The organism is Streptococcus sp. CCH8-C6, assembly GCF_001557225.1.
GTDB lineage: Bacteria > Bacillota > Bacilli > Lactobacillales > Streptococcaceae > Streptococcus > Streptococcus sanguinis_C.
The window spans coordinates 115343-172795 of sequence record NZ_LSJN01000064.1; the positions used below are offsets into that span (position 1 = coordinate 115343).

A 57453-nucleotide genomic window follows, 5' to 3' on the forward strand; every position below is an offset into this window, starting at 1 on the left:
TATTTAAAAGAAGGGATATTTCTTGATGTTTACCTGATGGGTAAACTGATAGACTAAAAAAGATATGTTTAAAAAGATTATAATGATGTTTCTCAGCCTCCTTGTCGTAACGACAGCTGGTATCGGTACTTATGCATGGACGATTTATGGTCAGTCAACAGATGAACTATCCAAGACTTATAAGGGGTTGGGAAATGAGACAGATGTCATTTCTGCGACTAAGCCCATGACTATCTTGCTGATGGGAGTGGATACAGGAAGCGGTTCACGCGAGGATACTTGGGTTGGGAATAGCGATACCATGATTCTCATGAGTGTCAACCCAAAAACTAAAAAAACAGTCATGATGAGCTTGGAGAGAGATATTCTGACTCAGATTGATGAGAATGGTCAGACAGTTGAAGCTAAGCTGAATGCGGCCTATGCGAATGGTGGATCTGAGTTAGCTATTTCAACCATTGAGGGCTTGATGAACATCCATATTGACCGCTATATGATGATCAATATGCAGGGCTTGGTTCAATTAGTAGATGCTGTAGGTGGCATTGAGGTCAATAATACCTTTGACTTTCCAATTTCTATTGAAGAGAATGAGCCTGAGTATACTGCTAAGGTTGAGCCAGGCAAGCAAACCATCAATGGTGATCAGGCGTTGGTCTATGCTCGCATGCGCTATCAGGATCCAGAGGGTGACTATGGCCGCCAGAAGCGTCAACGTGAAGTAATTAAGAAAGTGGTTGAAAAAGTTCTCAGTCTCAACAGTGTCAGCCATTATCAGGCTATTTTAAAAGCTATCAGCAGCAACATGCAGACAAATATCGCGCTTGATTCAAAAAGTATTCCTCAACTGCTAGGCTATCAAGATGCATTTAAGAACATTCAATCTGAGCAGTTGCGTGGAGAAGATGCGACTTTACCTGATGGTGGAAGCTATCAATTAGTGACGTCTGATCATCTATTGGAAATGCAAAATTTAATAAGGAAAGCTCTAGGGTTGGAAACAGTTAAGTCCCTTAAGACAAACGCAGTACTATATGAGGATTTTATGGGTGGTAATAGTCTGAGAAGTACAAATAGTAGTACACCTAGCAACACTGAAAGCTACAGTAGCTACGAGTCTTCTTATAGTCAGCCTGCTTATAATGGAGCTTACCAAAATTATTCTTATCCAACAACAGATACGACAGTTGGAACTACAAATACATCTATTCAAACTACAACAGCAGATACAAGTGTAGTTTCTCAAGGAACACAAACGGATTAATTCTAACTTATCTAATTTAGATGATGCAGTTTGACTCCTTCAGTATGAAATGTTTACTTTCATACTGAAGGTTTTTTCTTTGTTAGAAATCTATGCAATCGTTTTCGTTGATGCTGTAGTATAGAAAATGCCACTTACAAAAGGAATATCAGCTTTATGTATTTTAAAAAAGAGAAAAAATTTTTATAAAAGCCTTTACAAAATAAAAATTCGTGCTATAATAGATGTAACGATATGCAAACGATTTCATAAAAAGGAGTGGTTTGCAAAAAATATAAGGAGGTCTGAATGATGAAAGATTCATTCAAGAACATTTTTAGCTTTGAATTTTGGCAAAAATTCGGTAAAGCTTTGATGGTGGTCGTTGCTGTTATGCCGGCAGCAGGACTGATGATTAGTATCGGTAAGACAGTTCCTATGATTAACCAAGATTGGGGAATCTTAGTCACTATTGGTGGCGTAATGGAACAAATTGGTTGGGGTGTTATCGGTAATCTTCATATCTTATTTGCTCTAGCTATCGGTGGAAACTGGGCTAAAGAACGAGCTGGAGGTGCCTTTGCGGCTGGTTTGTCCTTCATTTTGATTAACCGAATTACTGGTGTTCTATTTGGGGTTACCAGCGAAATGCTATCTAAACCTAATGCTACAGTGCACACGCTGAGTTTCGGTATTAAATCATTAAATCTTTCTCTGAAAGTGTCTGATTACTTTGAGTTAATTCTAGGAGCTCCTGCTCTTAAAATGGGAGTCTTTGTCGGAATTATTGCTGGTTTTGTCGGAGCGGTAGCTTACAATAAATATTATAATTTCCGGAAACTTCCAGATGCCTTATCATTCTTTAATGGGAAAAGATTTGTTCCTTTTGTTGTCATCTTAAACTCAACTATTATTGCTTTAATTCTTGGTGTATTTTGGCCGTTTATTCAGGCGGGAATTAATGCCTTTGGTATTTGGATTACAAATGCACCGCCAATTTTAGCACCGTTTATCTATGGTACGCTAGAACGTCTCTTGCTTCCATTTGGTTTGCACCATATGTTGACTATTCCAATGAACTATACTGAACTGGGTGGTACCTACATAATCCAAACAGGAAAAGAAATTGGTAAAGTAATTCCTGGTCAGGATCCACTTTGGTTGGCTTGGGTTCAGGACTTGATTAGTCTGAAAGGAAGTAATCCAGCTAAATATCAAGACCTTCTTGCCGCTTACACACCGGCTCGTTTCAAAGTAGGTCAGATGATTGGTTCATTCGGTATCCTGATGGGTGTAGTAGTTGCCATCTACCGCAATGTGGACAAAGATAAGAAACACAAATACAAAGGTATGATGATTGCGACTGCTTTGGCAACCTTCTTGACAGGGGTTACTGAACCAATCGAGTACATGTTTATGTTTGTAGCGACACCGCTGTATATCATTTACGCATTTGTACAAGGGGCAGCTTTTGCTATGGCTGATATTGTTGATTTGCGTGTTCATTCTTTTGGTTCAATTGAGTTCTTGACCCGTACCCCTATGTCTGTTAGTGCTGGTCTTGGTGGGGATATCATCAACTTCATTTGGGTAACTATCCTCTTTGGTGTTGTAATGTACTTCATTTCTAACTTCATGATCAAGAAGTTCAACTATGCAACTCCGGGACGTAACGGTAACTATGAAACAGCAGATGGTTCAGATGAAGCTTCTTCATCAGAGTCAACTGGTGGTAAAGTTGCTGAAGCTTCTCAAGCAGTAAATGTTATCAACCTTCTGGGTGGTCGTGCTAATATCGTAGATGTAGATGCATGTATGACTCGTCTGCGTGTGACTGTCAAAGATGCTGAAAAAGTTGGAACAGAAGAACAGTGGAAAGCTGAAGGCGCTATGGGCTTGGTTATGAAAGGCCAAGGCGTTCAGGCTATCTACGGACCAAAAGCTGACGTTCTCAAATCTGATATTCAAGACTTGTTGGATTCTGGTGAAGTGATTCCTGAAACACTTCCTAGCCAAAAAGCAGAATCAGCAGCTACCGAAGTTACTTACAAAGGTGTGACTGAGGAAGTTGAAACTGTTGCAGACGGTCAAGTCATTGACTTGGCAGATGTTAAAGATCCAGTATTCTCACAAAAAATGATGGGTGATGGATTTGCAGTTGAGCCACAAAATGGTAAGATTTATTCACCAGTTGCTGGTAAAGTAACTAGCGTCTTCCCTAGCAAGCATGCTATCGGTCTTGTGACAGATAACGGCCTGGAAGTCTTGGTACATATTGGTTTGGAAACTGTTAGCCTTGAAGGTAAACCGTTCGAAGTTCATGTTTCAGAAGGTCAAAAAGTTGCAGCTGGAGATCTTTTAGTCACAGCTGACTTGGAAGCAATCAAAGAAGCTGGACGTGAAACTTCAACAATCGTAGTCTTCACAAATGCAGCAGCTATCAAGTCTGTAACAGTAGAAAAACTTGGTCAAGCATCTGCTAAGACAGTTGTTGCTAAGGTTGAATTGTAAAATAGAAAAGAGAAATCATGGCAAAATTCCTGACATTAAATACTCATAGTTGGATGGAAGAAGAGCAAGAAACTAAGCTTAATCAGCTTGCAGAACGCATTCTTCAAGAAAAATATGATGTCATTTGCCTGCAGGAAGTCAATCAATTAACGGAGTCTGAACAGGTTGTTCAGGCTCCTTTCTATCAGGCGGTTGAGGGCGCAATTGAGATTCATCAAGACCACTTTGCCCTTTGTTTGGTAGAAAAATTGGCTGAGGCAGGATTGGACTATCATTGGTCCTGGGCCTATAATCATATTGGGTTTGATATTTACAACGAAGGAGTGGCAATCCTATCTAGAAAACCTATTGCTCCTAGAGAAGTTCTGGTATCAGAGGCTAATGATCCTAGGGATTACCATACCCGTAAAGTCTTGCTAGCAGAGACTGAGGTGGAAGGTCAATTGCTGACAATTGCCTCCTGCCATCTGTCTTGGTGGGACAAAGGCTTTCAGGGGGAATGGGCTAAGCTTGAAGCAGAGCTTCTCAAGGTTAAAACTCCTCTGGTCCTCATGGGCGATTTCAACAATCCAGTCGGCCAGCAAGGTTACCAGACCATCTTAGCCAGTCCACTGAAGCTGCAGGATAGTCATACTGCTGCAAAAGAAGCTAGCGGAGAGGCAACTGTAGAAGGGACTATCGCAGGTTGGGATGATAATAAGCACGCTCTGAAGATTGATTATGTTTTCACTAGTCAAGGGATGGACGTTGAGCGTTCCGCTGTCGTCTTTGACGGGAAAGAAACCCCTGTTGTCAGTGACCACTTTGGTTTAGAAGTGCAAGTGGCATTATAATAGTAAAAAGATGAGGCAAGACTGAGAATGCAACAGATTTGTCTCGCTTTTTATTTTTGATAAACACATTTTTAGGGCAAAATGGTGAAATATTACCCTCCAAACGGCTGTCTTTTGTTATTCTTGAAAACGTGTTATAATGAAGTATTAGGATTCTAGGAGGAAATGGTATGCGTTGTCCGAAATGTGGTGGGAATAAATCAAGTGTGGTTGATAGCAGACAGGCAGAAGATGGGAATACAATCCGTCGCCGCCGTGAGTGTGAGGAATGTCAACACCGCTTTACGACATACGAGCGCGTCGAAGAGAGAACCCTAGTGGTTGTCAAAAAGGACGGGACGCGTGAGCAATTTTCTCGGGATAAGATTTTTAACGGTATTATTCGCTCCGCTCAAAAGCGGCCAGTATCTAGTGACGAAATAGAGGAGATTGTCAACCGAATTGAGCAAAAGGTCCGCAGTCAGAGCGACAATGAAATCAATAGTGAATATATTGGATCCTTAGTCATGGATGAACTGGCAGAGCTGGATGAAATCACCTACGTTCGTTTCGCCAGTGTTTACCGGAGTTTCAAGGATGTGGGAGAGCTAGAAAGCCTGCTCAAGCAGATTACCAAGGGGTCCAAGAAGAAAAAGGACAAATAAATGAAACCAAACCATCAGTTTTCTTTCTTGCGCAATAATGCAGTCAGCCCAGATATTGCTATCTTGACCAAGCTCTATTTGCCGATTTTGGGGAGAGAAGCGGTAGCACTTTATCTTTATCTGCTGTCTTTTGGAGATAATGGGCAAAAGCAGCACCTCTTCAGTCAGATTCTCAATCATTTAGATTTTGGACTTAATGTTTTAGAAGAAAGTTTTGAGCGTTTAGCGGCGATTAAGCTAGTGGACCTTTATCAAACAGATGACCATTATCTGGTTCAACTCCACCCGACTTTAACGGCGGAGGAATTTTTCAGCCATAATGTGTACAGTCGGCTCTTGGAAAAGAAAATCGGCGAAGCTGCTGCAGATGCCCTGCGACCAGAAAATCCTAGCGGATATAAATTGATCAAGCCTTTTATGCAGGTGTTTGGTATGGAAGATGAGCAAGCAAGGGCAGTGCGAAAAGCCAATGATTTTGACTTGGAGTATTTCAAGCAACGGATGGCTCAGGACAATCTTCGCTTTGCAAATGAAAAGGAAGATGTGCTAGAATTGTTTGCAATTGCTGAGCAGAAAAAGTGGACCTGGTATGAGACCTACGTTTTGGCTAGAGAAACTGCTGTTTCTCAGGTCATTTCTACCAAGCGGATGAAGCAAAAGCTAGCTCAGAAGCCAGCAGAAGGTCAGTTTTCTAAGCAGGAGCAGTCTATTATCCAAGAAGCGAAACGAACATCGCCAATGGTATTCCTGGCAGAAATTAAGAAAACTCGTCAGGCTGCTATTACGCGGACAGAGAGAAAGCTTTTGCTAGATTTAGCTGAATTAGGCCTTTTGGACGAGGTTATCAACATAATCTTGCTCTTGACCTTTAATAAGGTGGATTCAGCCAATCTCAATGAAAAGTATGCCCTCAAGGTAGCTAATGATTTTTCTTATCAAAAGGTGACGACAGCTGAGGAAGCAGTCTTGAGAATCCGTGAGCGCAACCAGCAGCCCCAGAACCGTCCAGCTAAATCTGGACAAGGCTCTACCAAGAGCAACGTACCTGACTGGAGTCAGCCGGATTATAAAAATGAAACGAGCGCAGAGAAGCAGGCCGAGCTAGAAGAGCAGAAACGTCGGCTCTTAGCCAAACTTGAAGGAGGAGGCGAATAAATGGAGAAAATAGGACAGAATATGCCTCATATGAATAGGGTGCGGCAATTTGACTATCAGGAGCTGGTTAAGCAGATTATGGCCGATCCAGATGTGGTAGCCTTTATCCAGCAGGAAAAGCTGACCCAAGCTGAAATTCAGCGTAGTGTCTCCAAGTTTAACCAGTATATTACGGAGCGCAACCGTTTTTTGCTGGGGGACGAGACCTATATTGCTAAAGGATATAAGCCAATCTTGGTGAAAAATGAAGGCTATGCGGATGTTGCCTATGAAGAGACACCTGAGTTGATTGAGCAGGAGAGACAGGAGGCCATTAGAAGCCGTCTCAATCTCATCAGTCTACCAGCCAGTCTTAAGGAGGCTAGTCTGGCTCAGGTGGATCTGGACGATGTTGGTCGCTACAAGGCTTTTGAACTGTTGACCAACTTCGTTGCTGAGTTTCCGCATTATCAGAAAGCTGTTTATCTCTACGGGGATTTTGGAGTCGGTAAGAGCTACATGATGGCAGCTCTGGCGCATGATTTGTCAGAAAAACGCAGTGTTTCAACGACACTGCTCCACTATCCGAGCTTTGTTTTGGATGTTAAGAATGCGATCAGTTCCGGCTTGGTCAAGGAAAAGATTGACCAGGTCAAGACAGCTCAAGTGCTGATTTTGGACGATATCGGTGCAGAGCAGTCTAGCCCCTGGATGCGCGATGAGATTTTGCAGGTCATTCTCCAGCACCGTATGCAGGAAAATCTGCCAACTTTCTTTACTTCTAACTTTAGTTTTTCGGATTTAGAGCGTCACTTTGCCAGCTCTAAGAATGGCGATGAGACTTGGCAGGCCAAGCGAGTTATGGAGCGGATTAAATTTCTGGCTCAGGAGGTACGCCTAGAAGGAGAGAACCGCCGATGAATGAAACAATTAACTTGATGAATGCTCACACGTCTGTCCGCCGCTTTACGGAGGAGCAGATTTCGGATAAGGAACTTCGTGCCATCATTGATGCGGGACGAGCTGCGTCCAGCTGGAAGAATTTCCAGTCCTATTCTATCATTGTGGTACGAAGCAAAGAGAAAAAAGAAGACCTCTTTGACCTGGTGCCCCAAGAAGCCATTCGGCAGTCTTCGGCCTTTCTACTTTTTGTTGGTGACCTCAATCGAGCTCAAAAGGGCGTTCACATGCATACGGAAGACTTTTATCCTAAGGGGCCGGAGAATCTCCTGATTAGCTCAGTAGATGCTGCTTTAGCTGGACAAAATACCCTGTTAGCAGCTGAAAGTTTGGGTTATGGCGGAGTAATCATTGGACTGGTTCGATATGCTGCTAGTCAAATAGCAGAGCTTTTCAAGTTGCCGGACTACACTTATCCAGTCTTTGGGATTGCTCTGGGAGCTCCCAACCAGAACCATGCAGTCAAGCCGCGTCTGCCTTATGAAGCAGTGGTCTTTGAGGAAGAATATCGTGAACAGGATGATTCAGTTATTCAAGCCTATGACCGCGTACAGACTGAATATGCCGGTGAGCGAGCTAAGGAAACCTGGAGTCAGCGCCTAGCTGCCCAATTTGGTCAGGAGCCTAATCAAGCTATCAACCAACTGTTCAAAGAAAAGAAATTAGAAAAATAGGGCGGAGTTTGGCTCTGTCCTAAAGAATGAAAGAGGAAAAACATGGCCTTACCAACTATTGCCATTGTCGGCCGTCCCAATGTCGGCAAATCAACGCTCTTCAATCGGATTGCCGGTGAGCGGATTTCCATTGTGGAAGATGTCGAAGGGGTGACCCGCGACCGAATTTATGCGACAGCAAGCTGGCTCAACCGTAAGTTTAGTATTATTGATACGGGCGGAATCGACGATGTTGACGCGCCTTTTATGGAGCAAATCAAACACCAAGCTGAGATCGCCATGGACGAAGCAGATGTCATCGTTTTTGTCGTGTCTGGCAAGGAAGGTATCACGGATGCGGACGAGTATGTGGCTCGCATGCTCTACAAGACCCATAAGCCGATTATTTTAGCGGTCAATAAGGTGGATAATCCTGAAATGCGCAATGAGATTTTTGATTTCTATGCGCTGGGCTTAGGTGATCCATTCCCAGTTTCCTCAGTCCATGGGATTGGTACAGGGGATGTTCTTGATGCGATCGTTGAAAATCTGCCAAATGAAGAAGTGGCAGAAAATCCTGATATGATTAAGTTTAGTCTGATTGGTCGTCCTAATGTTGGCAAGTCTAGCTTGATTAATGCCATCCTGGGTGAGGATAGGGTTATTGCCAGTCCTGTTGCTGGTACTACGCGTGACGCCATTGATACGGTCTTTACTGACAGTGAAGGTCAGGAATTTACCATGATCGACACGGCTGGTATGCGCAAGTCAGGTAAGGTCTATGAAAATACAGAGAAATACTCTGTCATGCGGGCCATGCGGGCCATTGACCGCTCAGATGTCGTTCTGATGGTGCTGAATGCCGAAGAAGGAATTCGTGAGTACGACAAGCGAATCGCTGGCTTTGCCCATGAAGCAGGAAAAGGTATTGTTATCGTTGTTAATAAGTGGGACACACTGGAAAAAGACAACCATACCATGAAAGACTGGGAAGCAGATATTCGTGACCAGTTCCAGTATCTGTCTTATGCGCCAATTATCTTTGTTTCTGCCCTGACCAAGCAGCGTCTCCATAAGCTGCCGGATATGATTAAGCAGATTAGTCAAAGCCAAAACACGCGTATTCCGTCAGCAGTGCTTAATGACGTTATCATGGATGCTATCGCGATTAATCCGACACCGACTGACAAGGGCAAACGCCTCAAGATTTTCTATGCGACTCAAGTAGCGACCAAACCGCCAACCTTTGTCATCTTTGTCAACGAAGAAGAACTCATGCACTTCTCTTACCTGCGTTTCCTGGAAAATCAGATCCGCAAGGCCTTTGTCTTTGAAGGAACCCCGATTCACTTGATTGCAAGGAAGCGGAAGTAGGGATTGTAAAGTATTGATTTTAAATTATATTTATAGTTGAGAATAAAAGTAAGCATAAATGCTTACTTTTATTTTTTATATCGAAAGTATGGTATAATGGTGAGATAAATATAAGGTGGTAATTATGGCAAAATTAATTCCTGGTAAGATTCGGACAGAAGGAATTGCCCTGGTTGAAAACAATAAGGTGATAGTCCTTGAGGTCAGCAATTCTATTTTATTTGCTCGTGTAGCCGACTATAATCTGCGCTATAGCTTAGATGATGATATCGTTTTTTGTTATTGTGACTTTTTCCAGAAGAAAAAATATTGTGCCCATCTGGCAGCCTTGGAGTATTATCTGAAAAATGCCCCATCGGGAAAAGATGTGCTAAAGAGTATGGAAGAAGAGGAGTTGACCAGTCAGGAAACCCAAGAGCTAGTTTCTTTTGGAAGCTTGTTCTTGGATAAGGTCTTGCCGGATAAATCCAATCAACAGGTTCGTTATGAGCTTTCGGCTACTGGTCAGGAGGATTCTTATACAGGACAGTTTCTCTGGAGTCTCCGGATCAGCCGCTTGCCGGACGAACGCTCTTATGTTGTCCGAGACGTTCTTTCCTTCCTTCGGACCTTGGAAAAGGGCGGGCATTATCAGATTGGTAAGAGTTACTATGAGGCTATTCATTTGGAAGATTTTGATGAAGCCAGTCAAGATTTGCTCGTTTTCCTGCAAGGACTAGTGTCCGACTATCAGGGGCAAGATTCTTCTTTGATTTTCCCAAATGCTGGGCGCAATCTTTTCTTCCCGGCTAGTATCTTTGAAGAGGGAGTTATCTTCCTGATGAATCTATCTTCTTTCCGCTTAGAGTACAGCCTTTATGACTACAGTGAAGTCTTTTTCCAAGATTTACATGAAGAGGCAGAAGTTTATACTTTCAAAGTGGAAGAGTATGAAGAGCATTTTGAGCTAGTCATTGCTGAGAAGAATTATAAGATGATTTATGATGGCCAGTTTATTTTTTATGGAGATACCTTCTACCAGCTAAATCCTCAGCAGATAAGACTAATTAAGGCTTTACGGGAGTTGCCTATAGAGCATGATCGGTTAAAGCACCTGCAATTCGACTTGTCAGAAAGGACTAAGCTGGCTTCCAGTTTGTCTGAGTTTAAAAAAGTTGGTCGGGTAGAAGCACCTGAAAGTATGATGATTCATGACTTTACAGCCAAGTTTGACTTTGACATCGGTCCTGACAAGCGTCTGATTTTGGACACTGTCTTTGACTATGGAGACAGGAAAGTGACGACTCGCAAAGATTTGGAACGTCTGCCTTTTGCAGGTAATTTTGAGCATGAGCAGCAGGTATTTAAGCAAATGCTGCAGGCAGGTTTTGTGGCAGACTTTTACAGCCAGCGACCGCCTCTGAAGCCGGAAGAAATTTATCATTTCTTCTCAGAAGTCATTCCCAACTTTGAGGCTTTGGGCTGTGTCAGCATGACAGAAGAGTTAGAGGCGCTGGCACAGACAGAAAGTCCAAGAATCACTGTCAAGATGAAGGGCGGCCTCTTAGATGTTGGTTTCGATTTTGCTGGCATTGCGCAGTCAGAGATAGATGCTGTGCTTGATTCGCTCTTTAAGGAGCAGGACTTCTTTATCAGTAAGTCCGGGCAAGTCTTGATTTTCGATGAAGAGACCAAGGAGATGAGTCGGACTTTGCAGCAGCTGCGGAGTAAGCGGACTAAAAATGGCTTCATTCAGACCAGCAGTCTGGCAGCTTATCAACTGGCAGAGTTTTTTAAGGGCAAGGATAGGGTACAGTTTTCAAAAGATGTGCAGCAGCTAGCCTTTGACCTGACTCACCCTGAGGAATTTCCTCTTCCCAAGCTGCAAGTCAAGGCTGACCTTCGGGATTACCAAGAGACGGGTGTCAAGTGGCTATTCATGCTGGATAAGTATGGCTTCGGTGGCATCTTGGCTGACGATATGGGGCTGGGAAAGACCCTGCAGACGATTTCTTTTCTGAGTTCGCGTATAGATGACTCTAAGAAAGTCTTAATCTTGGCGCCATCCAGCCTGATTTACAACTGGAGCGATGAGTTTGCTAAATTTGCTCCGCATTTGGATGTGGCGGTGGTGTATGGTCTGAAAAATGTTCGTGATGAGCTGATTGCGGAGAAGCATCAGATTACGATTACCAGCTATGCTTCTTTCAGGCAGGATGTGGAAGAATACCGAGATAACCACTTCCAGTATCTGATTTTGGATGAGGCTCAGGTCATGAAGAATGACCAGACCAAGATTGCCCAGTATTTACGGGATTTTGAAGTGGAGCATACCTATGCCCTTTCTGGGACGCCGATTGAGAATAATCTGGGAGAACTTTGGTCTATTTTCCAGATTGTCATGCCAGGACTTTTGCCAAGCAAAAAGGAATTTTTAAAACTGCCGGCTAAGAAAGTCGCTCGCTATATCAAACCATTTGTTATGCGGCGCAAGAAAGAAGATGTGCTGCAGGAATTGCCTGATTTGATTGAGGTTGCCTATCGCAATGAATTGGCAGATAGTCAGAAGACCATTTATCTGGCTCTGCTCAAACAGATGCAGGACAGAGTCATCCATGCGACAGAAGATGAAATCAACCGCAGCAAGATAGAGATTCTATCAGGTCTTATGCGTCTCCGCCAGATTTGTGACACTCCGAAGCTGTTTATGGAAGATTACGAGGGCGAGAGCGGTAAGCTAGAAAGTTTACGGGAATTACTTGAACAGATACAAGATGGTAATCGTCGTGTCCTCATATTTTCACAATTTCGTGGTATGCTGGATATTATCGAGAGTGAGTTGGACATGCTTGGTATAGAGTCCTTTAAGATTACAGGCTCTACTCCGGCTAAAGAGCGTCAGGACATGACAACAGCTTTCAATGACGGCCAGCGTTCAGCCTTTCTGATCTCCCTTAAGGCTGGAGGTGTCGGTCTCAATCTGACCGGTGCTGATACAGTCATCTTGGTCGACCTCTGGTGGAATCCAGCGGTTGAAGCCCAGGCCATTGGCCGTGCCCATCGTATCGGTCAGGAGCGCAATGTCGAAGTCTATCGGATGATTACACGGGGTACGATTGAGGAGAAGATACAGGAGCTGCAGGAGAGCAAGCGCAATCTGGTTTCGACTATTCTTGACGGAGCAGAAGCCAAATCCAGTCTCTCTGTGGAGGAAATTCGAGAAATTCTGGGAATTTCGGCAGAATAGCTTGAAAAATAGCCTGAATAGTTTATAATAATGAAGGGTTGAAAGGAAAAAGATATGACTGATAAACAATTTCCTCTGGTGTCAGATGATGAAATCATGCTGACGGAAATGCCGCATATGAATCTTTATGATGAACTGGATCTCATTAGCAACATTACCGGAGACTATACTGACCGTAATTATTTGGAATGGATGCCGATTGTGGACTCCAACAGGCATGCTCCTATCGCTGCCAGTCAGGCTATTAGAAGACCACTACAAAAGCAGTCAGCTTCCAAGGATTTTAAAAAGCCGATTGATAAGAAAGATCCGGCCATCCGTTATGCTGAGCAGGCACGTGAGGAAGCTCGGGCAGATTTAAAAAAGAAGCGTTCAGCTCCTTATCTGACAAGCGATTTACCAAATAAAATGCGCAAACGAAAAGTATCAACAACTTCAAATCGGGACCAATCAAAACCTACAGCTTTGTTTCAGAAGAATACAGTAGGAGAATTTTCTAAGTTTGGCGATAAAATGTCACAAGAAACTTATATTTTAGCTGATGTTCCTATGAGCCCAGCATCTCAACCAAAGGAAGAGCAAAAGCAAGCAAAGAAAAATAATTATGATTTTTTAAAAAACAGTCAGATTTATAATAAAGAAAAAGTTTTGGAATCTCAATCTCAACATGCGAAAGCTCAAGAATTAGATTTAACAAATTTAAATCGCGAATAAGGAGTAATCATGACGAAAACCTATCATTTTATCGGGATTAAGGGCTCTGGTATGAGCGCTTTGGCTTTGATGCTGCACCAGATGGGCCATAAGGTTCAGGGCAGTGACGTTGATAAATATTATTTCACTCAGCGCGGTTTGGAGCAGGCTGGCATTTCCATCCTGCCTTTTGATGAAAAGAATATCCAGCCAGACTTCGAAATCATTGCTGGCAATGCCTTTCGTCCAGATAACAATGTAGAAATTGCCTATGCAGACGCAAATGGTATCAGCTATAAACGCTACCATGAATTTTTAGGTGGCTTTATGCGTGACTTTGTCAGTTTGGGAGTGGCTGGTGCCCACGGGAAGACCTCTACAACAGGTATTCTTTCCCACGTTCTGTCCAATATCACGGATACCAGCTATCTGATTGGGGATGGTACAGGCCGCGGTTCCGCCAATGCCAAGTACTTTGTCTTTGAGTCAGACGAGTACGAGCGTCATTTCATGCCTTATCATCCGGAATATTCGATTATTACTAATATCGACTTTGACCATCCGGATTATTTCACGAGTCTGGAAGATGTCTTTAATGCTTTCAATGACTATGCCAAGCAGATTACCAAAGGACTCTTCATTTATGGAGAAGATGAGCAGCTGCGCCGGATTACGTCCAAGGCTCCGATTTACTACTATGGCTTCAAGGAAGAAGGCAATGACTTTGTCGCTCACGATCTCTTGCGTTCCACCAGCGGTTCAGGCTTTAAAGTTTCTTTCCGCGGGCAAGAGCTGGGTGAGTTCCAGATTCCAAGCTTTGGCCGCCACAACATTATGAATGCGACGGCAGTAATCGGCCTCTTGTATACTGCAGGTCTTGATCTGAATCTAGTTCGGGAACACCTCAAGACCTTTGGCGGAGTTAAGCGCCGTTTTACAGAGAAAATTGTCAACGAAACAGTCATCATTGATGACTTTGCTCACCATCCAACGGAAATTATCGCGACTCTGGATGCAGCTCGTCAGAAGTATCCAAGCAAAGAAATCGTGGCGATCTTCCAGCCGCATACCTTCACTCGGACCATTGCTCTCTTGGACGAATTTGCGGAAGCCCTCAATCAGGCTGACTCAGTCTATTTAGCTCAGATTTACGGATCTGCGCGTGAGGTGGACAATGGCGATGTCAAGGTAGAAGATCTGGCTGAAAAGATTGTGAAGCGGGCCAAGGTTATTGACGTGGATAATGTTTCTCCGCTTCTTGACCACGATAATGCCGTTTATGTCTTTATGGGAGCTGGTGACATCCAGACCTATGAATATTCCTTTGAACGTCTCCTGTCCAATCTGACTAGCAACGTTCAGTAGAAGGAGACTTGATGGAAGTACCGATTCGAATCAGACAGGCCGACTTGAGCGACTGGGAAGAAATTCTTGCAATTGAGCAGCTGAATTTTCCAGCAGCAGAAGCAGCCAGTTCAGAAGTTCTCAAAGAGCGGATTGAGCAAATTCCAGATACTTTTTTGCTAGCAGAGCTGCATGGTCAGCTTGCGGGCTATATTGTTGGACCAGCTGTTCAGGTGCGATATTTGACTGATGACCTCTTTAGCAAGGTGGGTGCTAATACTCCAGAAGGTGGCTTCATTGCCGTCCAAAGTCTGTCTGTCCATCCTGATTTTCAGAGGCAGGGAGTCGGAACGTTGTTGCTTGCAGCTCTCAAGGAAATAGCTGTTCAGCAAAATCGAAAGGGCATTAGCCTAACCTGTCATGATGAGCTGATACCTTATTATGAGATGAATGGTTTCGTCCACGAAGGGATTTCTGACTCAACTCATGGTGGGGCAGTTTGGTCTGATATGGTGTGGGAAAATCCCAATTTTAAGGAGAAGTGATGATTATCCGTCAAGCTCAAATGGCTGACTTAGACGCCATTTATGCTATCGAATTGGAAAATTTCAGTCCAGAGGAGGCTGTTAGCCGCGAAAGTATAGAAGCACATATCCAAACCCTATCTTCGACTTTTTTGGTGGCGGAAAAGGACGGTAAGATTTTGGGCTATCTGGAGGGACCTGTACATCCAGAACGTTATTTAAATGATATTTCCTTTACAGAGGAGATTGAAGATTATGGTCATCTGGACGGTGGCTTTATCTCTCTGACCAGCCTCTCTATCTCGAAGGATGCTCAGGGGATGGGGATCGGTCGCATGCTATTGGAAGCTATGAAAGAGATTGCTATAGCAGATGAACGCCATGGCATTAATTTGACCTGTCATGATTACCTAATCGCTTACTACGAGAAGCATGCCTTTGTAAATGAAGGTTTGTCAAAATCAACTTACGCAGGTGCTACTTGGTTTGATATGGTCTGGGAAAATCCTAGTCTCAAACTGTAAAAAAACCAATAATAAGCTAGAAAATCCTACTCTTATTGCATTTATCTGACTTTTAAGATATAATGTTAGGGATTATGATGAAGGAGGTCAAATTTTTGACTGAAAAATCACAAGACAAAGAGAAGAATCTGAGCTTTAGAGAGCAGATTCTACGAGATTTAGCGGAAGCAAGTGGTGAAAATAATCTTACTCCAGAAAGTGAAAAAGATTTCAAAGCTGAATCTGTAAAAGATTCAGATAGACAATCTAAAATATTATTTGATGAGGATTTTGAAACTACTCCCGCTTCAGTTGATGTAACATATAAAATGTCAGAGAATGAAAAGGCTCACCCTCAGGTCTATGGTCGAGTGGATGAGGAAGATAAGAAGCCCAATGAGGTTTTATCTCGGGCGAATCGGGCCAACAACACGGTCAAGAAAAAACGTCAAAACACCTTAGCCCGTAGGATTATGACAACGGTTTTGCTGATTGTCCTGCTGGGACTTGTGGTCACAGGAGTTGTCGGCTACACTTATGTATCTTCAGCTCTTAAACCTGTTGATGCAAACGCAACAGAGTATGTGACGGTTGAAGTACCAGAAGGCTCTAGCTCTAAACAGATTGGGGAAATTCTCGAGAAAAAGGGGCTGATTAAAAATGCCCAAGTTTTTAGTCTGTATTCCAAGATTAAAAGCTTTAACAATTACCAGTCTGGCTATTACAATCTCCAGAAGAGTATGGATCTAGATACCATTGCTCGGCAGCTTCAGGAAGGTGGAACAGATACACCGCAACCACCAGTTGTTGGTAAGGTTACTATTCCTGAAGGATATACACTGGAGCAGATTGCAGAGGCTGTGACGGTTAATGCAGCTGCAACTTCTAAGAAGACTAGCAAGACACCTTTTAGTAAGGACGATTTCCTAGCTAAGGTGCAGGATGAAGCTTTCATTTCCAAGATGGCGGCTAAATATCCACAGCTGCTGGGCACATTGCCAAGCAAGGACAGTGGAGTCAAATACCGCTTAGAAGGCTACCTCTTCCCTGCCACTTATAACTATGGTGAGGATGCGGATCTGGAAAGCTTGATTGACCAGATGTTGGGCGCTATGAATACCAATCTGTCTTCTTATTACTCTACCATCGAAGCGAAGAACCTAACGGTTAATGAAGTTCTGACTCTTGCTTCTCTAGTGGAAAAAGAAGGTTCGACAGATCAGGATCGCAAAGATATTGCCAGCGTCTTTTACAACCGTCTCAATCAGGCGATGCCGCTTCAGAGTAATATCGCTATCCTTTATGCTCAAGGCAAGCTAGGAAAGAAAACGACTCTGAAAGAGGACGCTGAAATTGATACCAATATCGACTCGCCTTTCAATGTCTATAAAAAAGAAGGGCTTATGCCTGGACCAGTTGATAGTCCCAGCCTATCTGCTCTAGAAGCTACCATTAATCCAAGTAAGACGGACTACCTCTACTTTGTGGCAAATGTTGAAACAGGTGCTGTTTACTTCGCCAATACTTATGAGGAACACGCTAAAAATGTTGAGGAGCATGTCAATAGCAAGCTCACTCAATCCAGCAGCAGTTCTAATTAGACTGCTGTCATTGCAGACGAGAGAAAGCTAGTGCATTTAGTTCAAGCTTTCTCAGTCCTGCTATATATATAAAAAAGGGACTGATACAGACTTGTCTCAGCCTCTTGTTTTAGTTTTAAAATAAAATAAAAGAAAAGAGAAAAAATGGCTGAAAAAACTTATCCTATGACCCTAGAGGAAAAGGAAAAACTAGAAAAAGAATTAGAAGAACTGAAATTGGTGCGTCGTCCAGAAGTGGTAGAACGTATCAAGATTGCCCGCTCATACGGCGACTTGTCAGAAAATAGTGAATACGAAGCTGCAAAGGACGAACAGGCTTTTGTGGAAGGTCAGATTTCCAGTCTGGAAACCAAGATTCGCTACGCTGAGATTGTAAACAGTGACGCTGTAGCCAAGGACGAGGTAGCTATCGGCAAAACAGTTACCATTCAAGAAGTAGGTGAAAGCGAAGAGGAAGTCTACATTATCGTTGGTTCTGCTGGTGCAGATGCTTTCGCAGGCAAGGTATCCAATGAAAGCCCGATTGGACAAGCTTTGATTGGTAAGAAAACAGGTGATACTGCAACAGTTGAAACACCGGTTGGCAGCTACGACGTTAAAATTCTCAAGGTTGAAAAAACCGTTTAATAAATACCAAAAGGAACTGGCTCGAAGACTGGTTCTTTTTTCGTTTCTTTTAAGACAGAGAGTGTAGGCTAGATAAGAAGAGCAGGGGAAAAATAGAGAAAAGACAGATGGTTATGCTATAATGAGAATAAGCTAGAAAAGTAGGAGAACTGTATGCAAGAGCAAGATATTTATGGGAAATACGGCGTCTACCTGCCCAAGATTTTAGAGGATCTTAGTCAGCGTATTCAAGAGGCAAATGATCGAGTCAAGCAGGAAACAGGGCAGAAGCTTTTTGAGCATTTTAATGCACGAGTCAAGCAGGCAGCCAGTATGGAAGAGAAATGTCAACGCAAGAATCTGCCTAGGGTGCCAGAGTCAGCCCTGAAAGAAATTCGTGATGCGATTGGGATTCGGATTGTTTGCGGTTTTATCGAGGACATCTATCAGACCATTGAGGTGCTTCGTCAGCTGGAGGGCTGTGAGATTGTTCTGGAAAAGGACTATATCCGAGCTGCCAAGCCTAATGGGTATCGCTCCTACCACTTGATATTAGAGGTGGAGACTCCTTATGAGGACTGTCATGGTCAAAACCCTGGTCGCTATTTTGTAGAAATCCAGCTTCGGACCATTGCTATGGACTCTTGGGCCAGCTTAGAGCATCAGATGAAGTACAAGCATGAGATTAAAGACAGCAAGCGGATTGTCCGCGAGCTGAAACGCTGTGCAGATGAGCTGGCTTCCTGTGATGTGACCATGCAGACCATCCGCAATTTGATTCGAGAAAGTGAGTGAGATGATGAAGATTTTATTAGCTGAAGATGAGCAACAGCTGTCCCGTGTCTTGGAAACGGCAATGACCCATGAAGGCTATCAGGTTGATACAGCCTTTGATGGGCAAGAAGCTGTGGACTTGGCCAAGGAAAACGCTTATGATTTGATGATTCTGGATATCATGATGCCTGTCAAGACAGGCATTGAAGCGCTGAAAGAAATTCGCCAAACCGGAAATACGACCCATGTCATCATGCTGACAGCTATGTCAGAGGTGGATGATAAGGTCACAGGGCTGGATGCCGGTGCAGATGACTATCTGACCAAGCCCTTCTCTCTGAAAGAGCTTCTGGCTCGCCTGCGGTCTATGTCCAGACGGGTAGCGACTTTTACTCCCAATTTGCTGCAGATTGGCCAAACGAGCCTTAATGTCGGAGAGCATGAACTCATTAGCTCCAATTCTATTCGCTTAGCTGGTAAGGAATCTAAAATGATGGAATTTCTCATGCTTAATGCCCAGAAGAGTCTTTCTACTCAGGAAATCTTCCGTCATGTTTGGGCTAATGACGAGGATGAGGATTTGGACGAAGGCTTCGTCTGGATTTATATTTCCTATTTGCGCCAGAAGCTGAAGGCTATCCATGCTGATCTTGCTATTTTGGGCGAGGAAGGTGGTAGTTTCACTCTGGTGCCGCTGGAAGGAGATAGCCATGTTTCGGAAGCTTAAAATTCGGTTCATTCTGCTGGCTTCGGCGGCTATTGTCTGTATTTTGCTGACCATGATTGCTGTCTTAAACTCCGTTCGCTTTCTGCAGACCAACGGAGAAATCCAAGCCGTTCTCAATATTCTATCTGCCAATAATGGAGATTTTCCCAGCGTAGAAGAAACGGCAGAGAGCTTGCAAAACGACCGTATCACCATTGACACAATCTACCAATACCGCTATTTCAGTGTGGTTTATAAGGAAGACAAAACACTTTACTCCACCAACTTGGATCATCTTTCCAATCTATCTAAGGAGCAGGCGCTCAGCTACGCTAACAAAGTGATTAAGGATAGCCGTAGCAGTGGCGTTTTTAAGGTAGGCAGTCAATTTTATTCCTACCAGATAACGCAGGATTCCAAGACCAAGCGCTATTTATTGGTGGTCTTAGATTCGACCAATTACCTCGAAAGCCGCAATGACTTTTTCTGGCTGTCTATCCAGTTGTGTTTCTATAGCTTTATTTTCTTTGTTTTAGTCGTGTCTGGATTTTCCAACTTTGCCATCCGTCCCTATATCAAAAACTACGAAAACCAAAAGCGTTTCATTACCAATGCTGGACATGAACTGAAGACGCCATTGGCAATCATTTCAGCCAATACGGAGCTGCAAGAGCTGATGACTGGCGAAAATGAATGGACAGAAAGCACCAAGGACCAGGTCAAGCGCCTCAGTAATCTAATCAATCAAATGGTCGTTCTGGCCCGTCTGGAAGAGCAGCCAGATGTTACCTTGGTGGATGTGAATTTCTCAGAAGTTGTAAAAAAAGTAGCAGGAAACTTCAAGTCTGTCATCGAGAAGGCTGGCAAGAAGTACGAGATCAAGCTGCAGGAAGACATCCATGTCAAGGCAACTGAAGATGAACTTTATGAATTGGTTAGTATCCTGATTGACAATGCCTGCAAGTATTGTGACGAAGATGGACAAATTTTTGTCACCCTAACCAAGGCTAAGCGTGGGAAACGAGCTCGTCTGACGGTAGCCAATAGTTACGCGGACGGTAAAAATGTTGATTACAGCCGTTTCTTTGATCGTTTCTATCGCGAAGACGAATCGCACAATCAGAAGCAGCCTGGCTACGGGATTGGCCTATCCATGGCAGAAAGTCTGGTGCGGATTTTCAAGGGCAGGATTTGGGTTTCATATAAGAAAGGCTTGATTGGCTTTACCGTTTTACTATGATAGCGTCACCTCGTTAATCAGTTATTGCTTTGTTTGCTGAGCTTTTTGTATTGACGATGCGGAGTTTTACTTGAGTTTAAAAAAATTCTTCTAGTATTGTCTAGAAGAATTTTTCTTTATCTTGACCGTTGCTTACCAGCATTACGGTTCTTTTTCTTTTTGTTCTTTTGCTCAATAGCCGGCTGAGCTTTTGGAGTGACATCTTTAGCCCGACTCGCTTTTTTCAAGCCTTTAGGAGGATTTTTTTCAAATTCCTCTGCTACCTGTTTTCTCAAGCGAGGTCGGATGATGTAGTTGATGATAAATTGCTGGATGATTTGGATAAATCCACCGACTACCCAGTAGAGAGTGACTGCGGCAGGGGAGAAGAAAGAGAAACCAACAATCATGATAGGGCTCATATAAGAAGCCTGTTTCATGCTGTTTCTTTGAGTTTCATCTTCAATACCATGCAGAGAGAGCACCGACTGGATATAGTAGAGGATACCGACAATGGCAGTCAAAGCCAAGTCGCTTTTGGCCAGGTCTTTAATCCAGAGGAAGGAACTGCCTGCAACTCCTTGAGTATACTGAGCGGCAAAGAAGAGGGCTGAGAAGAAAGGCATTTGGATAAGCAGAGGCAGACAGCCTATACCGCCAAACATGCTGAGTCCATTCTCTTTTTGAGCAGCCATCAGTTCTTGCTGAGCCTGCATTTTCTTTTCCTGAGTTTCGGCATTTTTGATTCGCTCTTGGATTGGGGCAAAAATCGGCTTAAAGTAGTTCATCTTTTCAGACTGAAGCGTTGCCTTCCAAGACTGATAGATTCCTAGCGGCAGAATGATAATCCGCACGATGAGCGTAACGATAATAATCGCCAGACCATAACCCAAGCCTGAATTCTTGGCGAAAAATTGGATACCATCCGCCATAGGCTGACCAATCACATCCCAGATCAGACCAGAAGGATTACCGGCCTTGTCGCGGCCTACACAGCCAGACAGGAAAAGAAGCGCAGCCAGTCCCATACCGGAGAATAAAAAGCGTTTGAAATGTTTCACGAGTTCATATCCTTTGTTTCTAAAAAATAATACCTATCTATTCTACTGTTTTTTTGCAAAATATACAATAGTTCTGCAGACCTAATTTGAAATTTTAAAGTCAGGATAGGAGTCGAAATTAGCCATGGTCACATCCAAATAACTGACCTTAGAAAAAGGTGTCGGTCCCTTGCGGATTTCCTGGATAAATTTGGCCATCAAAGCTGGGTCATCAGCCTGAGCCAGAATGCCTACAGTACCGTCATCGTTGTTCCAGACCCGGCCGGTAATACCTCCGATTTCCAGCGCTAGAGAATAGACTCCCCAGCGGAATCCAACCCCTTGTACCCGTCCTTGGGCTATCATTTTTACCTTCTGCATGGCATCCTCCTTTAGTGAGCGGACCGAGGGGATTTAAGCCCTCAGTATGAGTGCAAGTCTGCTAAATTGTGGTATAATGTTCTTATGAATATTATAACCTCAAAAGCCAATAATGTGGTAAAAAAAGCTAAAAAACTTCATCACAAAAAATACCGCAAGGATTCTTATTTGATCGAGGGCTGGCATTTATTTGAGGAAGCTGTCAGCAGCCGGGCAGAGCTGATTCGGATTTTTGCTTTAGCAGAATACGCAGAGCGATTAGCCGATTTTTCTCAGGTAATCTTTGTCAGTCCAGAGATTTTAGCAGATTTGGCTGATAGTAAGACACCACAGGGGATTGTCGCGGAAGTGGCTTTTGAAAGGGAAGAAATACCATCGGGGTTAAATGGGCGCTATCTTTTCTTGGAGGATGTTCAGGATCCAGGTAATGTCGGTACCATCATTCGGACAGCTGATGCAGCTGGCTTTGACGGGGTTTTCATCTCTCGTTTGTCAGCAGATATCTATAACTTAAAAACGCTGCGCTCTATGCAGGGAAGCCATTTTCATCTGCCAGTTTATCGGTTGGATACAGCTGATTTTATTAGGCTGGCTCAGTCTTCCCGTCTGCCAATTCTAGCGTCGACCTTGTCGTCAACATCTATCGATTACAGAGAGGTAGACAGCAAAGAGAGATTTGCCCTAGTCATGGGCAATGAAGGGAAGGGAATTAGTCCAGAAATGACGGCAGCAGCTGATATTCTGGTCCATATTTCCATGAAGGGGCAGGCAGAAAGTCTCAATGTTGCTGTCGCTGCTGGTATTTTAATTTTTCATTTAAGCTAAAAATCAGAAAAAGAGATATAATAGTTGGCAAGGGAGGTGATTCTATGCCTTACAAAAAGGACGAGGAATTTATGGCCTATGTTGGGCACTTGATTGAAAAGCCCAGTGTACAGCGCCTGAAAGAAATTCCCCATCATATTCATTCCAATAGACTTGAACATTCCATCAATGTAAGTTATACTAGTTACAGAATTGCCAAAAAATTTGGTTGGAATGCCCGCAGCACGGCACGCGGTGCCCTGCTTCATGACTTATTCTACTATGACTGGCGTGTGACCAAGTTTAAGAAGAGTCATGCTTGGGTTCATCCCAGGTTGGCAGTTCGCAATGCTCGTAAGATTACCAAGCTTAATAAAGTCGAAGAGGACATTATCGTCAAGCATATGTGGGGCCTGACCTTGGCACCACCTCGCTACAAAGAATCATTCGTTGTGACGATGGTGGACAAGTATTGGGCCGTCAAAGAAGCGACGGCACCTTGGAGACGTAAGGGCGGTAATCGCAAGCTCTTTCATCGAAAGATGCTGAAACCGTAAATGTTTTATTATAAAAGGAGTAACTATGAACCATTCTATTATTCAAGATCAATCAGATATTAATTCTTTCTATGCCAAGATTTATTCTATCGTTGGTGTCGGTATTGGAATCTCAGCAGTCGTATCCCTCTTGATGCTGAACTTCTTTCAGGACATTATTATCTCTGTTTTGACAGGCTCCACTTGGATTTTCTATGCGGCTATTGCAGTTGAGTTTATCCTTGTGTTGGTAGCATCTGGAACTGCTCGGAGCAATAGTCCGGCGGCGTTGCCTATGTTTTTAGCTTATTCAGCCATCAATGGATTTACCCTGAGTATTATCATGGCGCTGTATCTTCAGTCAACTGTTCTCTTAGCCTTTCTGACAACGACAGTTATGTTCTTTGCTATGGGCTTCATCGGCAAGGTGACTAAAAAGGACCTATCTGGAATAGGGAAAGCTTGTATGGCCGGTTTGATTGGTATTATCGCTGCTAGCTTCCTTAATATCTTCTTGAGAAGCAGTGGCTTGGACTTTATCATCAGTATCGTTGGTGTCCTTATTTTCTCAGGGCTCATCGCTTGGGACAATCAGAAAATCCGCTATGTCTATGAGCAGACCAATGGCAATCCAGGAAATGGCTGGGCAATTTCGCTGGCTCTGCATCTGTATCTGGACTTCATTAATCTCTTCCTCAGCTTGCTACGTATTTTTGGAAGAAACAAATAACTCAGCTAAATAAGACTCAAGCATTGGATGTTTGCTCCAGTGCTTTTTGTTTCTCCTATGGATTTATGGTATAATAAACCCAGCAAATAGAAAGCGAGAACAGTATGAAAACTCCTTTTGTCAGTCGTGAAAAGTTAGCTGAGATTACGGCGCAGTTTCCAACACCTTTTCATCTTTATGATGAGAAGGGAATTCGGGAAAGAGCGCGTGCCCTGCATGAGGCCTTTTCTTGGAATCCAGGTTTTAAAGAGTATTTTGCCGTCAAGGCCACTCCCAATCCTGCTATTTTACAAATCCTCAAAGAAGAAGGCTGCGGGGTGGATTGTGCCAGCTATGTCGAACTGCTCATGAGCCAAAAGCTGGACTTTGCTGGACAGGATATCATGTTTTCGTCCAATAACACGCCAGCTGAGGACTTTCAGTTTGCGCGTGACCTAGGAGCGACTATCAATCTGGATGCTTATGAAGATGTAGCTTTTCTAAAGGAAGCCGCTGGTATTCCCAAGGTCATTTCCTGCCGTTACAACCCTGGCGGTGTCTTTGAGCTGGGAACCAGCATTATGGATAATCCAGAAGAAGCCAAGTTTGGTATGACCAAGGACCAGCTGATTCAGGCTTTCAAAGAGCTCAAGGAGTTGGGAGCTGAGAAGTTTGGCATTCATGCTCTCTTGGCCTCAAATACTGTCAGCAATGACTACTATCCTGAACTGGCCCGTCAGCTTTTTGAGCTGGCTGTAGAAGTAGTGGCTGAGACAGGAGTTGAGCTGGACTTTATCAATCTATCTGGCGGTGTCGGCATTAATTATCAACCTGATGGCGAGGAAAATGACATTGCGGTCATTGGCCAAGGAGTTCGTCAGGCCTATGAAGCTATTCTAATTCCAGCTGGTCTAGGACAGGTCAAGATTTATACGGAGCTTGGCCGCTTCATGTTGGCGCCTTATGGCCTGCTGGTCACCAAGGTTACCCATAAGAAGCAGACCTACCGAACCTATCTGGGAGTGGATGCCTCTGCGGTCAATCTGCTGCGTCCTGCCATGTACGGTTCTTATCACCACATTACCAATATGGATCGACCCGAGGGAGAGATAGAGATTGTGGATGTTGTCGGCAGTCTTTGTGAGAATAACGATAAATTCGCCATTAATCGCCCGCTGCCTGTCAGCCAAATTGGCGATACACTAGTGATTCACGATACGGGTGCTCATGGTTTTTCTATGGGTTATCAGTACAATGCCAAGCTCCGCTCCAGCGAAATTCTCTTGGAACAAGATGGCAATATTCGCATGATTCGTCGGGCTGAAAAACCAGAAGATTATTTTGCGACACTGTATGGCTTTGATTTTGAAAAATAGAGAAAATTTGATATAATGAAGAGCAATGTAAAAATGGAAATAGAGGAGTTCTCGATATGAATTTAGTTTTAGCAATTTTCTTGATTATGGCAGCATTTGCTGGAGGCGTGATCTTGGGTATGTATCTACTTCGTCGTCAAGTGGAGAAGGAATTTGCAGAAAATCCGCGTCTGAATGTAGAAGCAGTTCGGACCTTGCTTAGCGCTAGCGGTCAACGGCCAAATGAAGCGAAAGTACAGCAAGTTTATCGTCAAATTATCAGCCAGCAGAAAGCTGCGCTTGCTAAGAGCAAAAAGAAAAAATAATTTTCTAGAGGCTGGCTTTTAATACCAGCAGAGAAAATCTATAAAAAAATGGGGATTTGGAATCGGCTTCCAGTCCCTTGTTTTAGAAAGAAGACCTTATGGATAATCGACCAATCGGTTTTTTAGACTCAGGAGTGGGCGGTTTGACTGTAGTCCGTGAGCTCATGCGGCAGCTCCCCCACGAAGAGGTCATTTATATCGGAGATTCAGCGCGGGCTCCTTACGGCCCTAGGCCTGCTGAGCAGATTCGCGCTTATACCTGGCAATTGGTCAACTTCCTCCTGACCAAGGATGTTAAGATGATTGTCATTGCCTGCAATACAGCGACTGCTGTTGTCTGGGAAGAAGTGAAGGAAAAGCTGGATATTCCAGTACTGGGCGTGATTCTGCCGGGGGCTAGTGCAGCTATTAAGTCAACTGCCAGTGGCCGCATCGGTGTTATCGGAACGCCAATGACTGTTTCTTCTGATATTTATCGTCAGAAGATTGAAGCGCTCTCGCCGGAAATGCAGGTGGAGAGCTTGGCCTGCCCTAAGTTTGTACCTTTGGTAGAGTCCAATGAACTTCATTCCAGTCTTACCAAAAAAGTGGTCTATGAAACCCTGCAGCCTCTGGCTGGCCGGGTAGATACCCTCGTCTTGGGCTGCACCCACTATCCCTTGCTCCGGCCTATTATTCAAAATAGGATGGGACCGGATGTGAAACTGATTGACAGCGGAGCAGAATGCGTACGGGATATTTCTGTCCTACTCAATTACTTTGAAATCAACCGCAGCCGGGAAAAGCAGGAGCTCAACCACCAATTTTACACAACTGCCAATGCCAAAAGCTTTTCGGAGATTGCAGAAAGCTGGCTGGGCCTGAAAGTGAATGTGGAGCATGTAAGCTTATGACAAATAAAATTTATGAATACATTGACGAGAACAATTGGTATATCGGAGAATGGACCCGCTTTCGCAAGGCTGGCTATCATTTCAATGATATCCCTTACAGGCTCTTGGAGCATATTGATGCAGAGTTGTGTGAGCTGATTGAGCGGGATTTGGATGAAGAATACAACGCCTTTACCACAGTTGTGGTCAAATACGGATCGCCTATGTCCTATATCCAGTTTGTCCTCAATATGATTAACGACCGTCGGGAGCGGGATTTTAAGGCGACCAGTCATAAGGGAGCTATTCTGATTACAGAAAAGGACTTGCTGCGCAAGGTCTTCTTCCTGTCTAAGGATGGAGTTAAGATGACCGACTTTTTTGGTCAGGGGCAGGAGTCAGAGATGGCTGTCGGAGATACTATTTTGATTGCGACTCGCAACGAAGGAAAGACAGCAGAATTTCGTAAACTCTTTGATAAGTTGGGCTATAAGGTTGAAAATCTCAATGATTATCCTGATTTGCCAGAAGTGGAAGAGACGGGAACTACCTTTGAGGAAAATGCGCGGCTCAAGGCAGAGACAATCAGTAAGCTGACCGGTAAAATGGTGCTAGCTGACGACTCAGGTCTGCAGGTCGATGTTTTAGGCGGCTTGCCTGGCGTCTGGTCGGCTCGCTTCGCTGGAGTAGGTGCGACAGACGATGAAAACAACATCAAGCTCCTGCATGAGTTGGCTATGGTGTTTGATATCAAGGACCGCTCTGCCCATTTTCATACGACCCTAGTGGTGGCTAGTCCTGACAGGGAGTCTCTGGTAGTGGAAGCGGATTGGCCGGGCTACATTGCCCATGAGCCAAAAGGGGAAAATGGCTTTGGCTATGATCCCTTGTTCTTAGTGGGAGAAACAGGAAAAACGTCTGCCGAGCTGACGATGGAAGAAAAGAATGCGCAATCCCATCGGGCTCAGGCAGTTAAGAAATTAGTGGAGGTATTTCCAGCATGGCAAAGCAAACCATTATAGTCATGAGTGATTCTCATGGCGACCGTGCTATTGTTGAAGAGATTAGGAATCATTATATTGGAAAGGTAGATGCGATTTTCCATAACGGAGACTCTGAGCTTCCTTCTGATGATGAGGTATGGCAAGGGATTCAGGTTGTTGCAGGGAATATGGACTTTTACGACGGCTATCCAGAACGCTTGGTGACGGATTTGGCGGGGACCATTATTGCCCAGACTCACGGGCATCTCTTCCATATCAACTTTTCTTTTCAAAAGCTGGATTTGTGGGCGCAAGAGGTTAATGCAGACATCTGCCTCTACGGTCATCTGCATATCCCAGATGCTCGAATGGAGGGCAAAACGCTCTTTCTGAATCCGGGCTCCATCAGCCAGCCACGCGGCCTAATCAACGAACGCCTCTACGCTAAGGTAGAGATTGATGATCCCCGCTTTAAAGTTGATTTTTATACGCGAAATCATGAACTCTATCCAAGCTTGTCCAAGGAGTTTAGCCGATGATTGCTAAGGAATTTGAAGACTATCTGCTGCAACATGAAGAAACTTTTTTGACGCCTGGGGAAAATCTGGCGGTTATGATTGACACCCACAATGTGGATCATGCTATCCTATTGCTAAGCCAGATGACCTACTCACGTGTACCAGTCGTGACAGCAGATAAAAAGTTTGTTGGTACGATTTCCCTGACCGACATCATGTCCTATCGCATGCGCCATGATCTGCCAGAAGAGGAATTCATGATGACCGACATCGTCCATATGACTAAAATGGACGACTTGACAGTTGGGCCAGATTATACTGTATCAGATGTACTTCATAAGCTGGTCGACGAGTCATTCCTGCCGGTTGTGGGCGAGGATCAGCATTTTTACGGAATTATTACTAGAAAGTCCATTTTGAAAGCTGTCAATTCCTTGTTGCACGGCTTTAGCAAGCAGTACGAAATTCGCAAAAAATGAAAGAATACATTAGACCGTTTTTAAATCAAAAAAATATCTCAGAAAATTCTAAAATTGCCTATTCTTATGATTTGGAGCAGTTTATCGAGGAAGTACATGGCCGGATTAGCGAGACAAATCTGCGGATTTATCAGGCCTCTATCAAGGATTTTAAGGCAGCTGTTCAGAAGCGGAAGCTCTCAGCAGTCAATCAATTTCTCTACTTCCTTTATCAGCAGCGGCTTATTGAGGAGTTCCACCGTTTGGTCCTTCCCAAGGTGTCCGTATCGAAGGAGCAGGAAAATGAACTGCTGGATCTGTCTGCTTTTTGGCAGGAATCAAGCGTTCCCAGGGGGCGGCTGATGGCTCTTCTTATCTTGGAAATGGGCTTGCTGCCTAGCGAGATTTTGCAGGTCAGAGTGGCTGATGTCAATCTTGACTTTCAGGTTTTGAAGATTGAAAAGGCCGGTCAGAAGCGGGTTATCAAGATTCCTGAGAGCCTGACGGGTGAGCTGGAGGACTATCTGACGGGGACGTATTTATTTGAGAAAAACGGCAAATCCTATTCTCGTCAATGGGGCTTCCGTCAGCTAGAGGCCTTCTTGATTGAGCAGGGACAAGCCAGTCTATCTGCCCAAAGCCTGCGTGAGCAGTTTATTTTGCGCCAGCGGGAGAAGGGGATTGGTCTCTATGATATTGCCCAAGATTTGGGCCTGAAAACCATGATTACACTAGAAAAATACAGATAAAAATGGATATCAAACTAAAAGATTTTGAAGGCCCGTTGGACTTGCTGCTCCATCTCGTATCTAAGTACCAGGTGGATATTTATGATGTGCCCATTACGGAGGTCATCGAGCAGTATCTGGCTTATGTGGCTACTTTGCAGGCCATGAAGCTGGAAGTGACGGGCGAGTACATGGTCATGGCAAGCCAGCTCATGCTGATTAAGAGCCGCAAGCTTCTGCCTAAGGTGGCGGATAATGCTGAACTGGAAGATGATTTGGAGCAAGACCTCTTGAGCCAGATTGAGGAATACCGTAGGTTCAAGCTCTTAGGTGAGAAAATGTCGCTCCAGCATGATGACCGGGCGCTTTATTATTCTAAGCCCAAGCTGGAGCTGGTTTATGAAGATGCTGAGCTCCTGCATGACAAGTCAACGATAGATCTTTTCTTGGCTTTTTCCAAGGTTATCGCCAAGAAGCAAGAGGAGTTTTCTAAGAGCCATACAACCATTGTGCGAGACGAGTACAAGATTGAGGACATGATGGATGTCGTGCGTCAGCGCTGTGCAGGTAAGAGCCGTCTGGCTCTGCAGGAGATTTTTGCAGAGACCAAAGACATGAATGAGGTTATCACACTCTTTCTGGCGACCTTAGAATTGGTCAAGGTGCAGGAAGTGCAAGTCATTCAGGAAGAAAATTTTGGAAATATTTATTTAGTAGGAAGAGGAAATGAGTAAGTTAGCAGAGATTGAAGCCCTGCTTTTTGTAGCGGGAGAAGATGGACTCAAGGTTCATCAATTGGCAGAAATCCTTTCTTTGCCGCCGACCGGTGTCATTCAGAGTTTGGAGAAGCTGGCTGAGCAATATGAGGCCAATCCGAACTCCAGCCTGACCCTCTTGGAAACCTCAAAGACTTATAAGCTAGTCACTAAGCCAGAGTTTGCTGAGATTCTGCGGGCCTATTCACGGGCGCCGATTAATCAAAGTCTATCGCGGGCGGCCCTTGAGACCTTGTCTATCATTGCCTATAAGCAGCCGATTACAAGGGTAGAAATAGACGACATTCGTGGGGTTAATTCCAGCGGTGCTTTGGCTAAGCTCTTGGCTTTTGAACTGGTTCGAGAGGATGGCAAAAAGGAAGTCATTGGCCGGCCAAATCTCTATGTGACAACGGATTATTTCTTAGACTATATGGGGATCAATCACCTAGATGAACTGCCGATTGTCGAAGAAACAGAGCTAGTTGCTGAAGAAAGCCAGCTCTTTATTGAAAGGACAGATATCGATGAGAATCAATAAATACATCGCTCATGCTGGGATAGCCAGCCGTCGTAAGGCAGAAGAGCTAATTAGGCAGGGGAAGGTCAGTATAAACGGCCAAGTGGTACGTGAGCTGGCGACGAACGTCAAGTCTGGCGACCGTGTTGAAGTAGAAGGCCAGCCTATCTACAACGAAGAGAAGGTTTATTACCTCCTCAATAAGCCACGCGGGGTCATTTCCTCTGTCAGTGATGACAAGGGACGTAAGACAGTCGTGGAGCTCTTGCCTCTGGTCAAGGAGCGGATTTATCCGGTCGGTCGTTTGGACTGGGATACTTCTGGTATTCTCATTCTGACCAATGACGGAGATTTTACCGACGAGATGATTCATCCCCGAAATGAGATTGACAAGGTCTATGTGGCGCGTGTCAAAGGATTGGCCAATAAAGAAGTTCTTCGTCCTCTGACTCGCGGTATTGAGATCGAGGGGCGCAAAACCAAGCCAGCGGTTTATGAGATTATCAAGGTTGATCCGGCGAAAAATCGTTCGGTCGTTCAGCTGACAATCCACGAAGGCCGTAACCATCAGGTCAAGAAGATGTTCCAGGCAGTCGGACTGCAGGTGGATAAGCTGTCACGGACTCGCTTTGGTCATTTGGACTTAACTGGCCTCAAGCCTGGTGAATATCGTAAGCTCAGTAAAAAAGAAGTCAGCCAGCTGCATACACTGGCTGTAACCAAGACCAAGAAATGATAAAGAAACTGCTTATTGCTCCTGTCCGCTTTTATCAACGCTTCATATCGCCTGCTTTCCCTCCCTCTTGCCGCTTTCGGCCCACCTGCTCTAACTATATGATAGAGGCTATCCAGAAGCATGGTGCTAAAGGAGTTTTGATGGGCTTGGCGCGCATTCTCCGATGTCATCCCTGGTCTCAGCCAGGAGAGGATTCTGTACCAGACCATTTCAGCCTGAGAAGAAATAATTCAAGAAAAAAGTCACACTAGATAAGTATCTAGTGTGACTTTTATATATATCTATATTTTCCGAATATTTCCTATCTTCTAGACCAAGTCTTAGGCAGGAAGAGTAGGAGAATTGGGTAGATTTCCAAACGACCGCCAATCATAGCAAAGGCTAGCAGAAGTTTAGAAAAAGGACTAAAGATAGAAAAATTATCTGTCGTCCCAATCATAGGGCCGATATTGTTGAAGCAAGAGACAACCCCGCTGACAACCGTCATGAAATTATTATTATCCAAGCTGACAATGAAAATGAGAGCTAGAATAATCAAGATATAAACAGCTAAGTATTTCAGTACCTTATGCTGAGTATCCTTGTCAATGACCGCACCATTGATATGCAAGGTCAGGACACGATTAGGTGACAGGGTAGATAGAATCTGATTTTTAGCAATGCGGGAAATGATAATTCCCCGAATGACCTTGAATCCCCCAGCTGTTGATCCAGCTGAGCCCCCGATACACATGAGCAGGAGCAGGATAACCTGAGAAAAGAGCGGCCATTTGACTGTATCGCCATAGCCAAATCCAGTTGTTGTGATGACATTGGCTACTTGGAAGAAGGAAATCTCCACGCTCTTGGCAAAGCCTTGATAGAGGTGGAAGACATTAAAGGCAATCAAGGCTGTGGAAAGAAATACAATCCAGAGATAGCCCTTGAGCTCCTCATCTTCAAAGCAAGCTTTAAACTTACGAATCAGCAAGTAATAGTAGAGATTGAAGTTGACCCCGAAAGCTAAAACTCCAAAGCTGACTAGATAAGTAATCAGCGAGCTGTTATAGTGGGCGATACCGTCATTGTATACGGTGAATCCTCCCGTACCAGCTGTTCCCATGGCAATCACAAGGCTGTCAAAGAGAGGCATACCCGCTAGGAAATAAAGCAGCGCAAAGATAGCAAAGAGAGCCAGATAAATGATATAAAGAATCTGGGCCGTACTCTTGAGCTTGGACACAACCTTGCCAAAGACTGGGCCCGGAACTTCCGCTTTCATGACCTCCAAGTGACCATTTTTGGCATTGTCCATAATAGCTAGGGCAAAGACCAGCACTCCCATCCCTCCGATTAAGTGGGTAAAACTGCGCCAGAAGAGCAGCGAATGGGAGAGGACACCGACATCGTTAAGGATAGTCGCTCCCGTGGTTGTAAAGCCAGAGCTGATCTCAAAGAAAGCATCAATAACGTCTGGAATCTGCCCGGAAAAAACAAAGGGCAGAGCTCCGAAGAAGGACCAAAGAATCCAGCAAAGGGCTACAATCAGCACGCCTTCCTTAGCGTAGATATGCAGGTCCTTGGGCTTGAAATAAGAGCCTATTCCACCTAAAACTAGCAGGATAGCCATGGTCGCCCCGATAGAGAGAAAGATTTTTAAGGGCTCACCGTAGATTAGAGCTACGATAATGGGTACAATCAGCAGTGCCGCCTCAATCAGTAGTAATTTTGCCAGCAGGTAGCGAATCATAGATCTATTCATGGGCCTACCTCGCTAACAGATCATAAATCTGCGTGATATTTTGCAGCAGAGTGGTAACGATAATCTTATCTCCAACTTGCAGGTCGTCATCACCGGTAGGGAAGATGGCTTTGCCTTGACGGATAATGGCCGCAATCAGGACATCTTTCTTCAGATGAAGCTGAGACAGAGGAATACCAGTCATCTTGTTTTCTTCTTTGATTTGGAACTGCAAGGTTTCGATTTGGCCATTGGCTACATGATGCAGAGCTTCTAGGTTAGAGAATTGAGCATTGTAGCGACCGCGGATAAAGTGCATAATGGTATCAACAGCGATACCTTTAGGTGTCACGATGCTAGCAAAATCTTGGTTATCAATAATTTCCAACAAACTAGTCCGGTTAATCTTGGTGATGTTTTTCTGTACACCTAGATTATTAAGGAACATGGAAGTGATGATATTTTCCTCATCCACACCAGTCAAGGTAGCGATGGCATCAAAGTTATTAGCGCGTTCCTCCAGCAGGATGTCCTTGGCAGTACCATCACCATGGACGACATAGAGATCAGGAAATTCCTGACTGAAAAAGTTTGCTCGCTCACGGTTGGATTCAATGATTTTGAGCTCAATTTTACTGTTTTTGAGAATATTGAGCAGGTAATAAGCGATCTTGCCAGCCCCGATAATCATCAGGCTCTTAACCACTCTAGGACGCACCAGATTGTGGAATTGAACGATGTCTAGGCGGTTACCTGTTACATAGATCTTGTCCCCGGCCTCCAAAGTGAAGTCGCCATCAGGAATTTCCAAGTGCCCTTTTCTCTCAATAGCACAGACAATGATATTTCCAAATTTCTTACGGAACTGGGAAATATTCATCTGGCAGAGATTGCTGTCTTCCTTGAGTTTGAACTCCATCAGTGCCACCCGACCATTGGCAAAGTGCTCTACTGACAGGGCATTAGGAAAGTCAATGATGTTAGCAATATAGCGAGCAGTTAGGAGCTCAGGATTGACCACTAGCGAGAAGCCCAGGATGTTCTTCTCCTTAAAGTAAGGGTTGGAATACTCAGGATTGCGCACTCGGACGATAGTTTCCTTAGCCCCCATCCGCTTGGCTAGGACTGCTGAAACCATGTTGACCTCATCATGCTCGGTCATAGAGATGAAAATGTCACAGTGACTAACATCCGCCTGTTCTAGGATTTTAAAGTTGGCACCATTGCCAGAAATACCGATAATATCATAGCGTTTGGTAATCTGGTTTAGAACAGCCTCATCCTGCTCAATCAGGATAACATCATGTTTTTCAGCCACTAAGGAGCGACAGAGGGCCGTTCCGACCTTCCCGCCGCCAACAACGATAATTTTCATAAGTTTAGATTCCTCCAAAGTATGTATCTATCATACTCTTTTTTCATTTAAATTTCATCTATAAAATACAGAATAGTCTAGTTATTTCCAGAATTCCGAATATTTTTTTACCAAAATGGTATCTTCCTGTGATATTTTTAAAAAAAGTACAACTTTTTGAGCATTTTTTATTGACTTGTAGGCTGAAAGTGTTATACTAAATGAGTACCTTCATTGGTTTACCTCAAACCTGTTGTGATGTAAGTTAATGAAGCCTTAACCACGCTGTTTGCTGAGCTTGACTCCGGGCAGTGTGGCTATTTTTTTATCTAAAGAAAATACTAGGAAAATATTCTTATTATGAAAAATCATATCGTTCTTTTTGAGCCTCAGATTCCGCAGAATACCGGCAATATTGCCCGTACTTGCGCCGCGACTAATTCGCCGCTTCACATCATCAAGCCCATGGGTTTTCCCATTGATGACCGCAAGATGAAGCGGGCGGGATTGGACTATTGGGATAAGCTGGATATCACCTATTATGACAGTTTAGACGATTTTATGGAGCAGATGGATGGCCGTCTTTACCTGATTTCTAAGTTTGCGGAGAAGGTCTATTCTGAGGAAAATTTTGCTGAAGAAGGTTCACACTATTTTATGTTTGGTCGTGAGGACAAGGGATTGCCAGAGGAATTTATGCGTCGCCATCCAGAAAAGGCTCTGCGTATTCCCATGAACGACCAGCATGTCCGCAGTCTCAATGTCTCCAATGCGGTCTGCATGATTGTCTATGAAGCCCTGCGTCAGCAGAATTTTGCTGGCTTAGATTTGGTACATGAGTATGAAGCGGACAAGCTGAAGTAGTGGAATGAATGTATCTAAGCAGTTAATTTTCCTAATAGATAGAATACTATTGTTGAAACGCTTTTAATTACATCAATCAAATTGCTTGCTCTGGCAGGCTTTTTTTGTTATGATAATGATGTCTTCAGGGCAGGGTGAGATTCCCGACCGGCGGTAACTTTTGGCTGGAAAATATTTTTTTCTCAATGCTAAATCAAGTCCGCGAGCGCAAGCTGATGTGGTGAGATTCCACAACCGACAGTATAGTCTGGATGGGAGAAGACGAGAGGCAGTGAAGCAATCTTGCCGTTTAATCTTTATTTAAGGGCTGAGCCCTATACTAAATAATCATTAGCTGACAAGCTTTTTTCAGTGGCCTTTCCGGCTTCTCTAATTTTTATAAATTGGAGGAACCTGTGATGACAAATACTCGTAAGTTGGCGATTGTAGCAGTTTTATCTGCTCTATCATTTCTACTCATGCTTTATGAGATTCCCTTGATAACTGAGTTTCTAAAGTTGGATTTTTCAATTATTCCGATTTTACTGGCTTTGGTAGTCTTGGATTTAAAAAGCTCTCTGGCAGTGCTCTTGATTCGCTCTGTCTTAAAGCTAGCTTTGAATAATAATGGCGTAGGCACTCTAATCGGTCTACCCATGAATATACTAGCGGTAGCTGTCTTTGTTTCTGTTTTTTCACTTTTATGGAAAAAAAGGAAGAGCTTGTTTGACTATGTGAAGGCTTCTTTGGTAGCGACGCTTGGTCTTACGATCACTATGATTGTTCTAAATGTTATCTATGCAGTTCCTCTCTTTGCAAGGTTTGCAGGTTTTGATATTTATAAAACATACGGTCTTTCCAAGTATCTGCTGACCATGATTGTCCCTTTTAACCTATTAGAAGGAGTGATCTGGGCTGCTGTCTTTTGGCTAATTTACAAACTCTTACAGCCCGTTCTAAAACGCTATGAAAAATAAACAATCTTATCTAACAAAGGGCTCTTTTGCCCTTTTACTTTTCGTCATGCTAGGCTACATGGTCAAGTTTTATCCTGAGCAGCTGACCAGCTTTGACACCCCGATTCAGACCTGGCTTCGGGGAGACTTGCCTGCAGCTTTGACAACTTTTTTCAAACTTGTAACCAGTGTGATTGATCCGATGGGGATTATCATCTGGGTTTCAGCTCTTGTCCTGTTTTTCCTTTATAAAAAATGGAAGCTGGAAGCTGCCTTGCTAGCGGGAAATCTGGTCTTACATGGGATTTTGATTAAGCTTATTAAACTCGTTTACCAAAGAAGTCGGCCCAGTATTTCGCATTTGGTCAAAGAGGGTGGTTACTCTTTCCCGAGCGGACATGCCATGGCGACAGCCATTGTTGTTGGGACCTTGATTATCATTGTCCAGCAACGGATTCAAAACCAAAAAATCAAGCGTTTGGTGCAAGCTTTGATCTTGCTCTTTATCTTCACGATTATGGCATCCAGAGTCTATCTGGGCGTGCACTACCCGACAGATGTAATCGGAGGAGCCTTGATGGGCTTTGCCATTCTCAATATCGAATTTCCCTTTTATGATAAATTACGCTTTCAATGGCGTTTCAAGGGAAAGCAGAAATAAATATAGATGAGAAAGGTTGGCTTTGCCGGCCTTTTTGTCTTGACAAAGAAAGTCTCTTTCTTTATGATAGGAGCAAACTAGATTAGGAGCTTAGTATGTCCAATTCAAATCAAGAACTCATCGATGCTGTTTTGGCATTAGTAGATAGCATTCCCTCTGGGCGCGTGGCGACCTATGGCCAGATTGCTCGTTTAATTGGTCGGCCAAAAAATGCCCGCTTGGTGGGGAAGATTCTCAGTCAGTCGGAACTTTATGGCAGCAAGCATCCTTGCCATCGGGTGGTCAATGCAGCAGGGCGTCTCGCACCAGGCTGGGAAGACCAGACACACTTGCTCTGGGCGGAGGGAGTGGACTTGAAGGCTAATGGTTGTGTGGATTTGAAAGTCTATTTGTGGGAGCGGTGATTTCCTTCTTTCCTTGTGAAAGGGGGAATTTTTGTTTCTAAACTCTTTTTTGTGGTAGAATGAAAGGTATGAAATCTTACAATTCTTTGAATGATTATTATCGAAAACTTTTTGGAGAGAAGACTTTTAAGGTGCCCATTGATGCGGGTTTTGACTGTCCCAATCGGGATGGTACGGTAGCGCATGGAGGCTGCACCTTCTGTACCGTTTCGGGTTCTGGTGATGCCATTGTGGCACCAGATGCGCCCATTCGCGAGCAGTTCTATAAGGAAATTGACTTCATGCACCGCAAGTGGCCTGATGTTCGTAAGTATCTGGTCTATTTCCAGAACTTTACCAATACCCATGAGAAGCTTGAAGTGATTCGTGAGCGCTATGAGCAGGCCATTAACGAGCCTGGTGTCGTTGGACTCAATATCGGAACTCGGCCGGACTGTTTGCCTGATGAGACCATCGCCTACTTGGCTGACTTGTCCGAGCGTATGCATGTGACCGTGGAACTGGGCCTTCAGACTACCTACGAGGAGACCTCAGACCTCATCAATCGTGCCCATTCTTATGAGCTCTATGTGGAGACGGTCCAGCGAGTCCGAAAGCTGGCTCCCAAGGCGGAGATTGTTTCTCACTTGATCAATGGCCTGCCGGGCGAAACCCATGAGATGATGCTGGAGAATGTCCGTCGCTGTGTGACAGACAATGATATCCAGGGAATCAAGCTCCACCTGCTTCATTTAATGACCAATACCCGCATGCAGCGGGATTATCACGAAGGGCGACTGCAGCTGCTCAGTCAGGAGGAGTATGTCTCCATCATCTGCGACCAACTGGAGATTATCCCCGAGCATATCGTCATCCACCGTATCACTGGCGACGCCCCGCGAGATATGTTGATTGGCCCCATGTGGAGCCTCAATAAATGGGAAGTTCTCAATGCCATTGAGGCAGAAATGCGTCGTCGTGGCAGCAAGCAAGGCTGTAAAGCAAAGGAGCAGAGATTCGTATGTTAAGACCCTTACAGATGGCCCATGCCTTTTTGGCAGAAGTCGTGACCAAGGAAGATATCGTAGTGGATGCTACTATGGGCAACGGTCATGACACCCTCTTTCTGGCTCAGTTGGCCAAGCAAGTCTATGCTTTTGACATTCAGGAGCAGGCTGTGGAAAAGACTCGCCAGCGCTTGGCAGAAGTGGATTTGGACAATGCCCAGCTAATCTTGGCTGGCCATGAGACTCTGGACCAATACACGGACCATTTCAAGGCAGCTATTTTTAATCTTGGTTACCTTCCTTCGGCGGACAAGTCTGTCATTACCCGACCCGCTACGACGCTGGAAGCTCTGGGAAAGGTCTGTCAAGGCTTAGCAAAAGGCGGCCGTGCAGCTATCATGATTTACTATGGGCATGATGGTGGAGAGGTTGAGAAAGATGCGGTGCTAGACTTCGTCAGTCAGCTGCCTCAGCAGGACTTCACCGTTGCCCTCTACAAGACCATCAATCAGATTAACCATCCGCCTTTCCTTGTCATGATTGAGAAATTGAGAGAAGGAACTTGAGATACAATAAGGATACAGAGAGAAAAGCCAGACAATAGGAGCTTTCAGTACTGTATCCTTATTTTTTAAATTGTGACACTCAAATAAATAGGTCTAAAAGAAGAGAATTATGATGTGTGTAAATTTAAAGTCTTATATTTTCCTACAAAGAAGATATAAGACTTTTGACATTTTTTATTTTATATGATAATCTATGACTGTATAACCAAAAAACGTCACAGTGTTTTTAGGAGGAAGTTATGGCTACTGCTTTTACTACTGAAGAGAAAGAAGTAATTAGAAAGAAATTACATAAAGTTGCAAAGGAATGCCTTCAAAGATATGGGGTTAAGAAAACCACTGTAGACCAGATGGCAGCAATGGTAGATATTTCCAAAGGTTCTTTTTATAATTTTTATTCCTCAAAAGAAATGTTATTTTTTACAGTCTTAGAAGAATATCAAATAGATGTTATGAATCGCTTGACAGAACAATTAGATATGGAAGCCAAGATAGATACAAATCGTCTGGTACAGTTACTTTATGATTTTTATCAAGATTTTCGCTATTCATTTATGTATACCATATTTAAAAATCATGAAATGGAATTACTCATAAGAAAATTGCCGAAAGAGGTGATAACAAATCATCATCTGATAGATGATAGGATGGTTAAAGAAATTGTGTCCCGAATCAACATTAGAGAAAATGTATCGGTAGAAATCGTTTCTGCTTTATTTAGAACGATTGCTATGACTATATTACACATCGAGGAAATCGGCGAAAAACAATTTGATACTACATTGAAGTTAGTCATACAAGGAGTTGTGGAACAAATTACTAAGGAGGACAGGTAATGGTGAAAGAAGCAATTAGAACCGCAAACCTTTCTAAAAGATATGGAACAAAAAATGTTGTCAACAACTTGAATTTATCAATAAAACCTGGTGAAATAGTAGGTTTTTTAGGACTGAATGGTGCAGGGAAAACAACGACGATGAGAATGATGCTAGGATTGATAAAATCTACATCAGGAGAATGTTATATCCAAGGAAAAAAGTTAGATCTGAGTAATTTAGAACTTCGAAATGAAATAGGTTATATTATTGAGACGCCTTATTCTTATCCAGACTTAACTGTGAGAGAAAATTTAGAAATCGTTAGTAAATTAAGAGGGGTTAATAAAGATAATATTGACTGGGCAATTGAAAAATTAAAACTAAAGCAATATGAACATAAACAGGAGAAGCATCTTTCTTTAGGAAATGTTGCGCGTTTAGGAATTGCAAAAGCGATTATTCATAAACCTAAAATCCTAATTCTTGATGAGCCAACAAATGGATTAGACCCTTTTGGAGTTATTGAAGTGAGGGAACTATTAAAGGAATTGGCGAATAATCTGGGTACAACTGTTCTTATTTCAAGTCATAATCTGGAAGAAATATCTAAAATTGCTACTAGGATAGTTATTGTACATGAGGGCAGACTTATAAGAGAAGTTGAAAGCAATGAATTAGATCAGTACTTAGAAAAGAGGTTACTAGTAAGTGGCTCTAATAATAAGGCCATGAAAGAAGTATTATCTAATCATGGCTATCAGGTAAACATTCAATCAGACACAGAAAATAATATCCATTTCTTAGAATTAACTGATAGAAAATCTGTGGAATACCCGGAAGATATTGCCACATTGCTAGTCCATGCAGGTTATCCGCCCAAATCATTGACTGTTGAAAAAGAAAATTTGGAACATTATTTCTTAAGAATACTGAATGACTATCATGGAGGAATTTCAAATGAAAAAGCTTAGTTCCTGTATTTTAATTGAATGGAGAAAGTTAATAAAATCAAAACTTTCCATCGTAACTGCTTGTTCTATCTGTTTAGTTCCTTTTATTGTTGGCTTGTTTGCAACTATGATGAAATATCCAGAGAATTTCAAAAATCTTGGTTTGATTTCTGCAAAAATGGAAATGATGAGGATAACAGACTGGTCGTCGTACTTAATGACCGTATCACAAGTCATTTCTGTTGGGGGATTGCTCATTTTTGGATTTACATCATCTTGGGTTTTTGGCAGAGAATATTCTGATAAAACGATGATAGACCTATTAGCGCTCCCGATAAAAAGAGATACAATCGTATTATCCAAGTTTATCGTTATCGCTTTGTGGAGCTATATTTTATCAATTTTTGCACTTTTATTGGGATTATTAGCTGGCAACCTGATTGGACTTGAGGGTGGGAGCTTAATGGTGATTTTTAAAGGTATACTTACTTTTGTTTTTTGTACTACTCTTACGATCGTACTCTCTACTCCAGTGGCCTTTTTTGCTTGTTTAGGTCGGGGATATTTGTCACCATTGGCATTTATCATTTTTACTATTATTTTTTCTCAGCTTGGTTCTGCTCTTAACTTTGGGAAATACATTCCATGGGCGATTCCTGCACTCGCAAGTGGTATTGCAGGAAAAGCACTATTGAATTTTGGGAGCATTGTCAGTTTATTTGGGGTAAGTATTCTAGGTCTTATCGCAACAGTAGCTTGGTGGAGGTATGCTGATTACGATTAAAATGAAGTGATGAAAATGCTAATAACACAAAACTAAGTCTTATTCATTTCCATTCAAAACAACCCCTCCTGTTCAGATTGAAAAACGAGAGGGGGTATATTGTGGCAATCGAAAGTTTTGGGCGAGAGGAGACTATGTGAGTACCGTGGGCCTAAATGAAAAGATAGTTTCTAAATATATACGCGATTGGGAAAAAATGCCCTTGTCTTTGATAAGTTAAGTGTCAAAGCGTTCTCAGATGGCAGTTTTAGAACAAGGTAAAATCCCGTTTTTACGGGCATTAGTCAAGTAATCATAGCATTAACCTAAAAGAAGTTCAGCGAACGTCTTTAGACGTCGCTAGAGGGAAACGGCTTATAGCCGGTGTACAAGCCACTCGTTTTCACGGGTGGTTATGATTTCTCAAAATGAGCAAAAAAACAGTAAACCTTTGTGATTTACTGTTTCTCAAATCGTTATATTCAATTATACAAACTGGGATTTTTAGATTTTAACCCTTAAGGAAAATAAAATGGGCTATTCTCCCGAAGTATTTTCTATAATATTATAGTTTAATGCAGAGTGTAGCTATATAGTCATTTCCATAACGTGATAATCTATGTCTTTTGTCACACGATTCATAAAAATCTATCATAGCGAGACCATTTTTAAGTTGTCCTCTAATCTGAGTTTCTAAGGTATGGCTAAATTCATATCCATATTCTGGATTGATGGTTATCTTGCCTTCCTCTTCAAGCTCTTTTGAATTAAAAGGTATTGAAAACTTTAAAAGTAATTCCTCATCGGGTTTGTCCCATACAATGTCAGTATCATACATGTATATCCAAGGATTCATAAACCCGACCATTAACAATCCGCCCTTTTTCAATACTCGAGAGGCTTCTTTATACATATTTTCTAAATCCTCTATATATACATTTGAAACTGGATTAAAAATAATATCAAAGGTTTCATTTTCAAATGGAAATGATTTTGTCATATCGCCTTGAATTGTGTTGATTTTTAATCCTTCTCTTTTAGCAACCAACTCATCTCTTTGTAATTGTGATTTAGAAAAATCCATTATGGTTACATCATAACCCTTTATAGCAAAAACTGGTCCCTGCTGTCCACCACCACAAGCTAAACCTAATATCTTTTTTCCGTTTGCTTTTTCAAACCATTCTTTTGGAACTTTTTTCCCAACAGTTAATGCAACAGAAATTGGATTATTTCTAACTTCTTCTAATTCTTCATGTGTCAATGGCTCAGTATAGTCATTTTTTACATTATTCCATCTATCTTCATTTAATTTTATATAATTGTTCATCTTATAATCTCCTCGTAATTTTATACTATTTCGATTTAAGGTGAATAGGTTGCCATTACATTTTTCTCACCTCTACAAATTATAATTTGTTTTACTCGATATTTGTAATATTGTATCATTGGTAATCATGTATAGAAATGTTATTGCTAAATTCCAATTTGACGCACTGTAGATGATCCTCATTTCACATACTACATCTGAAATGCTGTTATCCAAAAACATATTCCGGCTATAAGTGAAATCGGAGTCATAACATATTTTTCTTTCTTGCTTTTTGAAATCATGTTCATAATCGTATTCAAGGATAGGTAAGCGGCAAAGAAGAAACAAATATATTTAGTAACCTTAAAAGACAGCCACAAGGGAATGAAACCTCCGGCTTGCAAAATAATGATCATGGCAAAAATTTGAATAGCTACCGAAATGACTGCCGCAAGTCTAAATTTCTTAGGTAAGATTTTATGTTGTCCCCCCATTGTATATTCGCCCAAAGGCAGACCGCAAGCAACAAGAACTGTCATAATTGCTATAATTCCAAATAATACTGCACCTAATATTGAAAACATAAATCACTATTCTCCCTTCGTAAAATCTAAAAAGTTTCAGTTACAAATTCAACTTTGTGTCACTTAATATCCCTATAAAATTATAAGAAATTCTTATCAAGTGTTCAAGTTTTATAGGTTTTTCTCAAGCTGGTCTGTTGATTTCCCTTTTCCTTTGTTCTTCCACCAATCGCTCAGATCGACTAAGGATTGAGCGGCGGAAGGGATGAGAAGGAGGACATAGATATAGACATACTGGCTCTTGGTTTCCCAGAAGAAGTGGAAGAGGCCGCCCCCTAATAGAAAGATGAAGGGATAGAGGTCAAAAGGCGTCAGTTTTTCCTCGGCGACGAAAAATTTATGCAGGATAAAGAAGCAGGAGAGCAGATAGATGCTGGCTAGCAGGGTTAAGAGCAGGAAATTAACAATCTGATAACCTTTTCTTTCCTCATAAATGCTGCGTAGGATAGTTGGTTTCATGTATTGCTGGCGCTCAATCTGAGGTCCAGTCCAAATAGACTGAAAAGTTGGCTCAGTCCAGGTCGACTTGACCTTTTCGTAGAAGAATTTGAGCGCATAAGCAGGATGCTTACTGAAGTGAATCAAAATATCCTTCAAATCCCGAGTAGCCATTTCTGTAGCCAATTTTTCATCGTACTTGTTACGCTTGAGAATCTTGGTATTGTAGGCATCGTACCAGCCTCCCAGACTCTGCCGATTGGGATCATCCCGCAGGCCCATAGTGATGTAGGCGATTTTTGGGGTACCGACACCAATCTTGCCCCCAATCAGCTGCTCATAGTAGGCCGTCAGACCCTTGTTTGAAAGGACGATACCGGCTAAAATCAGGATGATGGCTAAGGGTTTCTTCCAAGACCATTTATAAAAGATGGACAGGAAGCAGACTCCAATGAGCATGATGGCAAAGATGATGTAGTTGTTGCGCAGGAGGCAGGCCAGACTGATGCTAGCGGCTCCCAGCAAGGCATAGAGCAGGTTTCCTTTCTGATCCAGCTTGATAAAAGCATAGAGACTGAGCAGACAGAAGAAGAGCCCGGGAATGGTACCGTAGACAAAGAGGATGAAAAAGAGTTGTGGTAGAAAGAGAAAGGTCAGCAGAATCGTGTATTTCTGAATCATTTCTCTGGCATTGAGCAGGGCAGTAATCTTGTAAATCAAGAAATGACTGAGTAAAGTCCAGACGACATTCATGCTAAAGGCAAACTGAGTCGTTGGAGAAATAAAAGCATAAAGTCGCTCCAGAGTCATCAGTCCTAGCTGATGAGGATTGCGGTACATGTAGCTTCCGATGGTTGTCAGCGAGCTGTAATCTCCTCGATTAAAGGCCAAGGCTGCATTGAAAACATGCTTGGCGTCAGCTCGGATGCGGCCATCGTAGGCCGTTATCAGAAAAATCGCTGCTGCTATAAAGATGAGGGACAAAATCCAAAAAAGATGCTTGGTCTGAACCTTTTCCAACAGGGGTCGGATTAAAAAGAGGCTGAGGAGAAAGAGCAGGAGGATAGGGTAGAAATACCAAGGATTACTGACGAATTGGACTCCTTCTGCAATCCTCAAAGGGATGTAAGTGTGGGACAGCAGAATCTGCCCAGACAGGAAAAGCAAGGCAATCGCAGTCATGGTCAGAATCAGGAAGTAGCCCAGGTTGAAGATGGTATTAGAAAATTGCTTCATAAGGACCTGTTCTCCACCTTGATGAAATAGCGGTCTTCTCCCAGCTCGATCAGCTCGACAGGCTGAGGATAGAAACGGTCCATGATTTCTTTGTGAAAAATGTCCTCTTTAGGACCTTGGGCTATGATTTCACCTTCTTTTAGGAGCAGGACATGATCCATAGCAGCAGTTATTTCCTCTACATGGTGGGTGACATAGAGGATGGTTGGAGCCTGCTCCATCTGTGTAATCTTACCGATCTGTTCCAGCAGGCGCTCGCGGGCAAAGAGATCCAGACCGCTGGTCGCTTCATCTAAGATAAGCAATTCCGGCTTTTCCATGAGACTGCGTGCAATCAGCAAGAGCTGCTTTTCCCCTTGAGACAGACTGATGTAGCTCCGGCCAATCAAATCTTGTCCGCCAATGGAAGCCAGCATTTCCCTAGCTTGGTCCAGCTCCTCTTGTCCGTAAGGAGCGTAGAGAATACTGCTTTTATACTTTCCTGTCAGGACAATTTTTTCAGCTGTGAGGCGGCTAGGCAGACGCTCAGCAATGAAGGAGCCAACTACTCCAATCCTAGTTCGCAGCTGAGGAATGTCGCCGCCGCCAAATTTTGTGCCGAGAACCGTCACCTCACCCTTGGTCTTCCAATGCTCAGCCATGAGTAAGCGCAGGAGAGTAGACTTTCCTGATCCGTTAAGACCGAGAATAGCCCAATGTTCCCCCTTTTTCACTTGCCAGTTGAGATCTTTTAAGATGGCTCGGCCTTGCTTAGTCAAGCTTACATTTTCCAGTTTGATAATTTTTTCCATTTTTATTCTCTCTTTCGTTAAATCTCCTTTATTATAACAAAATTTATGGTAAAATAACTGATAGGAGGAGTCAAATGTTTCATAAAAGTAAGCTGATGTTTTGGACCAGTGAGGTCCTTTTGCTAACGATTATCTTCTTTATCTGGCGTCAGATGGGGGATATGATTACCCCGATTGTTAGCGTTGTGAATACCATCTTGATTCCCTTTCTTGTGGGAGGATTTCTTTACTATATTACGAATCCGCTGGTGAAATTTCTTCAGGAAAAGCTCAAAATCAACCGAATGATTGGGATTCTGATTACGCTCAGCCTTTTATTTGGTTTGATTGCTCTGGGTGTTATTTATCTCTTGCCGATTTTGATTAATCAGCTGAGCAGCTTGATTAATTCAACGCAAGGACTTTATTGGGAAATTCAAAGTTTTGTTAATCAATTATCTAAAAATCCGCTCTTTCGAAATCTGAATATCCAGTCCACCATCCAGCAGCTCAATCTGTCTTATGTGGATATTCTGCAGAATATTCTCAACAGTGTAACCAACAGTCTGGGCAGCGTTCTGTCAGCAGTCGTCAATACGCTGATGATTTTAATTATGACGCCGATTTTCTTGGTTTACTTCCTCATGGACGGTCATAAGCTCCTGCCCATGCTGGAGCGGACAGTTCTCAAGCGCGATAAGCTCAATATCTCTAGCTTGCTGACCAATCTCAATGCTACTGTTGCCCGCTATATCAGCGGAATCTCAATCGATGCCCTGATTATCGGTGCTCTGGCCTACATTGGCTATAGCGTGATTGGGCTCAAGTACGCTTTGGTCTTTGCTATTTTCTCCAGTCTGGCTAATCTGATTCCTTATGTAGGACCGAGTATCGGCTTGATTCCTATGGTCATTACGTATGCCTTTACGGATCCTCAGAAGATGGTAGCGGCCTTGATTTACATGCTGATTATTCAGCAGGTCGATGGCAATATCCTCTACCCCCGTATCGTTGGCGGTGTGATGAAGGTCCATCCTATTACCATCATGGTGCTCTTGCTCTTATCCAGCAATATCTATGGTGTACTGGGGATGATTGTGGCAATCCCGACCTATTCTATCCTCAAAGAAATCGCCAAATTCTTGGCCAACCTCTATGACAATCACAAGGAAGCCCAGCAGCAGAAGAAGAACGAAGAGTTTGGGATTATTAATAAATAAGGATGAGTTTGGAAATCGATTAATTCCAGAATCTCAAGACCAGAAAATAAGACGGAAGGAAGGCCTTCCGTCTTATTTTCATTTCCTGTGCACTAAATTTAAAAATATGATATAATCAGATTTACTTATACATTTCGAGGAGAAAGAATCAATGGAAGACCCTGGCAGTCAGAATATGTTATGGCAAGCCTTACTACTGTTTATATTGACTTTGTTAAATGCCTTTTTCTCAGCTGCTGAGATGGCAATGGTATCGCTCAATCGGGCGCGTGTGGAGCAAAAGGCTGAAGAGGGCGACCTCAAATATAGTCGTCTCTTGGCGGTCTTAGAAAGCCCTAATAATTTCTTATCAACCATTCAGGTTGGGATTACAGTTATCAATATCCTGTCTGGGGCCAGCTTTGCGGATAATCTGGGGAAACTGTTCTCTTCTTGGATGGGAAATTCCGAAACAGCACGTGCTATCGGAACTTTCTTGGCTTTGGTCTTATTGACCTATATTTCTATTGTTTTGGGTGAGCTTTATCCCAAGCGCATTGCCATGAACCTGAAAGACAATCTAGCTGTGCGGGCTGCACCGGTTATTATCTTTCTTGGCAAGATTGTCAGTCCCTTCGTCTGGTTGCTGTCAGCGTCAACCAATCTGCTGAGTCGGATAACCCCGATGAAGTTTGATGATGCAGACGAAAAGATGACTCGGGATGAGATTGAGTATATGCTGACTAAGAGTGAGGAGACCTTGGATGCAGATGAGATTGAGATGCTGCAGGGGATTTTCTCTCTGGATGAGCTGATGGCGCGTGAACTGATGGTGCCGCGGACGGATGCCTTTATGGTGGACATTCAGGACGATACCAAGGAAATCATCGAGAGCATTCTCAAACAGAGCTTCTCGCGGATTCCCGTTTATGATGGGGATAAGGACAATGTCATCGGTCTGATTCATACCAAGCGACTGCTTAATGAAGGTTTCATCAATGGTTTTGACAATATAGTTCTGCGCAAGATTTTGCAGGAGCCACTCTTTGTACCAGAAACTATGTTTGTCGATGATTTGCTTAAGGAGCTGCGCAATACGCAAAATCAAATGGCGATTCTCTTGGATGAGTATGGTGGTATGGCTGGTCTGGTCACACTGGAAGACCTCTTGGAGGAGATTGTCGGTGAGATCGACGATGAGACTGACAAAGCTGAAATTGAAGTCCATGAAATCGGTGAGAATACCTACATTGTCTTAGGAACCATGACCCTTAATGATTTTAATGAATATTTTGAAGTCGAAATCGAAAGCGATGATGTGGATACAATAGCTGGTTATTACTTGACTTGTGTGGGGACTATACCAGATCCGAAGGAACGCATTAGCTACGAAGTCGAAAGTCAGAATAAGCAACTCATTTTAACCAATGACAAGGTAAAAAATGGCCGTGTTACGAAGGTTAAGGTTGAAATTTCAGAAATTGTTGAAGAAGCAGAAAAGGCTGAGAAATAACCTCAGTCTTTTAAGTTTCCTTCAAGTTTTTTATAAGTCTGTCTTAAGTTTCTGGGATTATACTAATAGCATCAAAATAGAAATGAGGACAGTCCAATGACATCTAAAGTTACCCTATATGATAAGCAAGTATTGACATTCTCACAGGCGCAAAAGTAAGAAAGGAAGTAATAAGAATAAGTAAAGTTTAAAAAGCAGCAGAAGCCCTTAACTAATTTTTTCATATAAATCTCCTAAAACAAGTATAAAGAAATTTTGAGGCTCTTTGTCGCTCCAAAACAAAGCAGCCTTAAACTACTCATAAAAGAAACCACCTCTGCCAGCTGGAAGGCAGAGGTGGTTTTGTGATTTAGATGGAACTCGAGGTTATTCTTTCTGGCGCTTAGCGAAATCCACAAAGCGAAATTTGTCTAGCTTGTGCCGGCTCTCAGTATATTGAAACTGGCGGCCGTCTGCCAGATAGACCTGAGACTTGACAGAGACGACTTGCTGGTCCTTGCCTAGGTCCATGAGAATCTTGTCTCGGTCATTGGCGTGGTCAATGGTAAATTCCTTCTTGGCATAATCGATATTGAGCTTTAAATCATTTTCCAAATAGGCATAAATGGACTGCTCAGCGATTTCCCTTGTCAAGTCAGGGACGATTCCCTTGTCTAAATAGTCAATATCTAAGACAGAGGCGACTTGGTCTACAACGCGCTGACGGACGATTCGCCAAACCAGTCGGTAGGGAGGGAAACCAGCGATGTCGGACAGTTTCTGATCTACGGTAATCTTTTCCAAGCTGACAACATTGGTTTTGGACTGCATATTATTCTGCTTGACTACTTCTTGATAGCTGGTCAGCTTAGACACAGGAAAGTCAAACTGTTCATGCTTGATGACTTTGGAACCCTGTCCGCGGACTTTTTCAATCAATCCTTCTTCTTGCAGCAGCGCCAGAGCCTTGCGAACAGTGTCGCGGCTGACCTGGTAGTCTTCTGTCAGCTGGTGTTCGCTGGGCAAGAAGTCTCCGACTGCATAACGTTCCTCTAAAATATCTTTCTCAATTTGTTTGAATAATTGTTTATATTTCTTCATCATAAACTCCACTTGTTTTCTTTTTTGCATACAACCTAGAAAATTTTATCAAAAATAAAGGCTTTTTTCAACAAACAACTTGCCTACATCTTTGAAATCGATTACAATAATTTGTAGAGATGTGTTGAAAAACTAACTCGTAAAAAATATAAGGAGAGTGCTGGATTCTCATTCAGCCAGTAGTCAAATGGGAAAATTTGAGAAGGAAGCCAAAGATCTTCTAGATGCAATCGGCGGCAAAGAGAATGTCACAGCAGTTAGCCACTGCGCAACGCGGATGCGCTTTGTACTTGGAGATGATAAAAAGGCCAATGTCAAGGCCATTGAGGCAATCCCAGTGGTCAAGGGAACTTTCACAAATGCTGGGCAATTCCAAGTCATCATTGGAAATGATGTGCCAATCTTTTACAATGACTTCACTGCTGTATCAGGTATTGAGGGAGTATCGAAAGAAGCAGCCAAGTCTGCTGCTAAGAGCAAGCAAAATCCCCTTCAGCGGGTTATGGCCACTCTGGCAGAAATTTTTACACCGATCATTCCAGCTTTGATTGTCGGAGGGTTAATCCTTGGCTTCCGCAATGTTCTTGAGGGCGTGCATTGGTCTATGTTGGATGGGAAAACAATCACAGAGGTATCCAAATTCTGGTCTGGAATTAACCATTTCTTGTGGCTTCCGGGAGAAGCAATTTTCCAATTCCTGCCGGTAGGAATCACTTGGTCTGTTTCTCGTAAAATGGGAACTAGCCAAATTCTTGGGATTGTCTTGGGAATCTGTTTGGTGTCACCACAATTGCTCAATGCTTATTCAGTAGCATCGACACCAGCAGCTGAAATCGCTAAGGACTGGGTTTGGGATTTCGGTTTCTTCACTGTCAATCGTGTTGGTTACCAAGCTCAGGTTATTCCGGCCCTTTTAGCAGGTTTATCTCTATCTTATCTGGAAATCTTTTGGCGTAAACATATTCCAGAAGTAGTGTCTATGATTTTTGTGCCATTCTTATCATTGATTCCTGCTCTGATTCTGGCTCATACTGTCTTGGGTCCTATCGGTTGGACAATCGGTCAGGGACTTTCAACAGTTGTACTTGCAGGTTTAACTGGCCCTGTTAAATGGCTCTTTGGCGCAGTATTTGGTGCCCTTTATGCTCCATTTGTTATTACAGGTCTTCACCATATGACCAATGCCATTGATACTCAGTTGGTAGCTGATGCCGGTGGTACTGGTCTTTGGCCAATGATTGCTCTATCTAATATTGCTCAAGGTTCAGCTGTATTTGCTTATTACCTTATGAAACGCCATGATGAGCGGGAAGCGCAAATTTCCCTGCCTGCAACCATTTCAGCTTACCTTGGTGTTACTGAGCCTGCTCTCTTCGGGGTCAATGTCAAGTACGTTTATCCATTTGTTGCGGGAATGATTGGTTCGTCTATTGCGGGTCTGCTTTCTGTAACCTTTAATATAACAGCAAATGCCATTGGTATTGGTGGTTTACCAGGTATCCTTTCTATCCAGGCAAAATATATGATTCCATTTGCAGGAGTTATGCTTGTAGCAATCCTTGTACCAATGTTCCTGACTTTCTTTTTCCACAAGACAGGCTTCTTGACGAAGACAGAGGAAGATCCAGAATTGCAGACAGAGTTTGCAGCTCAGGAAGAGGCTGAATTTGCCGGGCCATCCAAAGCCGAGTCATCTCCAGAGGTGAAAGCAGCTGATTCATCAGCTCCTGTAACGATTACTAGTCCGCTGGCAGGAGAAGTAAAAGAATTGAGTCAGGCAACAGATCCTGTCTTTGCACAAGGTTTGATGGGGCGTGGAGTTGTCATTGTACCTAGCCAAGGTGAGTTGGTTTCACCAGTCAATGGTAGAGTAACAGTCTTCTTCCCAACCAAGCATGCCATCGGCATCTTGTCAGATGAAGGTGTTGAAATCCTGATGCATATCGGAATGGACACGGTCAATCTGGAAGGCAAAGGCTTTGAGGGCTATGTGTCTCAAGGAGACAAGGTCAAGGTTGGCGACAAGCTCATTTCCTTTGATATAGACATGATCAAGAAAGCAGGCTATGTAACAGAAACACCAGTCATCATTACGAACTCAGACAAGTATCAGGTGGAGGTGCTTGAACAACTTCCTCGGGTAGTTGAGCGAGGCAGTCAGTTGATGAACGTTAAGCCACTTTAAAGAAAAATGAAATGACTTATAGAAAGGGACGGTGCTTTAAAATCTGTCCCTTTTCTCAAAAAAGGAGAAAATATGACACTTGATAAAACAAAGGTGGTCTACCAAATTTATCCAAAGTCTTTTAAAGACACAACTGGCAATTGTTTGGGAGATTTTCGCGGGATTATTGAAAAACTTCCTTATCTGAAAGAGTTGGGAGTGGACATGATCTGGCTCAATCCATTCTATCCGAGTCCGCAGAGGGACAATGGTTATGATATTTCTGACTATACCGCGGTAGACCCTATCTTTGGAGATATGGCAGATTTTGAAGAGATGGTCAAGGTCGGCCAGCAGCATGGTATTGACTTTATGCTAGACATGGTTCTTAACCATTGCTCGATTGAACATGAGTGGTTCCAAAAGGCACTGGCTGGGAATTCCTACTATCAGGACTTCTTTATCCTGCGGGATGAGCCAACGGACTGGCTGTCCAAGTTTGGCGGCAGCGCCTGGGCGCCATTTGGCGATACGGGCAAATATTATCTGCATCTTTATGATGTCACTCAAGCTGACCTCAATTGGCGCAACCCCAATGTTCGTCAAGAGCTCTTTAAAGTGGTGAATTTTTGGCGGGACAAGGGCGTCAAGGGCTTCCGCTTTGATGTCATCAACGTCATCGGAAAAGATGAGGTGCTGTTGGATTGTCCAGAGCAGGAGGGCAAGCCGGCCTATACTGATAAGCCAATCGTGCATGACTATCTGCGTATGATGAATGAAGCGACCTTTGGGCAGGACGATTCCTTTATGACGGTTGGTGAAATGAGTGCTACGACGATTGAAAACTGTATCCTTTACACGGCACCAGATCGGCAGGAGCTGTCCATGGCTTTTAATTTCCATCATCTCAAGGTAGACTATGAAGCTGGACGGAAGTGGACTCTTAAGGCCTTTGACTTTGAAGAGTTAAAACGCCTCTTCCATACTTGGGGCAAGGAAATGAGTGATCATGATGGCTGGTCAGCTCTCTTTTGGAACAACCATGATCAGCCGCGAGCTCTCAACCGCTTCGTCGATGTAGAGAATTTCCGCAATGAAGGAGCGACCATGTTGGCAGCCAGTATTCATCTGTCGCGCGGGACGCCTTATATCTACATGGGTGAGGAGATTGGTATGGTGGATCCTGACTATGACTCCATGAAAGATTATGTGGATGTCGAGTCTGTCAATGCTTATCAGAGTCTGCTTGCTGAAGGTCAATCGCCAGAGGCAGCCTTCAGGATTATCAAGGCTAAATCTCGTGATAATTCTCGGACACCTATGCAGTGGGATGATTCAGTCAATGCAGGTTTTACAACAGGAACTCCATGGCTGAAGGCGGGCAAATCCTATCCTCTCATCAATGTGGAAAATGAAATCAAGGGCCCGATTTTTACCTTTTATCAGAAATTGATTGCCCTGCGTAAGGAACTACCTATCATCGCAGAAGGCAGCTATCAGCCAGCTTATGAGGACAGTCCTCAGGTCTATGCCTTTGAGCGGGAGTGGCAAGGACAAAAACTTTTAGTCCTTAACAACTTCTATGCTGATCCGATTACGGTGGACATCCTGCCGGATTATCAAAATGGTCAGGTTCTCCTATCTAATTACGGCAAGACTCAGATTGACCATGTGATGACCTTGCAGCCTTACGAAACCTTGGCTATCTTAGTAGGTGAAAACTAAAGTCTTGAAAGAATCTGGAAAAAATTTCAGATTCTTTTTTTATGTGTTGGGCCAGCCTAGACAAGTATTTTTCTGAAGAAAGAGAAACTAATACAGAATTTTGAGAAAGCCTTTGCAAAATTTGATTCTTTTCTTTATAATAAAAATTAAATAGGATAATATACATTTATACAGAAAAGGAGAAGTTCATGAAAAAACAAGTTTCTTACAGGCAGCTCTTTCCCATAGCGGTCTTGCTAGCTGCTTTTCTGTCTCTGCTTTTTTCTGTCCAATCAGTCGGAGCAGAAGAAGCGGTAAGTTCGTCAACTTCTGAGGCGGCTGCTCTTACAGAGAATCCGGCTGTAAGTGATGCGTCGGTTGCCAGTCAAGCAGAGAGTGCATCAGCAGAATCAGGAGAGTCAAAGGCAGCTTCTACAGAGGCAGTGGAAAAGGAAGGCCAAGCTCCTGCTGCAGCACAAGCTGCGGCTAGCGGACCAGAAGCTGTGCCCAATGTGGGAACCATTCAGGGAGAATCACAAGCCTCTCCCTATGAGGACAAAGAGGTTCAAGTTTCCAATGTAGTTGTGACGAAAACAGACCGCTATGGTTTTTATGTTCAAGACGTGACTCCTGATGGAAATAGCAGGACTTCTGATGCCCTTTATGTTGTTTCTAAAGAAAAAGTCGATGTTGGAGACAAACTTAGTCTTGAAGGTCGTGTCAAAGAAGGCTATATGGAAGAGCTCAGCGTTCGTCAGGGGCAGACTTTCAACAAGCCCATTGATAGTTTGACAGTTACCATGCTAGTGGCTTCCAAGGTGACCAAGGAAGGGAAAGCTGATTTGCCTGATCCAGTAGACATCGTGGCTAATATGCCTCAGGATACGGTCGATAACGATATTAATAACTATCAGCCTCAAAGTGAAGCTTTGGACTATTGGGAAAGCTTGGAAGGAATGTTGACGACGGTGAAGAGGCCACGAGTTTTGGGCCCGCAGTATCGTGGAGACATTTATGTCTTACCTGAAGGCTACCAAGCCTTGCCATTAAACAATATCGGCGGCCTTAATCTTCGTCCAAACGCCCAAAATACCGCAACTATTCCAGTCTATGTTGGCAATAAATTTATTGCCAAGGCCAAGGATTATTTCAATGGTGATGTGGTCGGAGTCGTGACCTATCGTGGGAAGATTTACAAGTTGGAGCCGACTCAGCTGCCTGATTTGGTTGACGGGGGCTTGCAGAGACAGGTCTCTCCTATCTATCCAAGCGAAGACAAGCTGACTATTGCTTCCTACAATATCGAGAATTTTTCTGCTAATGCTAAAAAAGGTGAAACACCTGAGGAAAAAGTGACTAGAATCGCTAATTCCTTCATCAATGAGATCCACAGTCCAGATATCATCACGCTCATCGAGGTTCAAGATGAGAATGGCAGTGTCAATGACGGAACGACCAGCGGTGTCAAAAGCGGTGAGAAACTAGCGGCCCGCATCAAAGAACTGGGCGGAAAAACTTACAAGTACACTGAAGTTGCCCCACTTGATGGTCAAGATGGCGGCAAGCCTGGCTCCAATATCCGCGTGGCTTTTCTCTACGATCCAAATCGTGTAAAATTAGTTGAGAAAGATGCTGGTAATAGTGATGAAGCAGCTAGCTTCTCTGGTGGCCATTTGGTTAAGAATCCTGCCCGAATTGTTCCAACAAATCCAGCCTTTACCAAGGTTCGTAAATCCTTGGCGGCTGAGTTTGAATTCAAGGGACAGCATATCGTTGTTATCGCCAATCATTTGAAGTCCAAGATTGGGGATGATGCTGTTTATGGCTCCGCTCAACCAGCAGTTCAGCATACGCAGGCTGCCCGGATAGAACAGGCTAAAATTTTAAATAGCTTTGTTCAAGAAGGGCTGAGACAAAATCCTAACCTTAAGTTTGTGCTGACTGGTGATTTTAATGATTTTGAATTTTCCGAAACGGCTAAAGCACTGGCGGGTAATGAACTGATTAATCTCATGCAGGAGCATGATGCCGCTGACCGTTATTCCTACTTCTACCGGGGCAGCAACCAAAGCTTGGATAACATTTTCATTTCGAAGAACCTGGCAGGCAAGGCAGTCTTTGCGCCTGTCCATATCAATGCCTCTTTCATGGAGGAACATGGCAGAGCTTCAGACCATGATCCAGTAGTGGTGCAGCTGGACTTTTCTAAGGATGTTGCAGCTTCAACATCTGACAGTTCCCAGTCGTCTCAATCAACTGGACAATCTTCTGTAGCAGCAGATCAAGGAGCTCCGTCTCAGACCAATCCTCCATCGTCCAATCAAACTGGAAAAGGTCAGACAGCTGGCAGCAAGAAGAAGGGACTCCCGAAGACCGGTCAAAATACCAGCGGCTGGGCAGTCTTGGGATTGACCTTGCTGATGTTTGCTTTTACTCTCAAAAAGAGAAATAGAAATTAACTAAAATTAGTTTAAAATTGAAATCAGGGTGGAATAAAGATTCTGCCCTGATTTTTTTTGCTTACTGCTTTCGCCCTAAAGTTTTATCTGTTGTAAAACACTGAAAATGAAACTGAAAAACAGTTTGTTTTCTAAAAAATAGGCAAATTAAGTCTATTTTTGCTTTAATCATGTTATAATGTAGTTAGTTATAAAACGTTTTCAGAGTTAAGAGGTTGCGCTATGGTTGAAGAGAAAATTGAAGAAGCAGTTGATTATGGAAAGGTAACGGGCATGGTCCACTCCACCGAAAGCTTTGGAGCAGTTGATGGACCGGGTATCCGTTTTATTGTTTTTTTGCAGGGCTGCCATATGCGTTGCCAGTATTGCCATAATCCGGATACTTGGGAGATGGAGACCAACAAATCTCAGTTGCGAACGGTGGATGATGTTTTACAAGAAGCTCTCCGTTATAAGGGTTTCTGGGGCAATAAAGGCGGCATCACCGTCAGTGGAGGAGAAGCCTTGCTGCAGATTGATTTTCTGATTGCCTTGTTTACCAAGGCTAAGGAACTGGGTATCCACTGTACTTTGGATACCTGTGCCCTGCCTTTTAGAAATACGCCTCGCTATCTGAAAAAATTTGACAAACTCATGGCAGTTACCGACCTTGTCCTGCTTGATATCAAAGAGATTAATGAAGAACAGCACAAAATTGTGACCAGCCAGACCAACAAGAATATCTTGGCTTGTGCCAAGTACCTGTCTGACATTGGAAAGCCAGTCTGGATACGCCATGTCTTGGTTCCGGGATTGACCGACCGTGATGATGACCTGATTGAGCTAGGTAAGTTTGTAAAGACGCTGAAGAATGTTGATAAGTTTGAAATTCTACCTTACCATACTATGGGAGAATTCAAATGGCGGGAGCTGGGTATCCCTTACAAGCTGGAAGGGGTTAAGCCTCCGACAGCTGATCGGGTCAAGAATGCTAAGGAACTCATGCAGACGGAGTCCTATACAGAGTATATGAATCGGGTGCATAATAGCTAATCTACTTTGAGTATGAATAAATGGGATGGTGGGCTAACCAGTCCATTTTTCTTAAGAAAATGTCCTTCTGCTTTTGTGAAATGCCTGTAATTATGGTAAAATAAATGCAATAAACATTATATAAAAGAAGAGGTTTATCATGTCTAAAATTTTAGTTTTCGGTCACCAAAATCCTGATTCAGATGCCATTGGTTCATCTTACGCTTTTGCTTACTTGGCTCGCGAAGCTTATGGTTTGGATACAGAAGTCGTTGCTCTGGGTGAACCTAATGAAGAAACAGCCTTTGTTTTGGATTACTTTGGCGTAGCTGCACCGCGCGTGATTACATCTGCAAAGGCAGAGGGAGCTGAGCAAGTTATCCTGACAGACCACAATGAATTCCAGCAGTCTGTGGCAGATATCGCTGAAGTTGAAGTTTATGGCGTGGTGGACCACCACCGTGTAGGCAACTTTGAAACAGCTGGTCCCCTCTACATGCGCTTGGAGCCAGTGGGATCTGCTTCCTCTATTGTTTACCGCATGTTCAAGGAGCACGGCGTAGCAGTTCCAAAAGAGATTGCAGGATTGATGCTGTCTGGTTTGATCTCTGATACTCTCTTGCTCAAGTCACCAACTACCCACCCGACTGACAAGGCCATTGCACCAGAATTGGCTGAGCTGGCTGGTGTCAA

The 57453-nt window shown here is 43.3% G+C and carries 57 protein-coding genes, 2 pseudogenes and 1 riboswitch (2 of these 60 only partly in view); of the genes and pseudogenes, 50 read left to right on the forward strand and 9 right to left on the reverse strand.

The features are described from left to right. From AX677_RS07015 to AX677_RS07105, 19 genes are all read left to right on the forward strand, one after another. Positions 1-57, forward strand: partial view of a GNAT family N-acetyltransferase gene (locus AX677_RS07015; protein WP_060976628.1) — the 3' portion only. 465 nt of this gene lie to the left of the window's left edge; the window shows 57 of its 522 coding nt (coding positions 466-522); its start codon lies off the left edge, out of view; its stop codon occupies positions 55-57. Between the two features lie 7 nt (positions 58-64). Further along, positions 65-1264 (forward strand): LCP family protein, encoded by a 1200-nt coding sequence (locus AX677_RS07020; RefSeq protein ID WP_004193227.1) that lies wholly within the window; start codon positions 65-67, stop codon positions 1262-1264. Positions 1265-1552: 288 nt separating this feature from the next. Further along, complete coding sequence (locus AX677_RS07025) at positions 1553-3754, forward strand: PTS transporter subunit IIBC (protein ID WP_004193223.1); 2202 nt, start codon at positions 1553-1555, stop codon at positions 3752-3754. A 17-nt stretch (positions 3755-3771) separates the two neighbouring features. Next, positions 3772-4587 (forward strand): endonuclease/exonuclease/phosphatase family protein, encoded by an 816-nt coding sequence (locus AX677_RS07030; RefSeq protein ID WP_004193221.1) that lies wholly within the window; start codon positions 3772-3774, stop codon positions 4585-4587. Between the two features lie 170 nt (positions 4588-4757). Next, complete coding sequence (gene nrdR / locus AX677_RS07035) at positions 4758-5231, forward strand: transcriptional regulator NrdR (protein WP_002894570.1); 474 nt, start codon at positions 4758-4760, stop codon at positions 5229-5231. After that, positions 5232-6386, forward strand: coding sequence for a DnaD domain protein (locus tag AX677_RS07040; RefSeq protein WP_060976629.1), 1155 nt, complete (start codon positions 5232-5234; stop codon positions 6384-6386). Further along, a complete protein-coding gene (gene dnaI / locus AX677_RS07045) occupies positions 6387-7286 on the forward strand; it encodes a primosomal protein DnaI (protein WP_060976630.1) in 900 nt (299 codons plus the stop codon). After that, a complete protein-coding gene (locus tag AX677_RS07050; RefSeq protein WP_060976631.1) occupies positions 7283-7999 on the forward strand; it encodes a nitroreductase family protein in 717 nt (238 codons plus the stop codon). The genes dnaI and AX677_RS07050 overlap by 4 nt, the downstream gene beginning before the upstream one ends. 42 nt (positions 8000-8041) lie before the next feature. After that, a complete protein-coding gene (gene der, locus AX677_RS07055; protein WP_060976632.1) occupies positions 8042-9352 on the forward strand; it encodes a ribosome biogenesis GTPase Der in 1311 nt (436 codons plus the stop codon). Positions 9353-9476: 124 nt separating this feature from the next. Then, positions 9477-12578 carry a DEAD/DEAH box helicase gene (locus AX677_RS07060; protein ID WP_060976633.1) on the forward strand — a complete coding sequence of 1034 codons (3102 nt, stop codon included), beginning with the start codon at positions 9477-9479 and terminating at the stop codon, positions 12576-12578. A gap of 54 nt (positions 12579-12632) precedes the next feature. Continuing rightward, positions 12633-13292 carry a hypothetical protein gene (locus AX677_RS07065; protein ID WP_060976634.1) on the forward strand — a complete coding sequence of 220 codons (660 nt, stop codon included), beginning with the start codon at positions 12633-12635 and terminating at the stop codon, positions 13290-13292. 9 nt (positions 13293-13301) lie between these two features. After that, on the forward strand, positions 13302-14636 hold the full coding sequence (murC, locus tag AX677_RS07070; protein ID WP_002905154.1) for a UDP-N-acetylmuramate--L-alanine ligase: 1335 nt from the start codon (positions 13302-13304) through the stop codon (positions 14634-14636). Positions 14637-14647: 11 nt separating this feature from the next. Then, positions 14648-15160 (forward strand): GNAT family N-acetyltransferase, encoded by a 513-nt coding sequence (locus tag AX677_RS07075; protein WP_060976635.1) that lies wholly within the window; start codon positions 14648-14650, stop codon positions 15158-15160. Further along, the gene (locus AX677_RS07080) at positions 15160-15663 is read left to right on the forward strand and encodes a GNAT family N-acetyltransferase (RefSeq protein WP_060976636.1); all 504 of its coding nucleotides are present in this window, start codon (positions 15160-15162) and stop codon (positions 15661-15663) included. The genes AX677_RS07075 and AX677_RS07080 overlap by 1 nt, the downstream gene beginning before the upstream one ends. A 62-nt stretch (positions 15664-15725) precedes the next feature. Beyond that, on the forward strand, positions 15726-17243 hold the full coding sequence (gene mltG, locus AX677_RS07085) for an endolytic transglycosylase MltG (RefSeq protein WP_060976637.1): 1518 nt from the start codon (positions 15726-15728) through the stop codon (positions 17241-17243). A gap of 144 nt (positions 17244-17387) precedes the next feature. Next, positions 17388-17870, forward strand: coding sequence for a transcription elongation factor GreA (gene greA / locus AX677_RS07090; protein ID WP_002894584.1), 483 nt, complete (start codon positions 17388-17390; stop codon positions 17868-17870). A gap of 153 nt (positions 17871-18023) precedes the next feature. Then, on the forward strand, positions 18024-18644 hold the full coding sequence (locus AX677_RS07095; protein ID WP_060976638.1) for a GTP pyrophosphokinase family protein: 621 nt from the start codon (positions 18024-18026) through the stop codon (positions 18642-18644). 4 nt (positions 18645-18648) lie between these two features. Continuing rightward, positions 18649-19350 carry a response regulator transcription factor gene (locus AX677_RS07100; RefSeq protein WP_060976705.1) on the forward strand — a complete coding sequence of 234 codons (702 nt, stop codon included), beginning with the start codon at positions 18649-18651 and terminating at the stop codon, positions 19348-19350. Beyond that, the gene (locus AX677_RS07105; protein ID WP_002913140.1) at positions 19334-20569 is read left to right on the forward strand and encodes a cell wall metabolism sensor histidine kinase WalK; all 1236 of its coding nucleotides are present in this window, start codon (positions 19334-19336) and stop codon (positions 20567-20569) included. The genes AX677_RS07100 and AX677_RS07105 overlap by 17 nt, the downstream gene beginning before the upstream one ends. Positions 20570-20685: 116 nt before the next feature. On the opposite strand, the gene yidC is transcribed toward AX677_RS07105, so the two are convergent. Both yidC and AX677_RS07115 read right to left on the reverse strand, forming a co-directional pair. Continuing rightward, positions 20686-21609: a membrane protein insertase YidC gene (yidC, locus tag AX677_RS07110; RefSeq protein WP_060976639.1), complete on the reverse strand. Its 924-nt coding sequence runs from the start codon at positions 21607-21609 to the stop codon at positions 20686-20688. A gap of 81 nt (positions 21610-21690) precedes the next feature. After that, the gene (locus AX677_RS07115; RefSeq protein WP_002897016.1) at positions 21691-21969 is read right to left on the reverse strand and encodes an acylphosphatase; all 279 of its coding nucleotides are present in this window, start codon (positions 21967-21969) and stop codon (positions 21691-21693) included. 84 nt (positions 21970-22053) lie between these two features. Here AX677_RS07115 and AX677_RS07120 point away from each other — a divergent pair, with 84 nt between their 5' ends. The 14 genes from AX677_RS07120 (at position 22054) to yidD (ending at position 31520) form a co-directional block, all read left to right on the forward strand. Next, positions 22054-22794, forward strand: a complete 741-nt coding sequence (locus tag AX677_RS07120; protein WP_060976640.1) for an RNA methyltransferase — start codon at positions 22054-22056, stop codon at positions 22792-22794. A gap of 44 nt (positions 22795-22838) precedes the next feature. Then, on the forward strand, positions 22839-23330 hold the full coding sequence (locus AX677_RS07125) for an HD domain-containing protein (RefSeq protein WP_049553184.1): 492 nt from the start codon (positions 22839-22841) through the stop codon (positions 23328-23330). Positions 23331-23355: 25 nt separating this feature from the next. Continuing rightward, positions 23356-24039, forward strand: a complete 684-nt coding sequence (locus AX677_RS07130; RefSeq protein ID WP_060976641.1) for a Bax inhibitor-1/YccA family protein — start codon at positions 23356-23358, stop codon at positions 24037-24039. Between the two features lie 104 nt (positions 24040-24143). Further along, positions 24144-25394, forward strand: coding sequence for a diaminopimelate decarboxylase (locus AX677_RS07135; RefSeq protein ID WP_060976642.1), 1251 nt, complete (start codon positions 24144-24146; stop codon positions 25392-25394). Positions 25395-25450: 56 nt separating this feature from the next. After that, on the forward strand, positions 25451-25699 hold the full coding sequence (locus AX677_RS07140; RefSeq protein ID WP_002894600.1) for a YneF family protein: 249 nt from the start codon (positions 25451-25453) through the stop codon (positions 25697-25699). 98 nt (positions 25700-25797) lie between these two features. Then, positions 25798-26592 (forward strand): glutamate racemase, encoded by a 795-nt coding sequence (gene racE, locus AX677_RS07145; RefSeq protein ID WP_002897022.1) that lies wholly within the window; start codon positions 25798-25800, stop codon positions 26590-26592. Continuing rightward, positions 26589-27593, forward strand: a complete 1005-nt coding sequence (locus tag AX677_RS07150) for a nucleoside-triphosphate diphosphatase (protein ID WP_060976643.1) — start codon at positions 26589-26591, stop codon at positions 27591-27593. Before racE ends, AX677_RS07150 begins: the two co-directional genes overlap by 4 nt. After that, entirely contained in the window at positions 27572-28093 is a 522-nt protein-coding gene (locus AX677_RS07155; protein ID WP_060976644.1) for a metallophosphoesterase, read from the forward strand. The genes AX677_RS07150 and AX677_RS07155 overlap by 22 nt, the downstream gene beginning before the upstream one ends. Further along, positions 28090-28551: a cyclic-di-AMP-binding protein CbpB gene (gene cbpB, locus AX677_RS07160; protein WP_004190581.1), complete on the forward strand. Its 462-nt coding sequence runs from the start codon at positions 28090-28092 to the stop codon at positions 28549-28551. The genes AX677_RS07155 and cbpB overlap by 4 nt, the downstream gene beginning before the upstream one ends. Next, entirely contained in the window at positions 28548-29279 is a 732-nt protein-coding gene (gene xerD / locus AX677_RS07165; protein ID WP_060976645.1) for a site-specific tyrosine recombinase XerD, read from the forward strand. Before cbpB ends, xerD begins: the two co-directional genes overlap by 4 nt. A gap of 2 nt (positions 29280-29281) precedes the next feature. Continuing rightward, the gene (locus AX677_RS07170) at positions 29282-29992 is read left to right on the forward strand and encodes a segregation/condensation protein A (RefSeq protein WP_002905143.1); all 711 of its coding nucleotides are present in this window, start codon (positions 29282-29284) and stop codon (positions 29990-29992) included. Continuing rightward, the gene (gene scpB, locus AX677_RS07175; RefSeq protein ID WP_060976646.1) at positions 29985-30554 is read left to right on the forward strand and encodes an SMC-Scp complex subunit ScpB; all 570 of its coding nucleotides are present in this window, start codon (positions 29985-29987) and stop codon (positions 30552-30554) included. Before AX677_RS07170 ends, scpB begins: the two co-directional genes overlap by 8 nt. Continuing rightward, entirely contained in the window at positions 30541-31269 is a 729-nt protein-coding gene (locus AX677_RS07180) for a pseudouridine synthase (protein WP_060976647.1), read from the forward strand. The genes scpB and AX677_RS07180 overlap by 14 nt, the downstream gene beginning before the upstream one ends. Then, positions 31266-31520, forward strand: coding sequence for a membrane protein insertion efficiency factor YidD (gene yidD / locus AX677_RS09205; protein ID WP_080560800.1), 255 nt, complete (start codon positions 31266-31268; stop codon positions 31518-31520). The genes AX677_RS07180 and yidD overlap by 4 nt, the downstream gene beginning before the upstream one ends. Positions 31521-31570: 50 nt before the next feature. On the opposite strand, the gene AX677_RS07185 is transcribed toward yidD, so the two are convergent. Then, positions 31571-33010 (reverse strand): TrkH family potassium uptake protein, encoded by a 1440-nt coding sequence (locus AX677_RS07185; protein WP_032911866.1) that lies wholly within the window; start codon positions 33008-33010, stop codon positions 31571-31573. Between the two features lie 4 nt (positions 33011-33014). Beyond that, entirely contained in the window at positions 33015-34364 is a 1350-nt protein-coding gene (gene trkA, locus AX677_RS07190) for a Trk system potassium transporter TrkA (protein WP_060976648.1), read from the reverse strand. Positions 34365-34703: 339 nt separating this feature from the next. Here trkA and AX677_RS07195 point away from each other — a divergent pair, with 339 nt between their 5' ends. From AX677_RS07195 to AX677_RS09545, 10 genes and pseudogenes are all read left to right on the forward strand, one after another. After that, positions 34704-35207 carry a tRNA (cytidine(34)-2'-O)-methyltransferase gene (locus AX677_RS07195; RefSeq protein WP_060976649.1) on the forward strand — a complete coding sequence of 168 codons (504 nt, stop codon included), beginning with the start codon at positions 34704-34706 and terminating at the stop codon, positions 35205-35207. Positions 35208-35323: 116 nt separating this feature from the next. Then, a riboswitch (FMN riboswitch) is annotated at positions 35324-35474 on the forward strand. A 131-nt stretch (positions 35475-35605) separates the two neighbouring features. After that, the gene (locus tag AX677_RS07200; protein ID WP_002905138.1) at positions 35606-36163 is read left to right on the forward strand and encodes an ECF transporter S component; all 558 of its coding nucleotides are present in this window, start codon (positions 35606-35608) and stop codon (positions 36161-36163) included. After that, positions 36153-36803, forward strand: coding sequence for a phosphatase PAP2 family protein (locus AX677_RS07205; protein WP_060976650.1), 651 nt, complete (start codon positions 36153-36155; stop codon positions 36801-36803). The genes AX677_RS07200 and AX677_RS07205 overlap by 11 nt, the downstream gene beginning before the upstream one ends. 95 nt (positions 36804-36898) lie before the next feature. Then, the gene (locus AX677_RS07210; RefSeq protein WP_060976651.1) at positions 36899-37207 is read left to right on the forward strand and encodes an MGMT family protein; all 309 of its coding nucleotides are present in this window, start codon (positions 36899-36901) and stop codon (positions 37205-37207) included. A gap of 59 nt (positions 37208-37266) precedes the next feature. Next, positions 37267-38214, forward strand: coding sequence for a TIGR01212 family radical SAM protein (locus AX677_RS07215; RefSeq protein ID WP_002905125.1), 948 nt, complete (start codon positions 37267-37269; stop codon positions 38212-38214). Further along, positions 38208-38759 (forward strand): class I SAM-dependent methyltransferase, encoded by a 552-nt coding sequence (locus AX677_RS07220; RefSeq protein WP_060976652.1) that lies wholly within the window; start codon positions 38208-38210, stop codon positions 38757-38759. The genes AX677_RS07215 and AX677_RS07220 overlap by 7 nt, the downstream gene beginning before the upstream one ends. A gap of 239 nt (positions 38760-38998) precedes the next feature. After that, a pseudogene (locus AX677_RS07225) lies at positions 38999-39614 on the forward strand (TetR/AcrR family transcriptional regulator). Next, complete coding sequence (locus tag AX677_RS07230; RefSeq protein WP_060976654.1) at positions 39595-40548, forward strand: ABC transporter ATP-binding protein; 954 nt, start codon at positions 39595-39597, stop codon at positions 40546-40548. Before AX677_RS07225 ends, AX677_RS07230 begins: the two are co-directional and overlap by 20 nt. After that, entirely contained in the window at positions 40535-41311 is a 777-nt protein-coding gene (locus tag AX677_RS07235; protein WP_060976655.1) for an ABC transporter permease, read from the forward strand. The genes AX677_RS07230 and AX677_RS07235 overlap by 14 nt, the downstream gene beginning before the upstream one ends. 103 nt (positions 41312-41414) lie before the next feature. Further along, positions 41415-41572: pseudogene (locus AX677_RS09545) on the forward strand (IS200/IS605 family transposase); the annotation flags it as partial. Positions 41573-41855: 283 nt separating this feature from the next. Here the strand turns inward: AX677_RS09545 and AX677_RS07240 are convergent. The 4 genes from AX677_RS07240 to AX677_RS07255 all read right to left on the reverse strand — a co-directional run bounded on the left by AX677_RS07240 (position 41856) and on the right by AX677_RS07255 (position 45651). After that, the gene (locus tag AX677_RS07240; RefSeq protein ID WP_060976656.1) at positions 41856-42620 is read right to left on the reverse strand and encodes a class I SAM-dependent methyltransferase; all 765 of its coding nucleotides are present in this window, start codon (positions 42618-42620) and stop codon (positions 41856-41858) included. A 191-nt stretch (positions 42621-42811) separates the two neighbouring features. After that, complete coding sequence (locus AX677_RS07245; RefSeq protein ID WP_004193116.1) at positions 42812-43186, reverse strand: hypothetical protein; 375 nt, start codon at positions 43184-43186, stop codon at positions 42812-42814. A 111-nt stretch (positions 43187-43297) separates the two neighbouring features. Then, positions 43298-44860, reverse strand: coding sequence for a hypothetical protein (locus AX677_RS07250; protein WP_060976657.1), 1563 nt, complete (start codon positions 44858-44860; stop codon positions 43298-43300). Further along, positions 44857-45651 carry an ABC transporter ATP-binding protein gene (locus AX677_RS07255; RefSeq protein ID WP_060976658.1) on the reverse strand — a complete coding sequence of 265 codons (795 nt, stop codon included), beginning with the start codon at positions 45649-45651 and terminating at the stop codon, positions 44857-44859. The genes AX677_RS07250 and AX677_RS07255 overlap by 4 nt, the downstream gene beginning before the upstream one ends. Positions 45652-45725: 74 nt before the next feature. Between AX677_RS07255 and AX677_RS07260 the strand changes: the two genes are divergently transcribed. Continuing rightward, a complete protein-coding gene (locus AX677_RS07260) occupies positions 45726-46850 on the forward strand; it encodes an AI-2E family transporter (RefSeq protein WP_002897049.1) in 1125 nt (374 codons plus the stop codon). Between the two features lie 151 nt (positions 46851-47001). Further along, a complete protein-coding gene (locus AX677_RS07265) occupies positions 47002-48342 on the forward strand; it encodes a hemolysin family protein (protein WP_060976659.1) in 1341 nt (446 codons plus the stop codon). 366 nt (positions 48343-48708) lie between these two features. On the opposite strand, the gene treR is transcribed toward AX677_RS07265, so the two are convergent. Further along, entirely contained in the window at positions 48709-49422 is a 714-nt protein-coding gene (gene treR / locus AX677_RS07270) for a trehalose operon repressor (protein ID WP_060976660.1), read from the reverse strand. Positions 49423-49609: 187 nt separating this feature from the next. On the opposite strand from treR, the gene treP reads away from it, so the two are divergent. The 5 genes from treP to AX677_RS07295 form a co-directional block, all read left to right on the forward strand. After that, complete coding sequence (treP, locus tag AX677_RS07275) at positions 49610-51607, forward strand: PTS system trehalose-specific EIIBC component (RefSeq protein WP_060976661.1); 1998 nt, start codon at positions 49610-49612, stop codon at positions 51605-51607. Between the two features lie 72 nt (positions 51608-51679). Further along, complete coding sequence (treC, locus tag AX677_RS07280) at positions 51680-53311, forward strand: alpha,alpha-phosphotrehalase (RefSeq protein WP_060976662.1); 1632 nt, start codon at positions 51680-51682, stop codon at positions 53309-53311. Between the two features lie 188 nt (positions 53312-53499). Beyond that, positions 53500-55749: an endonuclease/exonuclease/phosphatase family protein gene (locus tag AX677_RS07285; protein WP_060976663.1), complete on the forward strand. Its 2250-nt coding sequence runs from the start codon at positions 53500-53502 to the stop codon at positions 55747-55749. Positions 55750-55971: 222 nt separating this feature from the next. Beyond that, positions 55972-56781, forward strand: coding sequence for a pyruvate formate-lyase-activating protein (pflA, locus tag AX677_RS07290; protein WP_002905907.1), 810 nt, complete (start codon positions 55972-55974; stop codon positions 56779-56781). Between the two features lie 139 nt (positions 56782-56920). Further along, positions 56921-57453, forward strand: partial view of a manganese-dependent inorganic pyrophosphatase gene (locus AX677_RS07295; protein WP_060976664.1) — the 5' portion only. 403 nt of this gene lie beyond the right edge of the window; 533 of the gene's 936 nt are visible here — the first part of the coding sequence; its start codon is at positions 56921-56923; its stop codon lies off the right edge, out of view.

Bases quoted from the DNA above. Each gene is read 5' to 3' on its own strand.
- AX677_RS07100 (WP_060976705.1), top strand. From the start codon at position 18,649: ATGAAGATTTTATTAGCTGAAGATGAGCAACAGCTGTCCCGTGTCTTG.
- scpB (WP_060976646.1), top strand. From the start codon at position 29,985: ATGAGTAAGTTAGCAGAGATTGAAGCCCTGCTTTTTGTAGCGGGAGAA.
- xerD (WP_060976645.1), top strand. From the start codon at position 28,548: ATGAAAGAATACATTAGACCGTTTTTAAATCAAAAAAATATCTCAGAA.
- AX677_RS07170 (WP_002905143.1), top strand. From the start codon at position 29,282: ATGGATATCAAACTAAAAGATTTTGAAGGCCCGTTGGACTTGCTGCTC.
- AX677_RS07220 (WP_060976652.1), top strand. From the start codon at position 38,208: ATGTTAAGACCCTTACAGATGGCCCATGCCTTTTTGGCAGAAGTCGTG.
- AX677_RS07140 (WP_002894600.1), top strand. From the start codon at position 25,451: ATGAATTTAGTTTTAGCAATTTTCTTGATTATGGCAGCATTTGCTGGA.
- AX677_RS07130 (WP_060976641.1), top strand. From the start codon at position 23,356: ATGAACCATTCTATTATTCAAGATCAATCAGATATTAATTCTTTCTAT.
- AX677_RS07265 (WP_060976659.1), top strand. From the start codon at position 47,002: ATGGAAGACCCTGGCAGTCAGAATATGTTATGGCAAGCCTTACTACTG.
- AX677_RS07020 (WP_004193227.1), top strand. From the start codon at position 65: ATGTTTAAAAAGATTATAATGATGTTTCTCAGCCTCCTTGTCGTAACG.
- AX677_RS07255 (WP_060976658.1), bottom strand. From the start codon at position 45,651: ATGGAAAAAATTATCAAACTGGAAAATGTAAGCTTGACTAAGCAAGGC.
- nrdR (WP_002894570.1), top strand. From the start codon at position 4,758: ATGCGTTGTCCGAAATGTGGTGGGAATAAATCAAGTGTGGTTGATAGC.
- AX677_RS07030 (WP_004193221.1), top strand. From the start codon at position 3,772: ATGGCAAAATTCCTGACATTAAATACTCATAGTTGGATGGAAGAAGAG.
- yidD (WP_080560800.1), top strand. From the start codon at position 31,266: ATGATAAAGAAACTGCTTATTGCTCCTGTCCGCTTTTATCAACGCTTC.
- der (WP_060976632.1), top strand. From the start codon at position 8,042: ATGGCCTTACCAACTATTGCCATTGTCGGCCGTCCCAATGTCGGCAAA.
- AX677_RS07060 (WP_060976633.1), top strand. From the start codon at position 9,477: ATGGCAAAATTAATTCCTGGTAAGATTCGGACAGAAGGAATTGCCCTG.
- AX677_RS07240 (WP_060976656.1), bottom strand. From the start codon at position 42,620: ATGAACAATTATATAAAATTAAATGAAGATAGATGGAATAATGTAAAA.
- AX677_RS07185 (WP_032911866.1), bottom strand. From the start codon at position 33,010: ATGAATAGATCTATGATTCGCTACCTGCTGGCAAAATTACTACTGATT.
- greA (WP_002894584.1), top strand. From the start codon at position 17,388: ATGGCTGAAAAAACTTATCCTATGACCCTAGAGGAAAAGGAAAAACTA.
- trkA (WP_060976648.1), bottom strand. From the start codon at position 34,364: ATGAAAATTATCGTTGTTGGCGGCGGGAAGGTCGGAACGGCCCTCTGT.
- AX677_RS07125 (WP_049553184.1), top strand. From the start codon at position 22,839: ATGCCTTACAAAAAGGACGAGGAATTTATGGCCTATGTTGGGCACTTG.
- racE (WP_002897022.1), top strand. From the start codon at position 25,798: ATGGATAATCGACCAATCGGTTTTTTAGACTCAGGAGTGGGCGGTTTG.
- AX677_RS07150 (WP_060976643.1), top strand. From the start codon at position 26,589: ATGACAAATAAAATTTATGAATACATTGACGAGAACAATTGGTATATC.
- AX677_RS07285 (WP_060976663.1), top strand. From the start codon at position 53,500: ATGAAAAAACAAGTTTCTTACAGGCAGCTCTTTCCCATAGCGGTCTTG.
- AX677_RS07205 (WP_060976650.1), top strand. From the start codon at position 36,153: ATGAAAAATAAACAATCTTATCTAACAAAGGGCTCTTTTGCCCTTTTA.
- AX677_RS07215 (WP_002905125.1), top strand. From the start codon at position 37,267: ATGAAAGGTATGAAATCTTACAATTCTTTGAATGATTATTATCGAAAA.
- AX677_RS07025 (WP_004193223.1), top strand. From the start codon at position 1,553: ATGATGAAAGATTCATTCAAGAACATTTTTAGCTTTGAATTTTGGCAA.
- AX677_RS07040 (WP_060976629.1), top strand. From the start codon at position 5,232: ATGAAACCAAACCATCAGTTTTCTTTCTTGCGCAATAATGCAGTCAGC.
- AX677_RS07245 (WP_004193116.1), bottom strand. From the start codon at position 43,186: ATGTTTTCAATATTAGGTGCAGTATTATTTGGAATTATAGCAATTATG.
- treC (WP_060976662.1), top strand. From the start codon at position 51,680: ATGACACTTGATAAAACAAAGGTGGTCTACCAAATTTATCCAAAGTCT.
- murC (WP_002905154.1), top strand. From the start codon at position 13,302: ATGACGAAAACCTATCATTTTATCGGGATTAAGGGCTCTGGTATGAGC.
- treR (WP_060976660.1), bottom strand. From the start codon at position 49,422: ATGAAGAAATATAAACAATTATTCAAACAAATTGAGAAAGATATTTTA.
- AX677_RS07210 (WP_060976651.1), top strand. From the start codon at position 36,899: ATGTCCAATTCAAATCAAGAACTCATCGATGCTGTTTTGGCATTAGTA.
- AX677_RS07180 (WP_060976647.1), top strand. From the start codon at position 30,541: ATGAGAATCAATAAATACATCGCTCATGCTGGGATAGCCAGCCGTCGT.
- AX677_RS07250 (WP_060976657.1), bottom strand. From the start codon at position 44,860: ATGAAGCAATTTTCTAATACCATCTTCAACCTGGGCTACTTCCTGATT.
- AX677_RS07115 (WP_002897016.1), bottom strand. From the start codon at position 21,969: ATGCAGAAGGTAAAAATGATAGCCCAAGGACGGGTACAAGGGGTTGGA.
- AX677_RS07120 (WP_060976640.1), top strand. From the start codon at position 22,054: ATGAATATTATAACCTCAAAAGCCAATAATGTGGTAAAAAAAGCTAAA.
- dnaI (WP_060976630.1), top strand. From the start codon at position 6,387: ATGGAGAAAATAGGACAGAATATGCCTCATATGAATAGGGTGCGGCAA.
- pflA (WP_002905907.1), top strand. From the start codon at position 55,972: ATGGTTGAAGAGAAAATTGAAGAAGCAGTTGATTATGGAAAGGTAACG.
- AX677_RS07135 (WP_060976642.1), top strand. From the start codon at position 24,144: ATGAAAACTCCTTTTGTCAGTCGTGAAAAGTTAGCTGAGATTACGGCG.
- AX677_RS07080 (WP_060976636.1), top strand. From the start codon at position 15,160: ATGATTATCCGTCAAGCTCAAATGGCTGACTTAGACGCCATTTATGCT.
- cbpB (WP_004190581.1), top strand. From the start codon at position 28,090: ATGATTGCTAAGGAATTTGAAGACTATCTGCTGCAACATGAAGAAACT.
- treP (WP_060976661.1), top strand. From the start codon at position 49,610: ATGGGAAAATTTGAGAAGGAAGCCAAAGATCTTCTAGATGCAATCGGC.
- AX677_RS07260 (WP_002897049.1), top strand. From the start codon at position 45,726: ATGTTTCATAAAAGTAAGCTGATGTTTTGGACCAGTGAGGTCCTTTTG.
- AX677_RS07075 (WP_060976635.1), top strand. From the start codon at position 14,648: ATGGAAGTACCGATTCGAATCAGACAGGCCGACTTGAGCGACTGGGAA.
- AX677_RS07195 (WP_060976649.1), top strand. From the start codon at position 34,704: ATGAAAAATCATATCGTTCTTTTTGAGCCTCAGATTCCGCAGAATACC.
- AX677_RS07235 (WP_060976655.1), top strand. From the start codon at position 40,535: ATGAAAAAGCTTAGTTCCTGTATTTTAATTGAATGGAGAAAGTTAATA.
- AX677_RS07230 (WP_060976654.1), top strand. From the start codon at position 39,595: ATGGTGAAAGAAGCAATTAGAACCGCAAACCTTTCTAAAAGATATGGA.
- AX677_RS07200 (WP_002905138.1), top strand. From the start codon at position 35,606: ATGACAAATACTCGTAAGTTGGCGATTGTAGCAGTTTTATCTGCTCTA.
- mltG (WP_060976637.1), top strand. From the start codon at position 15,726: ATGTTAGGGATTATGATGAAGGAGGTCAAATTTTTGACTGAAAAATCA.
- AX677_RS07105 (WP_002913140.1), top strand. From the start codon at position 19,334: ATGTTTCGGAAGCTTAAAATTCGGTTCATTCTGCTGGCTTCGGCGGCT.
- AX677_RS07095 (WP_060976638.1), top strand. From the start codon at position 18,024: ATGCAAGAGCAAGATATTTATGGGAAATACGGCGTCTACCTGCCCAAG.
- AX677_RS07065 (WP_060976634.1), top strand. From the start codon at position 12,633: ATGACTGATAAACAATTTCCTCTGGTGTCAGATGATGAAATCATGCTG.
- AX677_RS07050 (WP_060976631.1), top strand. From the start codon at position 7,283: ATGAATGAAACAATTAACTTGATGAATGCTCACACGTCTGTCCGCCGC.
- AX677_RS07155 (WP_060976644.1), top strand. From the start codon at position 27,572: ATGGCAAAGCAAACCATTATAGTCATGAGTGATTCTCATGGCGACCGT.